Here is a 57,671-nt window from a genome sequence, read left to right as displayed (position 1 = left end):
GTTTGTCTCCGGAGGTAGTGGAACGGCTCAACAAACATTTTAAAGTAGTGGCGGTTCCGGTTCTTAAAAAGATTCCGATAAATGAGGCTTCGGTTAAAGAACTTCAGACCCTGCCTTATTTCCGCTATCCGTTGGCTAAGGAGATTGTTACCTATCGCAGTATGAATGGCGAAATAAAATCCAAAGAAGATTTGCATAAAATTAAGAATTTTCCAGTTGAAAAAGTCGATATAATTGCCTTATATTTGGACTTTTAAACAAACAAACAATTCAACCAAAATGAATTCAGTCTACTTTACAGAAGAACATCAATTATTTAGAGAGAGTTTACGCGATTTTTTGCATAAAGAAGTGGTGCCGCATATCGAAAAATGGGAAAAAACCGGAACCATTGAGCGTTTCATATGGAAAAAGTTCGGGGATATGGGCTTTTTCGGATTGCGTTATCCGGAAGCTTATGGAGGCTTGAATCTGGATTTGTTCTATACGGTTGTCTTTTTGGAAGAATTGCAGAAAATAAAATCGTCCGGTTTTGCCGCGGCTATGTGGGCGCATTCTTATTTGGCCATGACGCATTTAAATGCGGAAGGCGATGAGCGCATCAAGCAGAATTATCTGGCGCCGAGTATTTCCGGAGACATGATTGGAGCCTTGTGTATTACCGAGCCGTTTGGAGGCAGTGATGTGGCAGGTATGCGTACAACGGCTGTAAAAAAAGGAGACAAATATATCATTAACGGTTCCAAAACGTTCATAACCAACGGGGTTTATGCGGATTATTATGTAGTTGCAGCCAAAACAAATCCCGAACTTGGCAACAAAGGAATAAGCATGTTTCTGGTAGACGCAAAACTTGCAGGTGTTTCGGCTACTAAACTTGATAAATTAGGATGGAGAGCTTCCGATACCGCGGAAATCGCTTTTGACAATGTAGAGATTCCTGCCGAAAATTTAATGGGTGAAGAAGGAAAAGGCTTCCCGTACATCATGCAGCATTTTGCCTTAGAGCGTTTGATTATGGCCATTAACGCCCATGCAAGAGCAGAGTATGCTATTGAATACACCATAGGCTATATGTCCGAGCGTGAGGCATTTGGCAAAACCATTGATAAATTTCAGGCGTTACGTCACACTATAGTGGAGCATGCAACCGATGTTGAGCATTGTAAATGGTTCAATTACGCTACGGTAGCCCGTTTGGATCAGGGGGAATATGTGGTGAAAGAAGCGACTATGGCGAAACTGAAATCGACTAAAGTTGCTGATGAAACGATTTACAGTTGTCTGCAGATGTTAGGAGGGTACGGTTATATGGAAGAATATCCGTTGGCGCGTTTGTTCCGCGACAGTCGTTTAGGGCCAATTGGTGGCGGTACTTCGGAAATTCTGAAAGAGATTTTGTCGAAGATGATCATCGATAATAAAAATTACGAACCGGCTGTGAAGCATAAATAGTCGGATTTTAAATAGCAGCAAGAGCCAAGAGACAAGAAATTGTAACTTGGCTTTTTTGTTAAGAATAGTGAGGGGTCTTTCGGTAAAAAATAATTCAAAATTTATAATTTGTAATTTAAAATAAAATTGTAAGTTTGCAGCCTAAATGAGAGGAGGTGTCTAAACTATGTTAATTATCCCAATTAAAGACGGAGAAAATATCGATAGAGCATTAAAGCGCTATAAGAGAAAATTTGATAAAACTGGTACAGTTCGTCAATTAAGAGCACGTCAGCAGTTCACAAAACCATCTGTGGTTAGAAGAGCGCAGATCCAAAAAGCACAATATATTCAAGGTTTAAGAGACTCTTTAGAGAACTAGTAGATTTTTGAATGATTCTATAACCGTTAGTGAACGAAGTTTTATAACTTTGTTGCTAACGGTTTTTTTATGATTGATTCTTTGCAGGCATACCGGAACTATCTTCAGAAGGAGAAAAACTATTCTTCTCATACGATTACGGCCTATCTTAAAGATATTTCTGATTTCAATGTTTTTTTGGGAAACGAAGACGCCGCGCAGGCATTGGAAACGGTGCAGTACGGTCAGGTTCGCTCCTGGATCGTGGCTTTGGTGGAAGGTGGTATTTCCAACAATTCGGTGAACCGGAAAATCTCTTCCTTAAAATCCTTTTATAAATTTCTGCTCAAATCTAAGCAGATTGAAATCAATCCGTTGCAAAAACACAAATCTTTAAAAACGCCGAAGAAAGTTCAGGTTCCTTTTTCGGAAAAAGAACTCGAAATGGTTTTTGAGGAAAACGATTATCCCGATGATTTTGAAGGCATTCGCAACCGTTTAATTATTGAGCTTTTTTATACCACCGGCATGCGAAGAGCGGAATTGATTTCGCTGGAGCTGTCCAATTACAGCTCCTACACTAAAACCTTAAAAGTGCTTGGGAAGCGAAATAAGGAGCGAATTCTGCCGCTTCTGGATTGTACGGTTGTGTTGCTGAATCGTTATCTTGAGGTTAGGAAAACGGTTGAAAGTGGTTCGTCCGGCAATTTGTTAATTTTGAATAAAAACGGGCATAAAGTTAGTGAAACGTTTGTGTATCGATTAATAAATGATTACTTTAGTAATGTCTCTGAGAAAGTAAAAAAGAGTCCACACGTTCTGCGGCATACCTTTGCGACGCATCTGCTGAACAACGGTGCCGATTTAAATTCAGTAAAAGAATTGTTGGGTCACGCCAGTTTATCTTCCACTCAAATCTATACGCACAGCAGTTTAGCGGAACTGAAACGAGTTTATCAAGATTCTCATCCGCGCAGCCATTAATAATTCTAAACGTTTAACCCAAATAAATTTTTTAATTATGAAAGTAAATGTTCATGCGGTCAATTTTAACATTGATAGAAAATTAGTAGATTTTGTACAAGAACGATTAGATAAATTAGAAAAATATTACGACAGGGTGGTTTCATCCGATGTTTTCCTGAAAGTGCAGAACACAAGTGACAAGGAAAATAAAATAGTGGAAATTAAAATTAACGTGCCGGGTGATGAATTTATGGTGAAAAAACAAAGCAAATCTTTTGAGGAAGCAGTAGATTTGTCGGTAGATTCACTGGAGCGACTTTTGATGAAACGAAAAGAAAAAATCAGAGCACACAGCTAAAAATAAAAAAAAGAGAAAAATTATTTTGATTAAAAAATAAAATGCCTACATTTGCAGTCCGTTAGAAATAGCGGACTTTTTTATTTTCAATGCCGGTGTAGCTCAGCTGGCTAGAGCAGCTGATTTGTAATCAGCAGGTCGTGGGTTCGAGTCCCTCTATCGGCTCAAATACGATAAAGTATTGAAAATTAAAAAGTTGGGGAGATACTCAAGCGGCCAACGAGGGCAGACTGTAAATCTGCTGGTTACACCTTCGCAGGTTCGAATCCTGCTCTCCCCACAAAAAAATGGAATTTAGAAAAAAAGAATTCGGAGATTTCTGAATTTTGAATTCTAACTTCTGAAACGCACAAAAGCCGGTGTAGCTCAGGGGTAGAGTGCTTCCTTGGTAAGGAAGAGGTCACGGGTTCAAATCCCGTCATTGGCTCAATTTTGAATATTTGAACACTAATTATATAACTAAGATTAAATTATTAAATCATGGCAAAAGAAACCTTTGATCGTTCGAAGCCCCATTTAAATATCGGAACTATCGGACACGTAGATCACGGAAAAACTACTTTGACAGCTGCTATTACTAAAGTATTGGCTGATGCTGGTTTATCAGAAGCTAAATCTTTCGATCAGATCGATAATGCTCCTGAGGAAAAAGAAAGAGGTATTACTATTAATACATCTCACGTAGAGTACTCTACTAAAAACCGTCACTATGCTCACGTTGACTGTCCAGGTCACGCGGATTACGTTAAGAACATGGTTACTGGTGCTGCTCAGATGGACGGAGCTATCCTTGTAGTTGCTGCTACAGATGGTCCAATGCCGCAAACTCGTGAGCACATCCTTTTAGGTCGTCAGGTTGGTGTGCCTAGAATTGTTGTGTTCTTGAACAAAGTTGACATGGTTGACGATGCTGAGTTGTTAGAGCTTGTTGAAATGGAAGTAAGAGACTTATTGTCTTTCTATCAGTACGATGGTGACAATGGTCCAGTTATTAAAGGTTCTGCTTTAGGAGCTTTAAATGGTGATCCAAAATGGGTTGCTACTGTAATGGAATTGATGGATGCTGTTGACAACTGGATTGAAGAGCCGGTACGTGACAGAGAAAAACCATTCTTGATGCCAGTTGAGGACGTATTTACAATTACAGGTCGTGGAACTGTTGCTACAGGTCGTATCGAAACTGGAGTTGCTAATACTGGAGATGCTGTTGAAATCATTGGTATGGGTGCAGACAAATTGACTTCTACAATTACAGGGGTTGAGATGTTCCGTAAAATCCTTGACAGAGGTGAAGCTGGAGATAACGTAGGTTTATTGTTACGTGGTATCGATAAAGCGGATATCAAACGTGGTATGGTTATTATCAAGCCGGGTTCTGTAAAACCACACGCTCACTTCAAAGCTGAGGTGTATATCTTGAAAAAAGAAGAAGGTGGACGTCACACTCCATTCCACAACAACTACCGTCCTCAGTTCTACGTACGTACAACTGACGTAACAGGTACTATTTCTTTACCTGCAGGAGTTGAGATGGTTATGCCAGGTGATAACTTAACTATTGAAGTACAATTGTTAAGCCCGATCGCATTATCAGTAGGTTTACGTTTCGCTATCCGTGAAGGTGGTAGAACTGTAGGTGCTGGTCAGGTAACTGAAATTTTAGACTAATTATTAGTTGTATATAAAGTCGGCAGTTTTGCTGCCGGCTTTTTTAACAAACGGGCGTAGTACAAGGGCTAGTATAGTGGTCTCCAAAACCATTGATGGGGGTTCGAATCCCTCCGCCCGTGCAAAAGAAAAAGATATGACAAAAGTTGTTAATTACATATCAGAGGCATTTGAAGAGTTAAAATCGAATGTTACTTGGCCGGAATGGTCTGAGGTACAACATTTAACTGTTGTGGTGGCTGTGTTTTCCGTATTGTTTGCTTTGGCAACTTGGGGGGTTGATACAGTATTTGCAAAAGTATTAGGGGTTTTCTTTAATTGGTTAAAAGCTTAATTTTTTTGATATGTCAGACAATAATGTCAAAAAATGGTATGTCGTTAGAGCAGTAAGCGGACAAGAAAACAAGGTTAAAAACTATATCGAAACGGAAATTAGTCGTTTGGGTATGTCGGATTATATCTCTCAGGTATTGGTACCAACCGAAAAAGTGGTGCAGGTGCGTGACGGTAAAAAAATCAGCAAAGACCGTGTGTACTTTCCGGGTTACGTGATGATTGAGGCTAACCTGACAGGAGAGATTCCTCATATTATTAAATCGATTACCGGAGTAATTGGCTTCTTGGGTGAAACCAAAGGAGGTGATGCAGTGCCTTTGCGTCAGTCGGAGGTAAACAGGATGTTAGGTAAGGTAGATGAACTTTCTGTAAAAGTAGATCACGGCGCCATACCATATGCTGTTGGTGAGACTGTAAAAGTAATCGACGGACCTTTCAACGGTTTCAACGGAACGGTTGAGAAGGTAAATGAAGAAAAGCGTAAACTTGAAGTAATGGTGAAAATTTTCGGTAGAAAAACGCCGTTGGAATTGAGTTTCATGCAAGTTGAAAAAGTATAATATCGTTACATTATAAACTCACATCAATCGCTTCCAATTGATAGATGTGCTAAATTTTTTTAAAAAATGGCTAAAGAAATTAGTAAAGTAGTTAAACTACAAGTTAAGGGAGGTGCCGCGAATCCTTCGCCACCGGTTGGACCTGCTTTGGGGGCTGCTGGGGTTAACATCATGGAGTTCTGTAAGCAATTTAATGCGAGAACTCAGGATAAACCTGGCAAAGTTTTACCAGTACAGATTACTGTGTATAAAGACAAGTCTTTTGATTTTGTTGTTAAAACGCCACCGGCTGCAATTCAATTATTGGATGCTGCTAAAATTAAGTCTGGTTCAGGACAACCTAACCGTAAAAAAGTAGCTAGCGTTACTTGGGATCAAATTAGAACTATTGCTGAAGACAAAATGGCAGACTTAAACGCTTTCGAAATCGAAAAAGCAATGAGTATGATTGCCGGAACAGCTAGATCTATGGGTATAACAGTATCAGGAACTGCTCCTTTTTAATCTTTAATTAAGAAAAAGACATGGCAAAATTGACAAAAAAGCAAAAAGAGGCTGCAGCAAAAATTGAGAAGAACAAATTGTACTCTTTGAAAGATGCATCTGCATTAATCAAAGAAGTTGCTTCTGCAAAATTTGATGAGTCAGTTGATATCGCAGTAAAATTAGGTGTAGATCCACGTAAAGCGAATCAAATGGTAAGAGGTGTGGTTTCTTTGCCGCACGGTACAGGTAAAGACGTGAGAGTATTGGCATTGGTTACTCCGGATAAAGAGGCTGAAGCTAAAGCTGCCGGTGCAGATCACGTAGGATTAGATGACTATTTGCAAAAAATCAAAGACGGTTGGACAGATGTTGATGTAATCATCACAATGCCTGCAGTTATGGGTAAATTAGGGCCATTAGGTCGTATTTTAGGACCTCGCGGTTTAATGCCAAACCCTAAAACTGGTACTGTAACTATGGAAGTAGGTAAAGCAGTAGAAGAGGTAAAATCTGGTAAAATCGACTTTAAAGTAGATAAAACGGGAATCGTTCACGCCGGAATCGGAAAAGTATCTTTCGATGCTCAGAAAATCCAGGAGAACGCTCACGAGATTATTCAAACATTAATTAAATTAAAACCAACTGCAGCAAAAGGAACTTATATTAAGTCTATCCACATCTCAGCTACAATGAGTCCTGCAATTGCTTTAGATCCTAAAGCAGTATAATTGGTAGTTAAAAGTTTTTAGTATGACTAGAGAAGAAAAATCAATCGCTATTGAAGATTTAACTGCACAGTTAGCTGGTGTGAATGTTGTGTACTTGGCAGACATTTCCGGACTTGATGCAGATACTACTTCAAACTTAAGAAGAGCTTGTTTTAAAGCAGGTATCAAATTAGAAGTTGTTAAGAATACATTGCTTGCAAAAGCTATGGAGTCTTCTGAAGCTAACTTCGGGGAACTTCCGACGGTTTTAAAAGGAAACACTTCAATCATGATTGCAGATACAGCGAACGCTCCTGCAAAAATCATTAAAGAGTTCCGTAAAAAAGGCGACAAACCTTTATTGAAAGGTGCTTACATCAACGAGGAAATCTACATCGGAGATAACTTACTTGATTCGTTAGTATCCATCAAATCGAAAGAAGAAGTTATCGGAGAAATCATCGGATTGCTTCAGTCCCCAGCTCAGAGAATTATCTCTGCTCTTCAGAATCAGAACAAAGAAGAGGCAGCTGAATAAATTGCGCACTAATTAATTAATATATTACAAATCATTTTAAAAGATAGAAAAAATGGCAGATTTGAAACAATTCGCAGAACAATTAGTTAACTTAACAGTTAAAGAAGTTAACGAATTAGCAACAATATTAAAAGATGAGTACGGTATCGAGCCTGCTGCTGCAGCTGTAGTGGTTGCTGCTGGTGGTGGTGATGCTGGTGCTGCTGAAGAGCAAACTGAATTCACTGTAGTATTGAAAGATGCTGGTGCTTCTAAATTAGGAGTTGTTAAAGCGGTTAAAGAATTAACTGGTTTAGGTCTTAAAGAAGCTAAAGATTTAGTAGATGCTGCTCCGGCTAACGTTAAAGAAGGTGTTTCTAAAGACGAAGCTGAAGGATTGAAAAAAGCTTTAGAAGAAGCAGGAGCTGTAGTTGAGTTGAAATAAGCTCACTCAAGTTATAAAAGCAAGGTTTAGGCCCTGAGATTACCTCTCAAAGGCCTAAACCATTTTGCGTATAATAAATTATTGAAAATTGTTTTGAAATAATTTGTGTTGCGCACTGTATTTAATCCATACGAAGAAAGAAAATGAAATCCTCACTTTCTGTTCATTTTCAGAGATGTATCGATTATATGAAGAAAGTATAATTACACTGTGTTATTACACAAAAAACTACTTTTTTTAATCAAAATTTTGTCCATTGATGTTAGCAAATCAGACTGAAAGATTAAATTTCGCCTCGACGAAAAACATCCCTGACTACCCGGATTTTCTGGATATTCAGGTAAAATCTTTTAAGGATTTTTTCCAATTGGAAACCAAATCCGATGAGAGAGGAAACGAAGGGCTTTACAATACCTTCATGGAGAACTTCCCAATTACGGATACCCGAAACCAGTTCGTGTTGGAATTCCTAGATTATTTTATTGATCCGCCAAGATATACAATTGAAGAGTGTATAGACCGAGGGTTAACGTACAGTGTGCCGTTAAAAGCGCGTTTGAAACTGTATTGTACAGACCCGGAACATGAAGATTTTGAGACAATTGTACAGGATGTTTACTTAGGAACCATTCCTTACATGACGCCAAGCGGTACGTTTGTAATCAACGGAGCGGAGCGTGTGGTAGTATCTCAGTTGCACCGTTCTCCAGGTGTGTTCTTCGGGCAGTCTTTCCATGCCAATGGAACCAAATTGTATTCCGCTAGGGTAATTCCTTTTAAAGGGTCCTGGATTGAATTCGCTACCGATATCAACAGTGTAATGTACGCGTATATCGACAGAAAGAAAAAATTACCTGTAACGACTCTGTTCCGTGCCATCGGATTCGAGCGTGACAAGGATATTCTTGAAATTTTTGACCTTGCTGAGGAAATCAAAGTTTCAAAAACAGGTCTTAAAAAATACATCGGACGTCGTCTTGCTGCGCGTGTTTTGAACACTTGGCATGAAGATTTCGTTGACGAAGATACTGGAGAAGTAGTATCGATCGAGCGTAACGAAATTATCTTAGACCGTGATACGCTTTTAGATAAAGACAACGTAGAGGAAATCGTAGACGCTAATGTGAAGTCCATTTTGTTACATAAGGAGGATAACAACCAGGCGGATTACGCAATCATCCACAACACGTTACAAAAAGACCCGACAAACTCTGAAAAAGAAGCTGTTGAGCACATTTACCGTCAGTTGCGTAATGCAGAACCGCCTGATGAGGAAACGGCTCGCGGTATTATCGATAAATTGTTCTTCTCAGATCAGCGTTACAACTTAGGTGATGTAGGTCGTTACAGAATGAACAAAAAATTAGGTTTGGATATTCCTATGGACAAGCAGGTGCTTACCAAAGAGGATATCATCACTATCGTGAAATATTTGATTGAGCTAATCAACTCTAAGGCAGAGATTGATGATATCGATCACTTATCAAACCGTCGTGTGAGAACTGTTGGTGAGCAATTATCTGCTCAATTCGGAGTAGGTTTAGCGCGTATGGCCAGAACTATCCGTGAGCGAATGAACGTTCGTGACAATGAGGTGTTTACGCCAATCGACTTGATTAACGCGAAAACCTTATCATCCGTTATTAACTCATTCTTCGGAACCAACCAGTTGTCTCAGTTCATGGATCAAACGAATCCATTAGCGGAGATTACCCACAAACGTCGTTTATCGGCATTAGGACCTGGAGGTTTATCCAGAGAGAGAGCCGGTTTCGAGGTTCGTGACGTTCACTATACACACTACGGACGTCTATGTCCGATTGAAACTCCGGAGGGACCAAACATTGGACTTATTTCCTCATTAGGAGTATATGCGAAAGTAAATGGAATGGGATTCATCGAAACACCGTACCGTAAGGTTGAAAATGGTGTAGTTGATTTAAAATCTGAGCCTGTTTATTTGAGCGCTGAAGAAGAAGAAGGTAAATTGATCGCGCAGGCAAACATTGATATGGATGCTAATGGTAAAATTACAGCGGAAAGAGTCATTGCTCGTGAAGAGGGTGACTTCCCGGTATTAGAGCCTACAGCCGTTCACTATACCGACGTAGCACCGAACCAGATCGCTTCGATTTCCGCTTCGTTGATTCCGTTCCTGGAGCACGATGACGCGAACCGTGCATTGATGGGATCGAACATGATGCGCCAGGCCGTACCATTGTTACGTCCTGAAGCACCAATTGTAGGTACCGGTTTAGAGCGTCAGGTGGCTTCCGATTCCAGAGTATTGATTAATGCAGAAGGAAACGGAGTAGTGGAATATGTAGACGCGAATCAAATCACCATCAAATACGACCGTACCGATAAGGAAAGAGCGGTAAGCTTCGATCCGGACGAGAAAACGTATCAATTAATCAAATTCAGAAAAACCAACCAGAGTACCTCTATCAACCTGAAACCAATCGTAAGAAAAGGGGACAGAGTGGTGAAAGGACAAGTACTTTGTGAAGGATATGCCACGCAAAACGGAGAGTTAGCTTTAGGTAGAAACCTACAGGTAGCGTTTATGCCTTGGAAAGGGTACAACTTCGAGGATGCGATTGTAATTTCTGAAAAAGTAGTTCGTGATGATATTTTCACCTCCATCCACGTAGACGATTACTCGTTAGAGGTTCGTGACACGAAATTGGGTAATGAAGAGTTGACGAACGATATTCCAAACGTTTCAGAAGAGGCTACCAAAGACTTGGATGAAAACGGTATGATCAGAATCGGAGCCGAGGTGAAACCGGGTGACATTCTAATCGGAAAAATTACACCAAAAGGAGAATCCGATCCGACTCCGGAAGAGAAATTGTTAAGAGCAATCTTCGGAGACAAAGCGGGTGATGTGAAAGACGCTTCCTTGAAAGCTTCTCCATCGCTTCACGGTGTGGTTTTAGATAAAAAATTATTCGCGAGAGCGGTAAAAGATAAACGTAAGCGTTCCAAAGACAAAGACGATTTAGCGGTTCTTGAAGCTGAATTTGAAGTGAAATTCGTTCAGTTGAAAGACAAGTTGGTAGAGAAATTGTTTGAAATCGTTAACGGAAAAACTTCTCAGGGCGTAATGAACGATTTGGGTGAGGAAGTATTGCCGAAAGGTAAGAAATACACGCAAAAAATGCTTTACGCCGTAGAAGATTTCGCGCACTTAACAAAAGGTCAGTGGACTACAGATGAAGAGTCAAATGCCATGGTAAATGACTTGATCCACAACTATAAAATTAAGTTAAACGATTTACAGGGAGCGTTAAGAAGAGAGAAATTCACGATTACTGTTGGAGACGAGTTGCCATCAGGAATCCTGAAACTTGCTAAAGTATACATCGCTAAGAAACGTAAACTGAAAGTGGGAGATAAGATGGCAGGACGTCACGGTAACAAAGGTATCGTGGCCAAAATCGTTCGTCAGGAAGATATGCCATTCTTAGAAGACGGAACACCGGTAGATATCGTATTGAATCCGCTTGGGGTACCATCCCGTATGAACATCGGACAGATTTACGAAACCGTATTAGGATGGGCAGGTAAGAAATTAGGGAAGAAGTTTGCCACACCGATTTTCGACGGAGCTTCTTTAGACCAGATCAATGCCTTAACCGACGAAGCAGGTGTACCAAGATTCGGACATACGTATCTGTATGACGGAGGAACCGGAGAGCGTTTCCACCAGCCGGCCACCGTGGGTGTAATCTACATGCTGAAATTAGGGCACATGGTAGATGATAAGATGCACGCACGTTCTATCGGACCTTACTCGTTGATCACGCAACAGCCTTTAGGAGGTAAAGCACAGTTCGGAGGTCAGCGTTTCGGAGAGATGGAGGTTTGGGCTCTTGAGGCGTACGGTGCATCAAGTACTTTACGAGAAATCTTGACAGTTAAATCAGATGACGTAATCGGTAGAGCGAAAACTTACGAGGCCATCGTTAAGGGTGAAACTATGCCGGAGCCAGGATTACCGGAATCATTCAATGTATTGATGCATGAATTGAAGGGTCTTGGATTAGACATCAGATTAGAAGAATAATTTCACGGAAGCTGTTTTCGGACGGCTTCCTTTTAAAGTGTTTTTTATAAATCGATAGCACGTTTATCATGAATAGAAATAAAGATAAAAATACGATCAAAAGATTTAACAGGATTTCCATCGGTCTTGCTTCTCCTGAGTCGATTTTGGCTGAGTCAAGAGGTGAGGTTCTAAAACCGGAAACCATCAATTATCGTACCCACAAACCTGAGCGTGACGGACTTTTCTGCGAGCGAATCTTCGGTCCTGTAAAAGATTACGAGTGTGCCTGTGGTAAATACAAAAGAATCCGTTACAAAGGAATCGTTTGTGACCGCTGTGGTGTGGAAGTTACGGAGAAAAAAGTACGTCGTGACCGTGTAGGACACATCAACCTGGTGGTGCCTATCGCGCACATCTGGTATTTCCGTTCTCTTCCGAACAAAATCGGATACATTTTAGGATTGCCGTCTAAGAAATTAGACATGATCATTTACTACGAACGTTACGTAGTAATCCAGCCGGGTATTGCAAAAGGTCCGGACGGAGAATCCTTAAATAAATTAGATTTCCTAACCGAAGAAGAATACCTGAACATTCTGGATTCACTTCCGATGGAAAACCAATATTTAGACGATAACGATCCGAACAAATTCATCGCGAAGATGGGTGCGGAATGTATCATGGACTTATTGGCCCGTACCGATTTAGACGCGTTGTCTTATGAATTGCGTCACGCGGCGAATAACGAAACGTCTAAACAAAGAAAAACCGAAGCGTTAAAACGTCTTCAGGTAGTAGAATCGTTCCGTGAAGCGAACCAGAATCGTGAAAACCTTCCGGAATGGATGATTTTAAAAGTGATTCCGGTAATTCCGCCGGAATTACGTCCGTTAGTGCCGTTGGATGGTGGGCGTTTCGCGACTTCGGATTTGAACGACTTATACCGCCGTGTGATTATCCGTAACAACCGTCTGAAACGCTTAATGGAAATCAAAGCACCGGAAGTAATTTTGCGTAACGAAAAACGTATGTTACAGGAATCTGTAGACTCGTTGTTCGACAACACCAGAAAAGCTTCTGCGGTTAAAACCGAATCGAACAGACCGTTAAAATCCCTTTCGGATTCCTTAAAAGGAAAACAAGGACGTTTCCGTCAGAACTTATTAGGTAAACGTGTGGATTATTCGGCGCGTTCGGTAATTGTTGTAGGACCGGAATTGAAAATGTACGAGTGTGGTCTTCCGAAAGACATGGCAGCCGAATTGTACAAACCATTCGTTATCCGTAAGTTAATCGAGCGGGGAATCGTTAAAACCGTTAAATCAGCTAAGAAAATCATCGACAAAAAAGAGCCGGTGGTATGGGATATCCTTGAAAACGTAATCAAAGGACACCCGGTACTGCTTAACCGTGCTCCTACTTTGCACCGATTAGGTATTCAGGCTTTCCAGCCAAAACTGATCGAAGGTAAAGCAATCCAGTTGCACCCGTTAACCTGTACGGCATTCAACGCGGATTTCGACGGTGACCAGATGGCGGTTCACTTGCCGTTAGGACCGGAGGCTATTTTAGAGGCACAATTGTTAATGTTGGCTTCCCACAATATCCTTAACCCGGCGAATGGTGCGCCTATCACGGTACCTTCTCAGGACATGGTTTTGGGTCTTTACTATATGACCAAAGAGCGTTTGTCTACCGAAACACACAAAATTTTAGGTGAAGGATTAACTTTCTATTCTGCGGAAGAGGTAAACATTGCCCTGAACGAAGGACGTTTGGAATTGAATGCCCGTGTGAAAGTACGTGCCAAAGATTTCAACGAAAACGGAGAGTTAGTATATAAAATTATCCAGACTACTGCAGGTAGAGTATTATTTAACGAGGTAGTTCCGGAAGAAGCAGGATACATCAATGAAGTATTGACTAAAAAATCGTTACGCGATATCATCGGTAAAATTTTAGCAGTAACCGATGTGCCTACAACCGCTGCCTTCCTGGATAACATCAAAGATATGGGATATCGTTTCGCATTCCGCGGAGGATTGTCTTTCTCTTTGGGAGATATCAAAATTCCGGACCAGAAACAGGATTTGATTGCCGATGCCAACGAGCAGGTGGAAGGTATTACCATGAACTATAACATGGGACTTATCACCAACAACGAGCGTTACAATCAGGTAATCGACGTTTGGACTTCAACGAATGCTTTATTGACCGAATTGGCGATGAAGAACATTAGAGAAGACCAGCAAGGATTCAACTCGGTATACATGATGTTGGATTCCGGAGCGCGTGGTTCGAAAGAACAGATTCGTCAGTTAACCGGTATGCGTGGTTTGATGGCTAAGCCGAAAAAATCAACTGCCGGAGGTGGTGAAATTATCGAAAACCCGATCTTGTCAAACTTTAAAGAAGGTCTATCCATCTTAGAATACTTCATCTCTACGCACGGTGCCCGTAAAGGTCTTGCGGATACGGCGTTAAAAACAGCGGATGCGGGTTACTTAACCCGTCGTTTGCATGACGTATCTCAGGATGTTATCGTAAACTCTGTAGATTGTGGTACTTTAAGAGGTGTTGAGATCTCAGCATTGAAGAAAAATGAAGAGATTGTTGAAACGCTAGGTGAAAGAATCTTAGGACGTGTTGCGCTTCAGGATGTGGTAAATCCATTGAATGGAGAAGTAATGGTTCAGGCCGGTGAGCAGATTACAGAAGCGGTTGTTAAAGAAATCGAAGCTTCTCCAGTTGAGAGAGTAGAGGTTCGTTCTCCGCTTACCTGTGAGGCAGAAAAAGGAATCTGTGCTAAATGTTACGGAAGAAACCTTGCAACCGGTAAGATGACGCAGAAAGGTGAAGCCGTGGGTGTTATTGCGGCACAGTCCATCGGTGAGCCGGGTACACAGTTAACACTTCGTACGTTCCACGTAGGAGGGGTTGCAGGAGGTATCTCTGAAGAATCAAGTATCATTGCACGTTTCGGCGGTAAACTGGAAATCGAAGATTTGAAAACGGTTAAAGGAGAAGATAACGAAGGAAACGTTGTGGATATCGTAATCTCCCGTTCTACCGAATTGAAATTAGTAGATGAAAAAACAGGTATTGTTTTAAATACACATAATATTCCTTACGGTTCCAGCATTTTTGTAAAAGACGGCGACGTAGTTGAAAAAGGTGCAACCATCTGTAAATGGGATCCGTATAACGGGGTAATCATCTCTGAATTTACCGGTAAGGTAGCTTACGAAGATATCGAACAAGGACAAACGTTCATGGTTGAAATCGACGAGCAGACCGGATTCCAGGAGAAAGTTATTACCGAAGGAAGAAATAAAAAATTAATTCCTACTTTATTGATCTACGGAAAAGACGGCGAACTGATCCGTTCGTACAACTTACCGGTAGGCGCTCACTTGATGGTTAACGACGGTGAGAAGATTAAAGCAGGTAAGATTTTAGTAAAAATCCCTCGTCGTTCTTCGAAAGCGGGTGATATCACAGGAGGTTTACCAAGAATTACCGAGTTGTTAGAAGCTCGTAATCCTTCGAACCCGGCTGTAGTATCCGAAATTGATGGTGTGGTATCGTTTGGTAAAATCAAACGCGGTAACCGTGAAATCGTGATTGAGTCTAAATTTGGTGAAGTGAAGAAATACTTAGTAAAACTTTCGAACCAGATTTTAGTACAGGAGAATGACTTCGTAAAAGCAGGTATGCCGTTATCCGACGGAGCCATCACTCCGGAAGATATCTTAAGAATCCAGGGGCCATCTGCTGTTCAGCAGTACTTGGTAAATGAGATTCAGGAGGTTTACCGTTTACAAGGGGTAAAAATCAACGACAAACACTTTGAGGTAGTAATTCGTCAGATGATGCGTAAAGTACAAATTCAGGATCCGGGCGATACCTTGTTCTTAGAAGAGCAATTGGCACACACCTCTGATTTTATCGCAGAAAACGACAAATTATACGGAATGAAAGTGGTGGAAGATGCCGGCGATTCTCAAAACTTAAAACCGGGTCAGATTGTATCGCCAAGAGAGTTACGCGACGAAAACTCCTTGTTGAAACGTAACGATCAGAATCTGGTAGTGGCAAGAGATGTCGTTCCAGCAACTGCTACTCCGGTACTTCAGGGTATCACAAGAGCTTCGTTACAAACTAAATCGTTTATTTCTGCGGCGTCGTTCCAGGAAACAACAAAAGTATTAAACGAAGCTGCGGTAGCCGGTAAAGTTGACGATTTGGAAGGATTGAAAGAGAACGTTATCGTAGGACACCGAATTCCGGCCGGAACCGGTATGAGAGATTACGACAACATCATCGTAGGTTCTAAAGAAGAGTTCAACGAATTGTTGGCCGCCAAAGAAGAATTTAATTACTAAGATTTAAAATTCTTTATTATATTTATGAATCCCAGTGGTGAATAACCGCTGGGATTTTATATTTTAGCATTATCTAAAACTATTACAATAATGAGTGATAAAAATACCAATCAAGGGCAAATCAATATTGAGCTTGATGAACAGACAGCAGAAGGGATTTATTCCAATTTGGCCATCATTAATCATTCCAATACCGAATTTGTGTTGGATTTTGTGAGCATTATGCCGGGGATGCCAAAGGCAAAAGTAAAGTCCAGAATTGTTTTGACACCACAGCATGCCAAACGTCTGTTAAGAGCATTAGGAGAGAATATTCATCGATTTGAGGCAGCTCACGGTGAAATCAAAGAAGCAGAACAGCCACCGATTCCTTTGAATTTCGGTCCAACCGGTCAGGCGTAATATTGTTTGTTGATTATCAAATAATTGACTTATATTTGTATTGATTTTCGAATCTTAATCAAAGCCCAATTATATAAAATCACTACTAAATGCACATTTTCCGAAATAGTACTTTCCGACGATTGTCGGTAATTGTCGTCTTTTTGCTTGCAAATTACGGCAATGGTCAGGTAGTTTTCAATAACGACTTAGACCAGATTACCTCTGATGTTTGTACCGGTACCTCTAAAAAAATTGCTGTGAGTACTGTCAGTGGTACTTGTACGCCTTATGCCGGAAACGTCAATTCGGTTGTTTTTACTTGGCAGGTGGAATCGTCGCCGGGTGTCTGGCAAAATATAACGGCCTTTTCAATTTCGGGAATAACCTATGATACGGAGCAACGGATAAATGCCGGAGGGACGGTGATTTCAAGTATTCTCACCATTAATGTGGCTTACGGAACAGATGAAGCTACATGGAATTACAGGGTTTTAGCTCAGGGTTCCGGAGGGTGTGCTTTGGCAACTTCTTTAAATGAGGCTATTGCAGTAAAGAAAAACCGTTGGCTTGGGACTGTAAGTTCGGCATGGAGCGATCCCAATAACTGGAGTTGCAGCAGGGTTCCTGCCGCTATCAGCAGTGCGATAATTCTTCCGGCTGCCAATAATCCGGTTATAACTGTAAATGCAGCCGTTAAAGACTTAACATTGCAGCCGGGTAGTGTTTTAACCGTAAATTCAGGATATAATTTAACGGCTTCAGGACCGGTAACAGTTGTCGGAGACGGTAATTTCACACTCCAGAACAATGCAAATTTATTACAGACTACTTATACAGGAAATAATAGCGGGCCAATTCGGGTAGGCAGAAACAGTTCAGCCTTGATGCGACAGGATTATACATTGTGGTCTTCTCCGGTTACCGGACAGAACCTTCTGAATTTTTCTCCTCAAACCTTAACAGGCCGCTTCTACGAGTACAATACTTTAACAAATACTTACAGTGCTGTTAACCCGTCAGCCAATACCTTTCAAACTGGTAAAGGCTATTTAATCCGGATGCCAAATAATCACCCGACAACACCAACCGTTTGGTCAGGACAATTCACGGGTGTGCCGAATAATGGTGATATTACGCTGTCATTGGTAAACGGCGGGGCAGGATTCCGTTACAATGCTATCGGTAACCCGTATCCGTCACCCGTAAAGATGAGTAACTTCGTGAATGCTAATTCCACAAAAATTACCGGAACGCTTTATTTCTGGCGAAAAACTAACAATACGGCAACAGAACCCGGGTATTGCACCTGGACATTGGCCGGTTTTGTAAGCAACGGAGAAGCACAGGTGGTGAATCCGAATGGTATTTTAAGAACAGGTCAGGGATTTATAGTGGAAATGGTTAACAGCGAAACCAGTGTACTGTTTAACAATGCAATGCGTGTAGCCAATAATGCGGATCAGTTTTTCAAAATCACTTCGGATGACAGTGACGAATTAGCAGGCGATAAATTCTGCCTGAATATTGTCAGTGACGCCGGGGTTAAAAACCAAATGCTGTTAGGCTATTTTGATGTGGCTACCAACGGCGTAGATTTCGCCATAGACGGTAAGGCGATTGAAGAAACTTCAGTGGCTTTGAGTACGCTTATTGGAGGTGAAAAATATTTAATTGAAGGCAGGGCGCCGTTTCAGAATGAAGACGTTGTTCCTCTGTATTTTAATACGGATGCAGCCGGTCAGTTTACCATTTCACTCGAACGTTTGGAAGGTTTGTTCTTGGGAAGTCAGGAGATTTATCTGAAGGACAATGTTGCCAATGTAGTGCATAATCTGAAGGCCGGAGCGTATGTTTTTACTTCAGGTGCCGGAGCTTTTTCCAACCGGTTTGAGATTCGTTATACAGACAGCAGTTTAGGAGTACAGCATCCGGATTTAGGTGCTGCAAATGTAATTGCTTATGTGGCCGATAACAGTCTTGTGGTAAAAAGCAATGCCGAAGCCATCGAAGCGGTTCAGGTTTTTGATGTTCAGGGCAGGTTGCTGACAGAAAAGAAAAACATCGATACGACATCAGCCATTGTTCCGTTAACAGGTAACAAACAGGTCTTGCTGGTTAAAATAGCAATCCGAAACGGTCTTGTTGCCACCCGAAAAATTATCTTTTAAAGAAATTAAATCAATAAGAATAAAAAAACCGCCTTCAAGGCGGTTTTTTTATGTCGTCTGTCTGTTATTTCTGAAATAGTAAGCGGCATATAAAACTCCGAACAGTGCCAGAAGTAGCAGCTTCGTGTTGATGGGTGCCGAAGGAGGAGGATCATCGTCTTCCAGGCCGCCGCTGCCATCATCGGTTCCCGGCTGGGCAAATACTACAAAATCAGTCATAAAAAGAAAACTGAAAATGTAAATTTTTAATAAGGTCGATTTCATTTTAGTTTTTTTAGGGTAGCAAATATATTAATTCTCTTCACTACTTTGATGTTCAGCTTGTTAATTATTCAAATTCCGATGTAAAATGCAGTTTTACTGTAGGATATTTACTCTGTGTCATCTGAATCGAGAAATCCGAATCGGCTAAAAATACCAATTGCCCGTATTTGTCTTTCGCTAAAAATTTCTGTTTGATGCGTTTGAATTCGGCAAATTCTTCGTTTTTAGGATCTTCCGGTTTTACCCAGCACGCTTTAAAAGCCGGGAAGTTCTCATACGAACATTTTGCTCCGTATTCGTGTTCCAGACGGTATTGAATTACCTCATACTGCAGCGCTCCAACAGTTCCGATTACTTTTCGGTTGTTCATTTCCAGGGTAAATAACTGCGCCACACCTTCGTCCATCAGCTGATCGACTCCTTTTTCCAGCTGTTTGGCTTTCATCGGATCGGCGTTGTTGATGTAGCGGAAATGCTCCGGAGAGAAACTTGGAATTCCTTTGAAATTCATGATTTCACCTTCCGTTAAAGTGTCACCGATTTTGAAGTTCCCGGTATCATGTAAGCCTACAATGTCACCCGGATACGAAATGTCAACGATTTCTTTTTTCTCGGCAAAGAAGGCATTCGGACTGGAGAATTTTAAGTTTTTCCCCAAACGCACGTGCAAATACGGTTTGTTTCTTTCAAAAGTTCCGGAAACGATTTTTACGAAGGCCAGACGGTCGCGGTGTTTCGGATCCATATTGGCGTGAATTTTAAAGACAAAACCTGAAAATTTAGGTTCTTCCGGTTTTACTTCACGGGTGTCGGAATCTTTCGGTCTTGGCGTCGGTGCAATTTCGATAAAACAATCCAGCAACTCGCGAACCCCGAAATTATTTAAGGCAGAACCGAAGAAAACCGGCTGTAATTTGCCCTCAAGATAATCTTCACGGCTAAAGGCAGGGTAAACTTCCGAAACCAGTTCCAGTTCCTCACGCAGTTTGTTTGCGGGTTTTTCCCCGATTATTTTTTCCAGTTCAGGATTGTTTACGTCGTCGAATGCGATGGTTTCTTCAATGTTTTTACGGCTGTCTCCTTCAAACAGGTTGATGTTTTTCTCCCAGATGTTGTAAATCCCCTGGAAGTCATACCCCATGCCAATTGGGAAACTAAGCGGCGTTACGTGAAGTCCCAGTTTTTTTTCCACTTCGTCCATCAAATCGAACGCGTCTTTACCTTCACGGTCTAATTTGTTGATGAAAACAATCATCGGGATGTTGCGCATACGGCATACTTCCACGAGTTTCTCGGTTTGTTCCTCAACCCCTTTGGCTACGTCAATTACCACGATTACACTGTCCACAGCGGTTAAGGTCCGGAAAGTGTCTTCGGCGAAATCCTTGTGCCCCGGCGTATCCAGAATGTTGATTTTTTTGTCTTTATAGTTAAAAGCCAATACGGAAGTTGCTACCGAAATCCCTCTCTGTCGTTCAATTTCCATGAAATCGGAAGTGGCTCCTTTCTTGATTTTATTACTTTTTACGGCTCCGGCTTCCTGAATGGCTCCTCCGAACAAAAGCAGTTTTTCGGTTAAGGTTGTTTTACCGGCATCGGGGTGGGAAATAATCCCGAAAGTTCTTCTTCGTTGTATTTCTTTTTGAAAACTCATCAGACAAAAATTTGTGGGTGCAAAAGTAATTATAATTTGCGAGAACTCATTTTATTATCAAAAAAATAGAAAACTTCAGGAATGCTTGTTTTTTGCGCATAATTTTTTGTTAATACAGTGCGGTATGGTTGTATAATAGCTTTGAATTGCTATTTTTGTTGGTCGCAAAACGAAAAACAGTGTTTTGTGGTTTAATTTGTAAAACAACTATTTATAAATACCATCATTAATATGAAATTCAGAAACGTTTTGTTGGGCATGTTTTTAGCCTTGAATAGTGCAGGTCATGCTCAGGAAATCAAAAAAGAAGTACTTTTTACTATTGATGAAAAGCCGTATTACACAGACGAATTTGTAAGGGTGTATAAAAAGAATCTCGATTTGGTAAAAGATGATTCTCAAAAAGACTTAAACCAATATCTGGATTTGTTTATCGGGTACAAACTGAAAGTAGCAAAAGCCAATAAGTTAGGATTGCAGGACGGAGTGGCATATCAGAACGAACTGCGTTCCTACAGAACCCAGCTTTCCCGTAATTATACAACAGATACCAAAGTAACGAAAGAGCTTATTAATGAAGCCTATCAGCGTTCCCTGAAAGAAATCAAAGCCTCACACATTTTGTTTTCCGTTGATGAAAATGCAGCGCCGGCCGATACTTTAAAAGCTTACAATCAGGCCATGGAAATTCGCAAAAGAGCATTGGCAGGAGAGAGTTTTGAGAGTTTGGCCATGCAGTATTCACAAGATCCTTCGGCTAAAGACAATAAAGGGAATCTGGGATGGTTTTCGGTATTCCGAATGGTGTATCCTTTTGAAACGGCAGCTTATAAAACACCGAAAGGAAGTATTTCGATGCCGGCGAGAACCCGTTTTGGGTATCATTTGGTAAAAGTGGAGGACATCCGAGACAACCGTGGTCAGGTTACCGTTGCTCACATCATGACGTTAAACGGACAAAATCCGATTGAGGCCGCTGCTGCAAAAGCTACGATTGAAGATGTTTACAAGAAGTTGAAACAAGGCGAAAGTTTTGAAGTACTCGCACAACAATTCTCGCAGGACAAATCGTCATCAGGGAAAGGCGGGGCTTTGCAGCGTTTCGGATCCGGAGAGTTGAGTTCGGAAATTTTTGAAAATGTGGCCTTTTCGCTGAAAGAGCAGGAGCAGATTTCAGAGCCGTTTCAGTCGGAATTCGGATGGCATATCATCAAACTGCTGGAAAAACATCCGATAAAACCCCTAGAGGAAGTAGAGGCAGATTTCGATGCTAAAATCCGAAAAGACGATCGTTCCAAATTAATCAGTGCCTCGCTGAATGAAAAGCTGCGTAAGAAATATATCGTAAAACGCAACGAAAAAGTGTATGCTAAAGCAGTAGCACTTTTAAACGATAAATACTATAAAAACGAATGGGAACTGCCAACAGACCTTAAAAATTTTAACGAAACGCTTTTGGTGATTAACAAAGACAAAGAGGTTAACGTTCGCGCGTTTTTAAGTTATATGTTTGGACAGCAGAAGCAGAATATGGGTGTCAAACCGCTTTCCAAACTGGCGGATAAACTGTACGGTAAGTTTGTGGAAGAACAATTGTCGGCCTATTACAATGACAATCTTGAAAAAGAGTTCCCGGAGTTTTCCTATGTAATGGATGAGTACCGTGACGGTCTGCTGCTTTTTGATCTGATGGAGAAAGAAATCTGGCAGAAAGCTAAAACCGACACTATCGGATTGCAGAAATTCTACGAATTGAACAAATCGAAATATCAGTGGAAAGAGCGCATTCAGGGAAATGTTTTCTCTTCAACCAAAGCGGATGTTATTAAGAAAGTACAGCAATACCTGAAAAAGAAAAAATCAGCCGATTATATCAAAGAACAGCTGAACAAAGACGGCAAAGTAGACGTTATGGTTAAAACGGGTGTTTTTGAAATCGGTGCAGACGGTTTGCCAAAACTGAAAAGCTATGAAAAAGGAATTTCAGAGATTGTTCAGGAAGGAAATTATTACTTCGTTGCGGCCATCGATGCCAAACTTCCGGTCTCCGATAAAACTCTGGAAGAAGCTAGAGGCCGTGTGATTAACGATTATCAGCAGTATCTGGAGCAACATTGGGTGGATGAACTTAAAAAAGAATTTTCCATTAAAATAAATGACGCTACTTTTGCACGAGTAAAAAGTGAATTAAATAAATAAAAAGAAAAAAACGGCTTAAAGCATAAATAAACGAGAATGAAAGTATTGACAAGTAAGTTGGCCCTGATTTTTGGTGTTACGATTGCCTTTTTAAATCAAATGTATGCGCAACCGAATTCCAAAAAGAAGATCGACGGAGTGGTAGCGGAGGTAGGAGAATATGTGGTGTTGGATTCGGATGTTGATAAGACCTTCATAGAACTTCAGGCTCAGGGTGTTTCAACCGAAGGAATCAGCCGTTGTGAGATGTTGGGAAAACTTTTGGAAGACCGTTTGTATGCCCATCAGGCCATTCAGGACAGTATCGTGGTTACGGATGCTGAAGTGAATGAATACATGAACAATCAGATTGATCAGATGGTGGAGCAAGTTGGCGATATAGATAAAGTAATAAAGTTTTACAATAAAAAGAACCTGGAAGATTTTAAAACCTACTTTTTCGACATCATCAAAATGAATAAACTAACCTCGCAGATGCAGCGTAAAATCATAGATGAGGTTACCATTACTCCGGAAGAAGTAAGAACTTTTTTCAAAAAGATTCCAAAAGACGAATTGCCGGTTTTCGGTGCGGAAATGGAAGTTGCACAAATTGTTGTAAAACCGGTTGTTTCGCAAGCGGAAAAGCAAAAAGTAATCGACAAACTTAAGGAGTTAAAAAAAGAAGTGCAGGAAGGTTCGAGTTTCTTCAGCCGTGCCATTTTGTACTCGGAAGATCCGGGGTCGAAGTCTAACGGAGGATATTATAAGTTAACCAAGAAGACACAGTTCGTAAAAGAATTTAAAGACGTGGCTTTTAGTTTGCAGGAAGGGGAGATTTCCGAACCATTTGAAACTGAATACGGTTACCATATCATTTATCTGGAAAAAGTACGCGGTCAGGAATTGGATGTGCGTCACATTCTGATGGCGCCAAAAGTAACACCGGAAGCCTTAGCGGAAGCCAAAACCAAAATCGAAAGCATCCGCAAGCGCATCGTGGACGGCGAAATTACGTTTGCCGAAGCAGCGCGTCAGTATTCCGATGAAAAAGAAACCCGAAACAGCGGCGGTTTACTGATGAATCCAAGAACCATGGAAACCCGTTTCGAACTTACCAAAATGGATCCAACCTTATACAGTCAGGTTTCTGACTTAAAAGACAAAGAAGTATCGTTGCCATTGATAGATCAGGAGCAAAACGGGAACAGAAGGTATAAACTGATTACCGTTACCAACCGTTTCGAAGAGCATACCGCCGATTTCTCCACAGACTATATGAAGATTAAAGAATTGGCTTTAAAAGAAAAACAGATTAAAGCAGTGGCAAAATGGTCGGAAGAGAAAATCAAAGAAACGTACGTTAAAATCAACGGCGAATACAGAGATTGTACCTTTACCAATAACTGGTTGAAAAAATAAATTTTTAAAAAATCAGTAAAAGAGTTAGTTTTATGACATCATGGAGCTAACTCTTTTTACTTAAAATACGATACAAATGTCGGACGTAGCAGCAATTCAGAATCTGGTAGAAAAGCAAAAAGCGCTTAAAGCGGAAATTGCCAAAATCATTGTAGGTCAGGAAGAAGTGGTCAATCAGATTGTGTTGAGCATTTTTTCGGGAGGTCACGCTTTGTTAATTGGAGTGCCCGGATTGGCCAAAACCTTAATGGTGAATACGATTTCACAGGCCTTAGGATTAGATTTCAAGCGCATCCAGTTTACACCGGATTTGATGCCTTCTGATATACTGGGTAGTGAAATTCTGGATGAAAACCGCAATTTTAAATTCATCAAAGGACCAATTTTTTCCAATATCATTCTGGCGGATGAGATTAACCGTACGCCGCCCAAAACGCAGGCTGCCTTATTGGAAGCGATGCAAGAGAAGGCCGTTACGATTGCAGGACATCATTATAAGCTGGATTTACCGTTTTTTGTATTGGCAACTCAAAACCCAATCGAGCAGGAAGGAACCTATCCGTTACCGGAAGCGCAGTTAGACCGTTTTATGTTTGCCATCAAACTGGAGTATCCGAGTTTTGCCGAAGAAGTTCAGGTGGTTAAATCCACCACGACAGATAATTCTGTAAAAGTAAATCCGTTGTTCACTGCTCAGGAAATCATAGATTTTCAGCATTTAATCCGACGCATTCCGGTTGCGGATAATGTGATTGAATATGCAGTAACCTTAGCTTCCAAAACCCGTCCCGACAATCTGTTAGCAACCGATTTTATCAAAAACTATCTGGATTGGGGTGCTGGACCGCGCGCATCGCAAAATTTGATTCTGGCTGCGAAAACCCATGCCGCCTTAAATGGAAAATATTCACCGGACATTGAAGACGTCCAGGCGGTAGCCACCGGAATTTTACGCCACCGTATCATCAAAAACTACAAAGCCGATGCGGAAGGCATATCGGAAGAAATGATTATCAAAAAATTGTTTTAAATAAAAAGGCTCCGCGTTTGTGGGCCTTTTCTTTTATAGTTGTTTTTGTATTTTTTTGTCTAATTCTTTGTCGTAGAAGAATAAAAACATACTGCCCATCATGTCCTGTTCCACTTTGGAAGTGTTGTGGCAGGTCATCACCAATTCGTATTCGTGATTTTCATACAGCCAAATACCCTTTTCGGAACTGAAGGTTTCGATGTTTTTCAATCCGATGCGGTCTTTGTAATTGGTTACGTTACAGGTGAAAACCGTTTGGTTCGCCGTTTTGTCAAAAACGCTGATAGAAGTCGCGAACGGATGGACGTGTGGTGCCGAAAAGTGCAAACGCAGACTGTCTTTAATCTGCAGTTGTTCCGTAATGGAACTTCGATACGTTTTTACGCCGGTCGGAATCACCCAATGTCCGGATAGCATGTTGCCGGCTTTGTCGCAATACGTGTGGTTTTTCGTTTCCACCGGAATACACTGATTGCTCGCCGGATCCAACGGTCCTTTAAACGGATCGTTTTTGTCAAACGGAAGTTGGATGTACACCGTTCGGGTCATCAGCGGTTTTTGGGTTTTGTTGTACGCTTCGTATTTTACACCGACTTCGTGTTTTACTTTTTTGAAAATTTTTGGTTGGTTGTGGTTCAGCGTTTGCGTGGTTACAAAGAGATAATCTTTCCCAATAATGGGAACGCCGTAACCTTTCGGAAAGTCAAAATGTTCGAGTCCGTGGGAAAGGGAGGTCATTCTCGGATATTGCTTTCCGATGCGGTCGTTCAGTTGCCAATAGGAATAATACTGTGTATCGTTAATATCAACATTCATGTGACAGATGTAGTCGTTCGGAAGCGTTTCGTTAGTAGTGGCGTCTAAAGCTTTTACTTCAAAACCGGTAATCCACAAGAGCTTATTAGAATCTTCCAGTTGAATGTACCGCGAAGCTTTCGGGCCTTCCATCGATTTGTAAATGCCGTCAATGACAAAAGTAGGCGAGAGCATTTTGTACTGTTGCTGCTTGTTGGCAATGGTCCAGTCGCTGTCTACCAGCCTGGTTTTGTGAAGCAGGGTGGTCTTGATAATTGCCTGATGACGGTTGGACAAATTCAGATACACCGTAATTCCAAAAACAGAAGACAGGATGAAAGTAAAAATTAAATATTTGTATATATTTGACCGGTTAAGCATAGCAGACTGTATTCCAAACAAATGTACTATAAATGAGACCAGAAAACCAAAGCACCGCCCGAATATTTGGGCTTGATTTCGTCAGGGCAACCGCAATTTCTTTTGTTTTGTTTTCGCATCTCTATTATTTAATCGGAAGCCAGAACCCTGTTTTGATCTCTCTGAGCGGTCTGTTTGGCTATGCCGGAGTGGAATTGTTCTTTGTGTTGAGCGGTTTTTTAATCGGAACACTACTACTTAAAATGTTCGTGAAAGATTTCGTTACCCCTTCCGATTTGTTTCGTTTTTTTAAAAGAAGATGGTTCCGGACGTTGCCTCTGTATTATGTAGCCCTGCTTCTGAATGTGGCTATTGCGTTTGCTTTCGGGTATTCCAAAGAAGGTATTTGGCGCTATTTCCTGTTTGTGCAGAATTTCAATAAAGATTACATCACGTTTTTTCCGGAATCCTGGAGTTTGTCCGTGGAAGAATGGGCATATTTACTGCTGCCGGTTTTGCTTTTTATCGGTTGGCAACTTTTTAAGAAACAGCCTAAAAGCAGTTTTCTGGTGACGAGTCTGCTGGTCATTCTGGCGCTTCATTGGTTGCGGTATCATCATTATTTAAACCACCGAACCACCGATATGACCGTGTGGAATGCCGAAGTAAAGTCGGTCGTGATTTTCAGAATTGATGCCATAGCGGTCGGTTTTATCGTGGCTTGGGCGCATTTTTATTACGAAGCCGTTTTGCGAAAAATTGCAGTTTATGGTTTTATTGTGGCTGCCCACTTGTTTCTGTTGCAGTTTTTGGTGTTGAATGTAATGAGTGTTGATATTTTTTCCGCTCCGGTTTATTTTCATGTGTTTTACTTCACATTGACGTCATTTACTTTTGCCCTGGCGTTACCCTTTTTTATCTTCTGGAAATCGTCTGCAACAGTTATGGGAAAAATGATTACCGTGATGAGTAAGATCTCCTACGCAGCCTATCTCATTCATTATTGCATTATGAGTGCTTTGCTGAAATACCTGATGAGTTATCTCGGGTGGACTCTTTCGTCTTTTCCGCTGATTTTGATTTATCTTTTCCTGACCCTTGCGGTCTCCTATCTGCTTCACCGCTACTTCGAAAAGCCAATTATGGATATGCGCGACCGGTGGTGATTCTGCCGATTTGACAATTTTAAAGAAACTTTTTTTCGAATTCGGTAAAATATTTTTTAAAAATTAAGAATTCGTAAAATAATCAGTGCTTTTAAGTGTTTCGATGAATTTATTTCATTAAAATAGAATCTTTATAAATAATATTCTTTTGAAATTAAAGAAATGCTAAATATTTTTTAATTTAAATCTGATTCTCTAAATTTGTGCAGCTTTTTAAAAATAAACTAATAACATAACTCATTCAAAAATACTATTGCGATGAATATTTACAGCGATTATATTAAAGAAATTGAAGAAAGAAAAGGGCAGGGGCTTCACCCGAAACCCATTGATGGTGCCGAATTGCTAAGTGAAATTATTGCCCAGATTAAAGACGTCAGCAACGCAAACCGTGAAGATTCTTTAAAATTCTTCATCTACAATACCTTACCGGGAACCACTCCGGCGGCGGGTGTAAAAGCTAAATTTTTAAAAGAAATTATTTTAGGCGAAGCAACCGTTGCGGAAATCACGCCGGCTTTTGCTTTCGAATTGTTGTCCCACATGAAAGGCGGTCCATCCATCGAAGTACTGCTGGATTTGGCCTTAGGAAACGACGAAGCGATTGCCAAACAAGCGGCTGATGTGTTAAAAACTCAGGTTTTCCTTTACGATGCCGATATGGATCGTTTAAAAGTGGCTTATGAAAGCGGAAATACCGTAGCCAAAGAAATTTTGGAAAGCTACGCGAAAGCCGAATTTTTCACCAAACTTCCTGAAGTTCCGGAAGAAATCAAAGTGGTAACCTTTATCGCCGGCGAAGGAGATATTTCAACCGATTTATTGTCTCCGGGGAACCAGGCACACTCTCGTTCCGACCGTGAATTACACGGAAAATGTATGATTACACCTGAGGCTCAGGCTGAAATCAAAGCATTACAGGCACAACACCCGGACAAATCCGTGATGTTAATTGCGGAAAAAGGGACAATGGGTGTTGGTTCATCCCGTATGTCCGGAGTAAACAACGTGGCCCTTTGGACCGGAAAACAGGCGAGCCCTTACGTTCCTTTCGTAAACATCGCTCCAATCGTAGGCGGAACCAACGGAATTTCTCCGATTTTCTTAACCACCGTAGACGTAACCGGCGGTATCGGAATCGACCTGAAAAACTGGGTGAAGAAAACCGATACGAACGGAGAATTAGTACGCGATGAAAACGGAGAGCCGGTTTTAGAGCAAGTGTATTCTGTGGCAACCGGAACAGTTTTGACTATCAATACCAAAACAAAAAAATTATACAACGGGGATAAAGAACTGATTGATTTATCCAAATCGTTCACGCCTCAAAAAATGGAATTCATCAAAGCCGGCGGTTCGTATGCGATCGTTTTCGGTAAAAAAATCCAGACGTTTGCGGCTAAAACATTAGGAGTGCAAGCAGCTCAGGTATATGCGCCTTCTAAAGAAATTTCTGTCGAAGGACAAGGACTTACTGCGGTAGAGAAAATCTTCAACAGAAATGCAGTAGGTACCACACCGGGTAAAGTATTACACGCGGGTTCAGACGTTCGCGTAACGGTAAACATCGTGGGTTCTCAGGATACTACCGGTTTGATGACCGCTCAGGAATTAGAGTCCATGGCAGCGACCACGATTTCTCCAATCGTTGACGGGGCTTACCAATCCGGATGTCACACCGCTTCGGTTTGGGATAAAAAAGCACAGACCAACATTCCGAAACTGATGAAATTCATGAACGATTTCGGCCTAATCACCGCGCGTGACCCGAAAGGCGTTTACCATTCCATGACCGACGTAATCCACAAAGTACTGAACGATATTACTGTAGACGAATGGGCCATCATCATCGGGGGTGACTCGCATACCCGTATGTCCAAAGGAGTTGCTTTCGGAGCAGATTCGGGTACCGTAGCGTTAGCGTTAGCTACCGGTGAAGCCTCCATGCCAATTCCGGAATCTGTAAAAGTGACTTTTAAAGGCACTATGAAAGATTATATGGATTTCCGCGATGTGGTACACGCTACTCAAGCGCAAATGTTGCATCAGTTTGGCGGTGAAAACGTATTCCAGGGCAGAATCATCGAAGTGCATATCGGTACTTTAACTGCAGATCAGGCATTTACCTTTACCGACTGGACAGCGGAAATGAAAGCGAAAGCGTCTATCTGTATTTCAGAAGATGAAACCTTAATCGAATCGTTGGAAATTGCTAAAGGCCGTATTCAAATCATGATCGACAAAGGCATGGATAACAGCAAACAAGTGCTTAAAGGGTTGATCGACAAAGCCAATAAGCGTATTGCTGAGATCAGATCAGGAGAAAAACCAGCCTTAAAACCGGATGCGAATGCTAAATATTACGCTGAGGTTGTGGTGGATTTAGATCAGATTGCAGAACCAATGATTGCCGATCCGGATGTAAACAACGCTGATGTTTCAAAACGCTATACACACGATACTATCCGACCGCTTTCCTTCTACGGCGGAACCAAAAAAGTGGATTTAGGTTTTATCGGTTCGTGTATGGTGCACAAAGGCGATATGAAAATCCTGGCGCAAATGCTTAAAAATGTAGAAAAACAAAAAGGCGAAGTGAAATTTAACGCACCGCTTGTGGTAGCGCCTCCAACGTACAACATCGTAGACGAGTTGAAAGCAGAAGGCGATTGGGAAGTGTTGCAAAGATATTCCGGTTTCGAATTCGACGACAATGCACCTAAAGCGGCAGCGCGTACGGAATACGAAAACATGTTGTATTTAGAGCGTCCGGGCTGTAACCTTTGTATGGGGAATCAGGAAAAAGCGGCTAAAGGAGATACCGTTATGGCTACTTCAACCCGTCTTTTCCAAGGACGTGTAGTGGAAGATTCTGCTGAGAAAAAAGGAGAATCATTGTTATCGTCCACACCAGTTGTAGTTCTGTCTACCATTTTGGGAAGAACACCAACCATCGAAGAGTATACAGCAGCCGTAGAAGGAATCAATCTGACTAAGTTTGCGCCATCTCACAAATTGTTGGTTAAATAACCGAAAACACTGTGATTATATTTCAAAAGCCTGAGTTGAGAAACTTGGGCTTTTTTTATTACAGCAAAGCAATTTTTTGTAACTTGTAGGATTAAAACAACAACACTATAATTCTTATATACTATGGCTTTTGATATTGAAATGATTGAAAAAGTGTACGCAAATATGGCTGCCCGCGTGGATAAAGCACGTGAATTGGTGGGGCGTCCGCTTACCTTGTCTGAAAAGATTTTGTATTCCCACTTATGGGAAGGAATGCCTACGCAGGCATTTACAAGAGGTAAAGATTACGTGGATTTCGCACCGGACCGCGTAGCCTGTCAGGATGCCACCGCACAGATGGCCTTGTTACAGTTCATGCATGCCGGAAAAAGCAAAGTGGCGGTTCCCACAACGGTGCACTGCGACCACTTGATTCAGGCAAAAGTCGGGGCAGCAACCGATTTGGCTGTTGCGAATACTCAATCCAAAGAGGTTTTCGATTTTTTGTCTTCGGTATCCAACAAATACGGAATCGGGTTCTGGAGACCGGGTTCAGGAATTATCCACCAAATCGTTTTGGAAAATTATGCTTTCCCCGGAGGTATGATGATCGGTACGGATTCTCACACGGTTAATGCCGGAGGTTTAGGGATGTTAGCTATTGGTGTTGGTGGTGCCGATGCGGTAGACGTAATGTCCGGCATGTCTTGGGAGTTGAAATTCCCGAAGCTAATCGGTGTGAAATTAACTGGAAAACTTAACGGATGGACCGCTCCAAAAGATGTTATTTTAAAAGTAGCGGATATCCTTACCGTAAAAGGCGGAACGGGTGCTATCGTTGAATATTTCGGAGAAGGCGCCGAATCCATGTCCTGTACCGGAAAAGGGACCATTTGTAATATGGGTGCGGAAATCGGAGCGACAACTTCAACTTTTGGTTACGACGATTCCATGCGAAGATATTTAGCCGCGACCGGCCGTCAGTATGTGGTAAATGCCGCCGATAAAGTAGCCTCCTATTTAACGGCCGATAAAGAAGTGTACGCCAATCCGGAGCAGTATTTCGACCAATTAATTGAAATCAACTTGTCCGAATTGGAACCGCACATCAACGGACCTTTTACGCCGGACCGCGGAACACCGGTTTCCAAGATGAAAGAGGAAGCCGCCGCAAACGGATGGCCTATTAAAGTGGAATGGGGCTTAATCGGTTCCTGTACCAACTCTTCTTATGAAGATATGTCGCGTGCCGCTTCTATTGTGAGACAAGCCGTAGCACACGGGATTACTCCGAAAGCAGAATTCGGAATCAATCCGGGTTCCGAGCAAATCCGTTATACCATTGAAAGAGATGGTATCATTGCGGATTTCGAGAAAATGGGAACCAAAGTGTTTACCAACGCCTGCGGACCGTGTATCGGACAGTGGGACAGAGCCGGAGCCGACAAACAGGAGAAAAATACCATCGTACACTCCTTCAACCGTAACTTCTCCAAAAGAGCGGACGGAAACCCGAATACACACGCTTTTGTAACTTCACCGGAAATGGTGGCGGCGTTAGCGATTTCAGGCCGTCTGGATTTCAACCCAATTACGGATACCTTATTGAATGACAGAGGAGAAGAAGTGCGATTGGAAGCACCAAAAGGCGATGAGTTGCCAACCAAAGGTTTTGATGTGGAAGATCCTGGTTTTCAACCGCCGGCTGCAGACGGTTCTTCAGTGGAGGTAATTGTGTCGCCTACTTCGGAACGTTTGCAGTTATTGGCACCGTTTGAACCGTGGGACGGTAAAAACATCACCGGAGCCAAGCTGTTAATCAAAGCGTTCGGAAAATGTACGACCGATCACATTTCGATGGCAGGTCCATGGTTGCGTTTCCGTGGCCACTTGGACAACATTTCCAACAACATGCTGATTGGGGCTGATAATGCTTTCAACCGAAAAACCAATGCTGTGAAAAACCAATTAACGGGAGCATACGATGAGGTGCCGAAAGTACAAAGAGCTTACAAAGCTGCCGGAATTCCGTCCATTGTCGTGGGAGATCACAATTATGGGGAGGGTTCTTCCCGGGAGCATGCGGCTATGGAGCCCCGTTTCTTAGGAGTGAAAGCGGTATTGGTGAAATCCTTCGCGCGTATTCACGAAACCAATTTGAAAAAACAGGGAATGTTGGCTCTTACCTTTGCCAATGAAGCCGATTACGACAAAGTTCAGGAAGATGATACCATCAACTTCTTAGATTTAACCGAATTTGCACCAGGCAAACCGTTATCATTGGAATTCGTTCACGCGGATGGTTCCAAAGATATCATTATGGCCAACCATACGTATAATGAAGGGCAGATTGGCTGGTTTGTGGCCGGTTCTGCTTTGAATCTGATTGCGGCCGGAAAGGCGTAATGAAAAATTAGATGTTAATAAAAACGCTTCTTTATGAGGCGTTTTTTTTGTGTCTGGCTTAACAGTGTTTATCTTTACACTTAAATTTTAAGAGATGAAAAAAATATTTTTAATAGGAGTTTTGCTTATCGGATTAGGAATTTATGTTTTTAAACAAGAAATTCAAGAATGTTTTTTTGAGTCTGATTTGCCGGATCCGACTTATATTGCATTTGAAAAGCAATTGCCTTTGTATTCGTACAATTGGTCGTTAATTGGTACCAAAGGGAGTTCAAATCCGTTTGTTAAGTATAAGAGAAGAAATGTAATTGTGAATTTTTGGTCTTCAAAGTCGAAATCCTCAGTGGAGGAAATGAAAGTTTGGGCAAAATTGTATGAAGATTATAAAAATGATATTGCATTTGTTTTTGTTACCAAAGATTCACAAACTGATGTGAACAGGTTTTTGAAGGAAACTGGGTATGTATTTCCCGTTTTTTATTCAGGAAGCACACCCTTGAAAACCATTGTTTTGGATAAGGCTCCTAAGACATATCTGATAACCAAGTCAGGCCGTGTTGTTGTTGCTTATTCCGGAGCGGCAAATTGGAACTCAAAAAAATTCAGAAACCTCCTTGATGAAATCATAAATCAGAATAAATAGTTAAAAACTCCCGGTTTTGCCGGGAGTTTTTTTATCTTGCCAATCCTATCGAAAATTGGAATTTCGGTTCCCTATAATTTATATGCAGATGAGTTTTTTCAGATTTTTTGCCTTACTTTTTTTGTTGTTTTCAACGGTTGTTTTTTCTCAGGAAAAGATTAAACACGTGGTGGTTAGCGGCGAATCCGTTTACAGCATAGCCAAAAAGTACAAAGTGACAGAAGCTGAAATTTTTGAATTAAATCCCAAAGCAAAAGGATTACTGCAGTTGGATATGGTGCTGTTGATTCCTAAAAACTCCAACAAGAAATCCGAGGGAAAACAGACTAAAACTGCAGCATCAGGAGCGGTTCATAAAGTGGAGTCGGGAGAATCGTTGTTTGCGATTGCCAGAAAATACGACACTTCAGTAGAAAAACTCCGTGACGCCAATCCGCAGTTGAAATCGGATAATCTGCAATTGGGGGAATTGCTGACTTTACCTAATGGTGTTAAGAGGCAAGTAGAGGAAAAATTGTCAAAAGCCGAAAAGACCAAAATTATCAGACAGCAGGATAAATTACAGCAACACGTTGTGGCTTCCGGCGAATCCTTTTATGTCATTGCTAAAAAGTACAATATTTCGGTGGCCGACTTAAAAAAAGCCAATCCGCAAATTGAAAACGACAAACTGGATGTTAAAGACGTGATTTTCATCCCGGGTACTGAAAATGCGGTGGTTGATAAAGAGAAGGCCAAAGTAGGGAAGAAGAAAACCATCGAAAACGATAAAACTGAAAATGTTGCAGACGTTGCATTTGTCGACGCAAACGACATAGCTTCTGTTATACACGAAGTACTTCCCAAAGAAACCAAATACGGAATTTCAAAGCGATACGGAATAACCATAGCCGAACTTGAAAGGCTAAACCCGCAGATTGTTAGCGGTCTGGATGTCGGACAACGTCTTACCATAAAAGGAGTGCCGGCCAGTGTTGAAGCGAAAACCGGAGTTAAAACTGTAGTCGGCTACGATAACCAGAGAGATGTGGCATCAGCCTCTAATGAAAGTGTTTCGGAAACGAAAGCTGAAGCGCTGCCTTTATCTGCCGATGCTGCGATGAAAGCCGATTTTTTAATCGCCAAAGCCTCCGAAAATATAGGAGTCCGCTATCGCAGTGGCGGAACCGACCGAAACGGTTTTGATTGCTCTGGGCTGATGTTTACCACCTTTAAAAACATTGACATGACTTTGCCGCGTTCTTCGTCGGATATGGCAGCCAATTCCGGAGTTAAAATTGACAGAAGCCAGGCGCAGAAAGGCGATTTGATATTTTTTACCACCAGAGGAAGAGCCATCGGACACGTGGGGATGATTACCGAAGTTTTGGAAGATGAAATCAAATTCATTCATTCTTCCACCAGTGCGGGTGTGATTATTTCTTCGACCAAAGAAGCGTACTATGCCAAAAGATTTGTGCAGATTAACCGCGTTCTGGAATAGCCGGTTTTCGGTTTGTCCAATTTTGTTTTTCAATCACGTATTCGAAGTTCAGTTTCTCGGGTTCGCCGTGATAGGCAATATTTATTTCCCGGACTTTTGTGGCGCCTAACCGTTCGATGGCTTTCTGGGAACGGATGTTTTGCGCTCCGATGTGGAAAAAAACTTTGTCTGCAAACTGAAAAGCGTAATCCAGCATCAGTTTTTTTACCTGCGGATTGTAAGTCGAACCCCAATACGCTCTTCCGTAAAAAGTATAACCAATCAATATACGTTTATCCAATTCGTTAAAATCATAAAAACGGGTATTTCCGATAATGTTTCCTGAATTTTTGTCAATGATTTTAAAAGCTCCTTTTGATGCCATGGCGCCTTCAAAAAAAGTCTGAAACACTTCTCGTTTGTAGCGGTCCTTGTTCGGATGCTGTTCCCAGATGAGCGGATCGGAAGCAACCTGATACAATGCTTCAAAATCCTCCTCTTTTAACGGAAGGAGTTTTACGGTTTCGTTTTCTAAAACGGGTTGCAGGTTCATGGTTTTATTTTTTCGGATATAAAATTCGGAAAGCGTTAAACAATGCCGGATGCGTTACGGTGGCGTGGTCTTCTTCGGGTAAATAATCGAAATACACTTTTACCGATTTGCTTTTTCCGGATTTAATCTTATCGAATAAAAGATTCGCATCCACTTCCATGACATGGTTGTCGAAAAAAGGAGACAAGCCTTCTTTGCCGACTCCGATATAAATGTCTTTTTTGGCAGTGAAGCTTTCTTCCAAAACGGACGGATTCAATTTTAATAATTCGCCGTCATTCCACCAAAGACTCGGACTGATGATTACATATTGGCTGAAAAGTTCCGGTTTTTTGAAAAGAATTTCAGTTGCCAGTAATCCGCCTAACGATTGCCCGATTATCATTTTGGAATCGGTGGTCTTGTAGTTTTTTTCAATGAAAGGCTGTAATTCTTTTTCGAGGAACGCAATGAATTTTCCGGAACCGCCCTGACTCGGCATTTGCTGTTTCAGAATGGTTACAGTAGCCGGTGAAGTGAAATCCCGTTTACGGTTCGTGTTGGCAATTCCGACTACAAAGGATTTCGGAATCCGGTCAACCCAAGGGAAAGTGTTGTATTGAACTAATCCTGTTACGTGAATGAAATCCTCATCGGCAGAACCGTCCAATAAATAAATTACAGGATACCTTAGTGTGTCTTTGGGGTTGTAACCGTCGGGCAAATAAATGTTTAAAGTTCTCTTTTCCGAAAGGATTTTAGAGTCAATTTCCCGAATCTGACCCAAAAGGAATGGTTTTACTTCGGCGGGTTTCTTAGTGGTTTTGTTTTGAGCCGATGCCATTTGTGCTACAAAAATCAGCCCGAAAAGTAAGATTGCCTTTTTCATGGAAATGGGTTGGTGACGTTCAAAAATAATAAAAAAATCCGCCTCAATTTCTCGAAGCGGATTTATTATTTGGGTTTTACTTATGCCTGTTAATAGTACATGTAACGTCTCACTTTAGCAATATATTTCGCTAAGCGGATTACCTGGTGGCTGTAACCGTACTCGTTGTCGTACCAAACGTACATTACCACGTTTTTGCCATCGGCGGTAACAATCGTAGCATTGCTGTCAAAAATAGCAGGAGCCGAAGTTCCCACGATGTCTGAAGATACCAATTCGTTGTTTAACGAATACTTAATTTGTTCCACTAAGTTACCTTCCAAAGCATATTTTTTCATGATGGCGTTCAAATCTTCTTTGGAGGTGTTTTTACCAACTTCAAGATTTAAAACCACTAATGAACCGTTTGGAACCGGTACACGGATAGCGTTTGAAGTTAACTTACCGGCTAAACTTGGTAACGCTTTAGCGACAGCACTTCCGGCACCGGTTTCAGTAATTACCATGTTCAACGCAGCCGCTCTACCACGACGGTATTTCTTGTGCATGTTGTCCACAAGGTTTTGGTCATTAGTATACGCGTGAATCGTTTCCAAGTGTCCTTTTACAACGCCTAAAGTCTCTTCGATAGCCGCTAAAACCGGAGTAATTGCGTTGGTAGTACAAGAAGCGGCCGACCAGATTTTTACTTCGTCCGGGTTGTAGTCTTCGTGATTAACCCCGTAAACGATGTTTGGCACGCCTTTACCCGGAGCCGTTAATAAAACTTTGTCAACGCCTTTTGAGGTTAAGTGACGGCTTAAAGCTTCTTCCGTAGTGAAAGCACCGGTGTTGTCAATAACCAAAGCATCGTTAATACCATAAGCCGTATAGTCGATTTCTTCCGGAGAATTTGCCGTAATGATGTGAACCGTAGCACCGTTGATGATTAAAGCATTGTTTTCCACGTCGGCGGAAACAGAACCTTCAAAATCGCCGTGAACCGAGTCGTAACGCAATAAAGAAGCGCGTTTCTCTAACAGAACCGCATCATTTTTATCCCGGGTTACGATAGCGCGCAAACGCAATTGCTGTCCTTTTCCTACTTTAGACATCATTTCGCGGGCCAACAAACGTCCGATACGTCCGAATCCGTAAAGTACCACGTCTTTTGGTTTGATTTCGGAAGTGTCTTTGGCTTCTTTTAGTTTGTCGATAACGAAAGCCGTAGCATCGTTGTATTTGTCGTCTTCTAAATGATATTCGTACGTTAATTTACCAATGTCGATTCGGGAAGGTGGTAAATCCAAAGCCTGAATGGCGCGTGCAATTTCCACAGAATCGAATACGTTAATCGGTTTCTGAACGAATTCCACAGCATATTCGTGTAAATTGATGATGTCACTCACATTGCGGTCAATCAACTGGTTGCGGAAAAGTACCAACTCAATTGACTTGTCGTACCATAAATCACTGATAATCTTGATTAATTCTACACCGGCTCTTCTTCGGTCTGCCTGAAAAGCCAATTCTTTTTCGTATAAAGCGGAATTGTTCATGTGTTATTTTGTGTTGTTAAAATTTGGTGCAAAAATATTGATTTTTAATCAGATTGGCGAAAAATATTTTGCTAAAAAAAACAAAAACCCGATCTTTCGACCGGGTTCTGTTTTAAATGCTTTCATACGGATTACAGGAACATCTGCAGGCGTTCGCCGCGCTGCGTAATCAGTTCCACACGGAATTTCTGATTGTTTGCTTTCGAGTTCAGAATACGCGAAGCCTGTTCCATCGAGGTTACTTTGTTGCCGTCGATGCGCAGAATGACACTTCCTTTCAGTACTTCGGCATATTCCATGTATTCTTCGTTGGATACGTCTTTGATTTTTACGCCTTCATTCAATCGGAAGCGCTTTTTGTCGGCGGCATCTAAATCTTCAAACTCGAAACCGTTGTAATCTACATTCACCAATTCTTTTTTGGTTAGGCGAACCGGTACGGTTTTCTCATCACCATTTCGGATAATGCCTACCTGAATCACGTCATTTGGCCGTTTGGTATTGATGTAAGAGGACAAGTCGGTAAAGCTGTTAACCGGCTGATTGTCTAATCGCACGATGATGTCGCCCTGTTTTAGTCCGGCTTTTTCAGCACCTGAATTTTTCGACACGGCATTCACATAAAAACCCTGTGTTTGTTTTACACCGAATTCTTTGGAAGCAGCGCTGTTCAGTTCACGGCCTTCCACACCTAAAACGCCTCTTTGTACGTTGCCGTATTCCATTAAATCCTCGATGATTTTTCGGGTGATGTTAGACGGAACGGCAAACGAGTAACCCGCATAACTTCCGGTTGGTGAAGAAATCATCGTGTTGATTCCCACCAGTTCCCCGCGTGTATTAACCAAAGCACCGCCACTGTTTCCGGGGTTCACGGCTGCATCGGTCTGAATGAATGACTGAATGCCGTCTTTACTTAAATTTCGGGCTTTCGCCGATACAATTCCTGCCGTAACAGTAGAATTCAGGTTGTAAGGATTTCCGACTGCCAAAACCCATTCGCCCACTTTCATATTGTCGGAATTCCCGAAAGTGGCATACGGCAGTTTTTCTTCGGCATCGACTTTTAACAGTGCGATGTCCATTTTGCTGTCGGTACCGATTAATTTTGCTTTATACGATTTGTTGTTATTTAGAGTTACTTCCAGTTCCGTGGCATTCTGGATTACGTGATTGTTGGTTACAATGTAACCGTCTTCGGTGATAATGACTCCCGAACCGGTTCCGATTTGAGTTTGCTGCTGTCCGCCCCGATATCCGTAAAAATATTCCATAATCGGGTTGGAAGGAATTTCAGATACGGTAACGTTTTTTACGTGTACCACATAATGCACTGCGTTTTCGGCAGCCGTGGTAAAATCTACATTTTCTGCACCAAGACTTACGTTTCGGGCGTAATTGTCCGATGTTATCGAAAGTTTACTTTCTGAACCTGGATTTTCCTCCAAAAATAATTTATAAGCGCCAAGCGTAATTGTTCCGCTTAACAGAGATACGACCAATAAGCTTGAAAATTTGTTCATAATGTAAAATGTATTTAAAGATTTAACAGTAAAATTAAAAACTTCGTCAATTTTAAAAAATGGTTTAACGCTCGTTTAACAGACTTTAACTTGTTATTAATATTCGTACTTTTGTTACTTAATTGACAATCAGATGTACTACACTTTTTATAAATATCAGGGCACCGGAAATGATTTTGTAATGATCGATAACCGCGATTTGCATTTCCCCAAAAATGATACCAAACTGGTTAAAAAACTCTGCGACAGACGTTTTGGCATTGGTGCCGACGGTCTGATATTGCTGGAAAATGACGATTCGACAGATTTCCGGATGGTGTATTACAATTCCGACGGCAACGAAAGTTCGATGTGCGGAAACGGAGGGCGTTGTCTGGTAGCTTTTGCAAAACAATTGGGAATCATCGATGCTGAAACGACCTTTATCGCTACGGACGGTTTGCATTATGCGACCATCAATGAGGAAGGAATTGTTTCGCTTCAGATGAAAGATGTCGATGAGGTTCAGGAACACGAAAACCACGTCTTTCTGAACACCGGTTCGCCGCATCACGTGCAGATGGTAGAGGATTTGCATATTTTCGATGTCCGCAATCAGGGCGCAAAAATCCGTTTCAGCGATTTGTACGGTCAGGCCGGCAGCAATGTCAATTTTGTATCCCAAACCGATGAAAATAAATTTGCGTTACGCACGTATGAAAGAGGTGTGGAAGACGAAACCTTATCTTGCGGAACCGGAGCCACAGCGGTAGCCATCGCCATGAAAGCCACGGGAAAAACCAACAGCTCTATCATCGAGCTGCAGGTGGAAGGCGGCACATTAGAGGTTTCCTTCACGGAAAAAAACGGTATTTATTCCCACGTTTTTCTGAAAGGTCAGGCCACCTTTGTTTTTGAAGGAAAAATAGAAGTGTAAAATGATTTCAGCAATCTAATAATTTAATAACCAACCATCTAACCATCCGTTGATCACACTAAAAGGAAATACAATCTACCTGCGCGCGCTTGAACCCGAAGACTTGGAATTTGTCTATGCCATAGAAAATGACGAATCCATCTGGGAAGTGAGCAATACGCAAACGCCGTACAGTCGGTTTTTAATCCGTCAGTATCTGGAGAATGCGCAGCAGGATATTTATGAAGCGAAACAATTGCGTCTGGCGATTTGCAAAAACGGAACCCCGGAGGCCATCGGTTTGATAGACTTGTTTGACTTCGATCCGAGAAATCAGCGGGCGGGAGTAGGGATTGTTATTCAGAAGCAGGAACACCGGAATCAGGGCATTGGCAGCGAAGCGCTGGAGTTGCTGATTAAGTATTCGTTCACTCAGTTGCAGTTGCACCAGCTGTATGCAAATATCGGCAGTGAGAATAACGCAAGTATCAACCTTTTTACTAATTTTGGCTTCCGGTGCGTAGGGATAAAAAAAGACTGGAACCGTTTTCAGAATCACTACACCGATGAAGGTTTGTATCAATTAATTAACCCAATTAACAAATAAAATTTTGAACCCTAAAAGAATAGTTTCCCTTGTTTCAGTAGCCATATTGTTGGTCGCTACAATTTTTGGCGTAGTAGTATATCTGAAAGCATTTACAGCAAATACCAAGTTTAACGAAAGCGAAGTGTTTGTGTATATTCCGACCAACTCCACCTACGAAGAGGTGAAAAAAATAATGGAACCTTATGTGGAAAGTCTGGATAAGTTTCAGTTTGTGGCCGAAAAAAGAGGTTATAACGCAAACGTAAATCCCGGAAAATTTTTATTGAAAAAAGGAATGAACAGTTTCAGTATCGTGTCGTCCTTACGTCATAACGTTCCGGTGAAATTAGCCTTCAACAATCAGGAGTCATTGGGGAAATTAGTGCAACGCATGGCTTCCCAAATCGAACCGGACAGTTTGACGCTGACGCAGGTTTTTACCGATTCCACTTTTATGGCGGAAAACGGTTTTAACGAAGAGAATATTTTAGGGATGTTCATTCCGAATACTTATGAGTTTTACTGGAATGTGTCGCCAACCAAATTCCGCGACAAGCTGGCCAAAGAGTACAGAAGATTCTGGAACGAAGAACGTCAGGCAAAAGCAAAAGCCTTAAATATGACACCGCAGCAGGTAACCGCTTTGGCAGCAATCGTTCACGAAGAAACCGCAAAAGTGAGCGAAAGACCAAGAGTAGCAGGTGTTTACTTAAACCGATTGAAACAGGAAATGCCGTTACAGGCCGATCCGACTGTTATTTACGCGGTAAAACGCGAATCCGGTGATTTTGATCAGGTGATTAAACGCGTGCTTTTTAAAGATTTAAAGATTAATTCCCCTTACAATACGTATATCCATACCGGATTGCCGCCGGGACCAATCGCCATGCCGGATATTTCAGCCATCGATGCCGTTTTAAATGCAGAGCAGCACGACTATATTTATTTTTGTGCCAGCGTAGACCGGGCAGGCTACCATGATTTTGCGGCTACTTACGAAGCCCATCAGGCGAATGCCAAAAAATATGCCGAGTGGGTAAGTAAATTAGGAATCAACCGATAATTTTGAACAAGTTTCCGACTTTCGTTTTGCTTTGGATAGCACTGTTGCTGCAATGGGGTGGACAGGCACAATCAAAGTTGAATGCTTTTTTAACACCTTCTGATACTGTAAATCTGCCCAGAAAAAATACGGTTTATGTTACCGAAGCGACACTTTTGGGCGGAACGCTCATTGGTCTGAATCAAATCTGGTATAAAGATTACCCGAAATCGTCTTTTCACTTTAAGAATGATAACGACGACTGGCAGCAGATGGACAAAATTGGGCATTTGTATTCCACGTATCATATCGGAAGATTGGGTGCTGAAACTTTAGCTTGGTCTGGTGCCAATAAAAAACAGCAATTAGTTTATGGTGCGACTTTGGGTTTTGCCTTTCTGACGACCGTGGAAGTATTCGACGGCTTTTCCGAGGAATGGGGTGCTTCATGGGGCGATGTAATCGCCAATGCCGCCGGAACCGGACTTTATGTTTCTCAGGAATTGCTTTGGAAAGAACAGCGCATTGTTCCGAAATTCTCCTTTCACCGTACCCGTTACGCGAAACTGCGACCGGAAACTTTAGGGAAAGGTTTTAACGAAGAACTCCTGAAAGATTACAACGGACAGACGTATTGGTTATCGGCTAATTTATATGCCTTTACGAAGGCGGAATTTATTCCGAAATGGCTGAATTTGGCATTTGGTTATGGTGCAGAAGGCATGATTTCAGGAAACGAAGCAACGATTCCCGAAGAATTTGCCTTTGAAAACCACAGAACCCGTCAGTTTTATCTCAGCTTCGATGTCGATTTAACCAAAATTGAGACCCAGTCACATACCTTAAAGACACTTTTCACACTTTTTAACACCGTTAAAATTCCGGCTCCCGCCCTGGAAATCAATCAGTTTGCTCGGACAAAAATGCATTTTATCTATTTTTAGTAAAACTTTAACTACTTGATTTTCAGGTTTGTTTTTTGAAGCCTATCTTTGTAGTCGGTAATTTCACCATGGTGACAGCAGGTGAAGAAACAAAATTTATGACAAAAAAATGGACGTATTTTTTGGGACTGACACTTCTGATAACGTTAATCAGTTCCGGTTTTAAGGCTTTTGAACCTGAGAAATTGGAAGGATTTCACGTTGAAGAAGATGAGGTAATTAATTATCTGGTCCCTACCAAAGAAGAAACTGAGAAAGTATACTACGATTTGCCTTTTACCGGGAAGTCGTATGTAGGGTTTAAGCAGGCCTTGGCAATCAAGGAATCTTTAGGACAGTACAGATTGGTAAATACTTTTGGTTATATGGGTAAATACCAGTTTGGTAAAAGCACTTTAAGAACCGTGGGAATTTACAATACCAACGAGTTTTTAAAGAACCCGAGATTACAGGAGAAAGCGTTTAAAGCACTTTTAGCCAGGAACAAATGGGAACTCCGAAAAGAGATCAGTCGTTACGAAGGCAGAGTCATTAACGGTGTGAAAATAACCGAATCCGGATTGTTGGCAGCCGCACATTTAGGCGGGGCAGGCTCGGTGAAAAGTTATTTAAGAAGCAACGGGCGCAGTGGTTTTACAGATGGATTCGGAACAAATTTACGAACGTATATCAAACGGTTTGGAGGTTATGATACTTCCAACATTCTGGCAAATCCGAATGCCATGGTAAAATTAAATTAGGAATTCATTTTGTGGAGAATGAAGATACAAGGTCGGTTATGCAAATCGACCTTATTTTTTTTCCATTGGTTAACGGTAAACGTTTTGATATGTTCCGTAGGAAGCGTGATGTCGCAAGCTACGCACAGGTGGGTGGAAGGCTGTAAAATCTGCAGTAAATCCTCCATCAGTTTGTTGTTGCGGTAAGGCGTTTCGATAAATAATTGCGACTGGTTTTTCTCAAAAGAAAGCCTTTCAAAATTCTTCAGCGCATTTTTCTTCTCTGATTTGTCGATGGGCAGATAACCGTTAAAAGCAAAACTCTGGCCGTTCATCCCCGAGGCCATCATTGCCAATAAAATAGACGAAGGACCAACCAGCGGAACGACCTGAATGCCCTTTTCGTGTGCCAGTTTTACAATAACCGCTCCGGGATCAGCGACCCCAGGACAGCCGGCTTCACTCATCAGTCCCATGTTTTTTCCTTCCAAAAGGGGTTTGATAAACTCGTAGTGTTCGGTTATGTCTGTGTGCTTGTTTAAGGCGAAAAGGTTTAAATCAGGTTGTTTTTTTTCGGGCAAAACGCTTTTGATGAAACGACGGGCTGTTTTTTCGTTTTCCACAATGTAATCGTCAATCACTGCTAGGGTGCGCTTAACCGTAACCGGTAGTACTTCTTCAGGATTCATTTCGCCCAAAGTGGTAGGGATGAGGTAAAGTTTTCCGTAAGCATTCATGATTTTACAGTTCTTTTGACGTTAATTTTTCAGCGATGACAGTACAGGCGTTGTCCAATAATTTGAAAACGAGTTCAAAACCGTCCTGTCCGCCGTAATACGGATCGGGAACATCCAGATTTTCATTCGGGTGCAATTCGTTCAGTATCATTTTAACTTTCGATTTTCCCGAAGCGTCCGGTGCAATTGCGAGTACATTTTTATAATTGGACCGGTCCATCACATAAATGTAATCAAAAATTTCAAAATCGGTTTGCTGAATTTGTCGGCCGCGTTGTTGGGTAATGTCGAGCCCGTGCTCCAAAGCGGTCTGGATGGAACGCTCGTCAGGTTTTTGCCCGATATGCCAGCCTCCGGTACCTGCGGAATCAACGATAAAGTCGGTTTTGGATAATTTGGATTGTAAGATGGCTTCCGCCAACGGGGAACGGCAAATGTTCCCCAGGCAGACCATGAGTATTTTTACCGGCATTTTATAGCGATAACTTTTTGTGGATGTCTTCCACGTATTTTTTAAATTGTTTGTCGGTGGCTACTAAATTGTCAACCGTTTTGCAGGCGTGTAATACGGTTGCGTGATCGCGGTCGCCAATTTGGGAACCGATGGTCGCCAAAGACGATTTGGTGAATTTCTTTGCAAAAAACATCGCCAATTGTCTGGCCTGGACCACGTCGCGTTTTCTGGTTTTCGACTGAAGCGTTTCCATATCCAACTGGAAATAATCGGAAACTACTTTTTGGATGTAGTCGATGGAAACCTCGCGTTTTACATTTTTTACAAACTTCTCCACCACCTGTTTGGCCAGCTCCAGCGTTACTTCACGACGGTTGAACGACGATTGTGCAATCAGAGAGATAATGGCGCCTTCCAGTTCGCGGATGTTGGTTTTGATGTTTTTCGCCACGTATTCCACGATTTCTTCCGGCATTTCCACTCCGTCGCGGAACAGGATGTTTTTCAGAATGGCAACCCGGGTTTCGTAATCCGGTTGTTGGATTTCGGCGGATAAGCCCCATTTGAAACGGGACAGCAAACGCTGTTCAATATCCTGCATGTCTACCGGCGCTTTGTCGGAAGTCAGGATAACCTGTTTTCCGTTTTGGTGTAAATAGTTGAAGATGTGGAAAAAAACGTCCTGCGTTCCTGCTTTTCCGGACAGGAACTGCACGTCATCAATAATTAAAACATCAATTAACTGGTAGAAATGAATGAAATCGTTTCTTGTATTCTTCTTAACCGAATCAGTGTATTGCTGCGTGAATACTTCTGCGGAAATGTATAAAACCGTTTTTTCCGGATGCTTTTCCTTGATCTCCACTCCGATGGCGTGCGCAAGGTGCGTTTTTCCCAATCCGACACCACCGAAGAACAACAACGGGTTAAAAGAAGTACCGCCCGGTTTGTTGGCAACTGCCATACCGGCCGAACGCGCCAAACGGTTGGATTCGCCTTCCAGGAAATTGTCGAAATTGTAATTCGAATTTAACTGTGATTCGATTTTTACATTGCGGATACCTGGAATGACAAATGGGTTTTTTAATTCCGGATTTTTGTTCTGAATCGGAGCGTCCACTTCCTGAGGTTTTACCGCAGCGTGGTTGTTACTTGGTAACTGTTCCGTAAACGGAAGTTTGTTGCCAAGTTTGTTCTCCATTTTAATTTTATAAAGTAACTTTGCGCCTTGTCCAAGTTCTTTGGTAAGGGCGACTTTTAATAATTTAACGTAATGCTCTTCCAGCCATTCGTAAAAGAATTTGCTGGGTACCTGAATATAGAGTGCATTGTCAGAAAGCTCCACTGCCTTGATCGGCTCGAACCAGGTTTTGTAGGCCTGCTCCTGAATATTGTCTTTTATGAAAAGAAGACAGTTATCCCATACCGATTGCGCAGTTTTGTTCATATACTCAAGCATAAATTAGATTTATTAATTGTCTTACAAAAGTTTTCTGAGGTTACCTTTCTAAGATTTGGGAAGACAAATATGTGGACAAAATTTTTCAAAAAAAAATCATTTTGATATTGATTTTGTAAAAAAAAAATTGTACGCATTTTTTAAATAATATTTGAAATAAATTAACATAATATTAAGATGAAAAATTACGAGTTTCAGGTGCGTGTTCGCTATGCGGAAACCGATCAGATGGGTGTGGTGTATCACGGGAATTATGCCCAGTATTTTGAGATGGGACGCGTGGAATGGCTAAGAAATCTGGGGGTTTCCTATCGTTGGATGGAAGAAAATGGCGTGATGCTTCCGGTAGTTTCGCTGTCGATGAATTACAAAAAACCGGCGCGTTACGACGACCTGTTAACGGTGCGTACCCTCTTTAAAAGCCAGACCTCTGTTAAGATAGAATTTGACTACCAAATTGTCAATGAAAAGGGTGAGTTATTAACAACCGGAAACTCTATTTTAGTGTTTGTGGATATGAAAACCGGGCGACCGGTTTTACCACCGGAATACATTACGGAAAAGTTAAATGAATTGGTGTAAAGCTAATCTTTACTCAAAAATTACTTTAAAGTTTGTTTTTATTGAATCGTTTAAATCAAGATTGAAAAAGTAAACTCCAGATTGTTTGATGAAGCTGTCTGTAATTATTGAAGTATTATGATATTCTTTTTCAAAAACAGCTTGCCCAATAGCATTATACACTTTAACCGTCGCTTTGTTGTAAAATCCTGCTAAGTCAATATTCACAATACCGTTAGCTGTTGGGTTAGGGTATAGTATAACATTTGGTTTTTGAAAAGCTTCATTGTTTAAGTTGATGTTTTCAAGTTCTACCAGCCAATAATCGAAATTACCTCTTGAATTTTCGGTTTTGTCGCCTGAAATAGAGGAACGAGAAGTACCTCCGGCAATCAGGCTGTTGTCTTTTAAGGCTAAAGAGGTTATTTGGTCAGCATCAGTGCCGCCAATTGTTTTGTCCCACAAAAGTGTTCCATTTTGATTTATTTTTACCAGCCAATAATCATTAACACCTCGTGAATTTTCTGTTTTTGTACCTGAAATTGGAGAAGTAGACCAGCCACCAAGTATATAGTTGTTGTCTGGAGTTTCAATAAGAGCTTTAACTTCCTGACTGTCGTTTCCTCCAAAGCATTTATCCCAGATGATGTTTCCGGCGGAGTCTAATTTTACAATCCAGAAATCGCGGTCACCATAATTGCTTACCGTTTTATCCCCCGAAACTGGCGAACGGGAAGAACCGGCTATCAGGTAATCGTTGTTGCTGGTAACCAAAAGGTAGGGCCAAGAATCTGCGTTGATGCCTCCAATTGTATTTTGCCATAGAATGTTTCCCAAAGCATCGGTTTTAATAACCCAATAATCCCAGCCGTTAGCGCCTTCTGTTTTTACGCCTGAAATTGGTGAAATGGAATCGCCACACATAATATAACCTCCATCTGGCGTATGTTTGATAGAATAGAGAACGTCTTCACCAGAACCACCATAGGTTTTTTGCCAAACAATATTGCCTAAGGCATCTAATTTTAGTACCCAATAATCGACGTCGCCATAATCGGGTTCCGTTTTTTCTCCGGAAATACCCGATAAGAAAGTGTAAGCCCCGATAATAATGCCGTTGTCTAAAGTTTTATCAATATCGGAAGTAAAGTCAAGACCAATGCCTCCAATGGTTTTTTGCCAAAGTATAGTTCCTGAGAAATTAAGTTTTATAACCCAGATGTCTGATTCTCCTCTCGAATTTTCGGTTTTTTCTCCGGAGACATTTGAATTGGATGACCCTCCTAAAATATAACCGTCTGTGGTTTCAATTACTGATGATACGCTGTCGTCATCGTTTCCACCAATAGTTTTTTGCCAAACCGTATTTTTTTGGGCATCCAATTTAATCACCCAGATATCGGCACTTCCTCTTGAATTCTCGGTTTTGTCTCCTGAGATATTAGAATATGAATAGCCAGTAAGTAGTAACCCGTTATCACTGGTTGTAATACAGTGTGTTAAAAAATCAATTTCGCTGCCTCCAAACGTTTTTTGCCACCCCAGGGTTGGGGTTTGCCCCAATAGAAAAAAAGGTAAAAGAAGAAAAAAAGGGATAATCGTTTTCATGCTGACAGCTTTAGGTTTACGAGTAAGTAAAATTAATTAAAAATCCGCTGGGAAATTTCCCAGCGGATTTGTTTTTCAGGGTTTGTATATAATTTCTTCTTTAACAGCACCGTGATCTGTTTCTTTTTGTAGGATATGGTAATGTTGTTCTGTTAAGGCTTCGTATAAATTAGGGTTGTTAACTTGTTCTTGGTTAAGTTCTTGAACAGTTATATTGGTAGAGCCAAAAGTGTTTGTGTGGATATGAGCATCCCCTTAATATAAGGTTCGTTTTGACAAATAACCATCTTGGAACAGTTAACTAAAACCGTTTCATAATGTATACCGCTTAATTGTTGTATTTTTACCCTAAAGTTAAAGGTGTTGTTTTTAATTACCGGAACCTGATTTACATTGGCTGCTAAAGGGTCTTCTCCAAAACTGTCCGGGAATTCATAAGTAAACCCGGGTTGGAAACGGTGTTTCATAAGTAGGTTTCGGCAAACATTGGCCGTACCGTCGTTATTGTTTTGAATGCTAACCACGGTTGAGCCTGCTATGCCTATTGCTTCAAAAGGTTGGTAAAGGCTTTCAACGGTATTCATACATGGTGAGTAATAATTCCAGTTGTTAAGAACAGATTGGTGCATTCGTTGTGCCTGACCATTTGTGAAATGACGATTGCAGGTTAACAAATAACTCATGAAATTACCAATATTTATATTTTCATACGTTTCGCCATAATAATTAGTGTGCGTCGTATCGTTGATTGGGATCGAACAATCGGTTTGAACACAACACGGATAGTCCGGTTGTGCAGGAGTGTCGGCTACTAAATCACCATGAGTTGTGGCATTGTACAAAGGGTTTAGTGGGTCACGGGTCACTCTTTCACAATTCTGAGCATTGTTGAAACCAAAATATGCATGCCTTAAATTTAAGACATGGCCTGTTTCATGAGCAGTTAAGGCTAGATTGGTTTGACTAGTATTATCGGTAAATATACCTTTTGTGAAAAACATATTTGGGCTATTAGGCATGGCAAATCCTGAAACGGGTAATCCTCCTGGAGAACTCTGAATGCTGTTTACAACAAAATAGTTGAAAGCATTTGGGTGAGCATATTCGTCAATCAGGTTTTGTGTTTGCGTGAGGTTGGTGTACGAACCATTCGGTGTTGGGTCATTAATTATTTGATAACCGAGGTACTTAAAATAGATATTGTGCGGGTTAAATGACAAATTTAAAGAGCGAACTGCATTTAAAATTCCTATTTCACTTACGCCATATCCTGGTAAATCGGGTAATCCTGTAAATTGACCATCACTATTTTTTACATAATGAAAAAAAATATTAAAAACCATGGGGGTGTCATTATCAACTAAAGTTAGTTCACCGGGAGGAGGCGGGAATGCGTTAAGATTGATTTCGAAATCGTCTGTGCCACAGCTTATTGTCTCTTGAGCATTAAAAGTTATTGAGAAGAGCAATAATAAATAAAGATAAACTTGTTTCATTTTTATAAGATTTTTTGTAAAAAAATGAAACTTAACTATACAAACAAAAAAAACGATTATTCTGACAAAAAAGATCAGTTTTGTTGTAAAATCTCCACCTCATACAAATTCGAAAAAGTGTCGAAAATCATTTCGGCATTTTTTTTTCGGGTAGCAATTTCAATTTCGCAACTCATTTCCATTTTCTGGGCAATGATATCCAGATTTTTTTCTTTGATGATCCGCATCACTTTGTTCATGTTTTTGTAATCGAAGCGAACCAGGTAATGAATGTCGATGGTTTTTTCAACAATGTCTGAAACTTCCAAAGCCATTTGCGCAGCGGTTTTGTAAGCAGAAATCAAGCCGCCGACACCCAGTTTTACGCCGCCAAAATAACGAACGACCACTACCAGAACATTAGTAACTTCAAAAGACTGGATTTGTCCGTAAATGGGCATGCCGGCCGAATTGTTTGGTTCGCCGTCGTCATTGGCGCGGTACTGGATTTTTTCGGTACCCAATTGAAAAGCATAACACCAATGCCGGGCAGAAAAGTGTTGTTTTTTCAGATTTTCCACGATGCTTTTCACTTCTTCTTCCGTAGTAACCGGAAAGGCGTAACCGAAAAACTTGCTGTTTTTTTCTTTATAGAGCACTTCTTCCGAAGGGGAAGCTAAGGTTTTATACGAATCCTGTTCCAAGGGGCAGTTACCAGTTTTTATCCAACAAATCTACCACATCTTCTTTGCCGACTTCCAAATTCCAGACCTGAAGTCCTAAATTAGCGGCTACTTCGGTATTGTGGCGGTTGTCGTCTACAAAAAGGGTGCGTTGCGGATCTAAGTTGTGACGGTTGATAATGTAATTGAAAATTTCCGGATCGGGTTTTCGCAGTCCGATTTCATACGAAAAATACACCTTTTCGAAACATTGGTAAAAGTCGCGGCTGAAGGTCATGCCCACTTTGTGTTCGAATTTATCGATATGCGTTTTGTCTGTATTGCTTAACAGAAACAAACGGTATTTGGTGGCTAATTTTTGCAGAAACTCCAAACGATACAACGGGAAATCCAATAAAATGGAATTCCAGGCTTCCCGGATCTCGTCTAATTCCCGGTTGGGAATATAACGCTGAAAAGCCTTAAAAAACTGTAATTCGTCAATCTTGCCTTTTTCGTAACGCTTGTTCAGGCTGTCTAAATCTTCATTCCAGCAGGTCAATCCGATTTTGCGCATATGGTCAAAAGGCGCTTCCTGGCTCAGATTGATAAAAACATTTCCGAAATCAAAAATAATGGTGTCAATCATAGTTCTTGAACATTAATAATTCGTCCTCAAGAATCATTTTTTTTTGGATTAGGTTACCTTGTAATTTCGGAGAAGGCGTTCCTTCTGAAAAAAGTTGGTTTCCTTTAAAAATTCTGGCTTCGTCCCAGATATTCGCATCGATAAAAGTTTGAAGCGTTTGTCGTCCGCCCTCAACAATTACAGACTGAATACCGTACCTGTAAAGTACTTCGGTAATCGTTTTTGCCAGTGCATTAGCAAAGTTACAATTTTCGAAAAAAACAGCTTCAAAATTTTCAGAATTTCGATTTTCGGTAAGAATAATCGTTTTTATGGAATTGTCTTTTACATGGTAACCTGATGTAATCTTTCCTGTCCGATCCAAAACCACCCGAACCGGATTGTTGCCTTTCCAGTCCCGAACGTCCAATTTCGGATTATCGTCCAAAACGGTTTGTGTGCCTACTAAAATCGCCTGTTCTTCGCTGCGCCATTGGTGCACCAATTGTCTCGAATACGGATTGGTAATCCACACTGGTTTTTGTTCCGATTTGGTTTTCGGCGCGATGAAACCGTCGGCAGTTTCGGCCCATTTCAAAATAACATACGGTCTTTTCTGCTGATGAAAAGTGAAGAAACGTTTGTTGAGTTCGTTGCATTCATCTTCCAAAACGCCAACTGTTACATTGCAACCGGCTTCCATTAGTTTTTTGATGCCGTTTCCGGCCACTTTCGCGAAAGGGTCAATCGTACCGATAACCACGTTTGGGATTTTGTGTCGGATAATCAAATCAGCGCAGGGCGGCGTTTTGCCAAAATGACTGCACGGTTCCAGACTCACGTAAATGGTCGCTTTTGGAAGCAGCGATTTGTCGGTAACGGAATTAATGGCATTTACTTCGGCATGAGGTTCTCCGGCTTTCCGATGCCAGCCTTCGCCGATAATTTTGCCGTCGTGTACAATCACACTGCCCACCATCGGATTCGGATACGTCGTTCCCAAACCGTTTTTCGCCAATTCGATGCAGCGCTGCATATATTTTTCTTGTATCTTCACCCTGCAAAATTAAGCTATTTCTTGACAATGAGCGAAGTGATTTTACGGGAAATCCAAAAGGCTGACAATGTTTCCGTTGCGAAAGTAATCCGCAGTGTTTTGGAGGAATTTAACGTGCCGAAGGTGGGCACTGCATACGCCGATCCGCAGCTGGATTGCATGTTTGAAACGTATTCCGAACCGAATTCGGTGTATTTTGTAGTCGAAAAAGAAGGCAGAATCATCGGAGGTGCCGGAATTGCGCCCTTGGCCAACGGTTCGCCCAAAGTTTGTGAATTACAGAAAATGTATTTTTTACCCGAAACACGCGGCTTGGGAATCGGAGCAAGGATGATGGAGCTTTGTCTGCAAAAAGCAAAAGCATTTGGTTTTGAGCAATGTTACCTCGAAACCATGCCATACATGGAAGCGGCGCAGAAACTGTATGTAAAATCAGGGTTTACCTATCTTGAGCAACCGATGGGCTGCACGGGTCATTCTTCCTGTCCGGTCTGGATGCTGAAACTTTTGGAATAAAAAAGTTGTTTTCTTTGATTTGTTTTTAAAATACGATATTTTTGTCTCTTTTTCAAAAATAGTACGATTACTTTGAAAATCCGTTTTGAATGAATCTCAAAATTTGTATTTTGCAGAGTGATTGAACACCAGATAATCAAGATAAGACTATGTTTTCAAAAGCATGTGAATACGGAATCAGAGCCACTATTTTTATAGCGTCCGAATCTTTAAAAAGCAACAGAGTCGGGCAGAAAGAAATCGCGGAGGAAATTGATTCTCCGGTGGCTTTTACGGCTAAAATCCTTCAGAAACTCGTACATCGCAACATTGTGAGTTCGGCCAAAGGAGTTGGAGGCGGGTTCAGCATTGAAAAGACGCGAATGAAAGAGGTAAAACTGGCAGATATCGTTGAAGCCATAGACGGCGATTCGATTTTCAGAGGTTGCGGTTTGGGACTTCGCGATTGTTCGGAAGTACGTCCTTGTCCGGTGCACGACAAATTCAAATTCATAAAAGCAGAATTAATAACGATGCTGGAAAACACTACCTTGGAAGAGTTGGCTTTAGGCATTAAGTCCGGATATACGTTCTTACGGTATTAAAAACAAAAAGGCTTGAATTTTCAAGCCTTTTTTTGTTATACCAACGCACCGATTTCTACGGTTTCGAGTGCTGTTTTGTATTGGTTCAGTTGGTTCTGAATCGCTTCTTTCTCTTTTTGGAAATAGTTTCCGCCCGCAAAAAGATTCCGGTAATACTCAATGCCCGACAGCAGATTTTCCTTAAAATGGTTCAGTTTCTTTTGTTGTGCGGTATTTCCCGATTCTAAGGCTTCCTGTACCTCCTTTCTGAAATAGTTCAGGTACAGCGAGAGTTCTTTTACAAACAGGTTCGGACGCTTCACGTTGTTTAACACGGATTTGTAACCGTAGATGTGCTGTACCATTTCAAACAAAGAATATTGTCGGTCGAAATACGCAATATTGGGTCCGGGACACACCACTACGCCTTGTGCTTCTCCTTTAATTTTGATATTGTTTTCCAACAAGGAAGCGTTCGCCAGACCGATGCAGAGGCAGGATTTTTCTGTAATGGTTCTTTGTTTTTTAGCATATTCCTTATCCGACAGATTTTCTTTTTCGGATTCGAGTTCCGACAGTTTTAACTCCTGATATTTCCGGGATGCGGTGCAGATACCTTTTTTATCGTATTCTTTGCTCAGCGCCAGATATTTTTTCGGACAGGAACTTCCCGCTTTATTTTCGCGAATACGTTTTTCCCGCAGCAGCTCATTAGTTGTTCCTTTAACCATATTGAACGGAACGCCCAGCGGTGAAATATTGCTCAGATAAAGATCTTCCTCTTTGGCTTTTGCCAGTAATTCTCGGGTGTCGTTATCCGATGACGTCGCTTCCGGAACCAACAGGAAAGGCGAGCCCCAGCCCACGGAATCCGTTTTGTAAAAATCGAGTAAAAACTCGTGTTCTTCGGCAGTTCCCACGCCGCCCTGAACGGTGATTTTTAAATCCAGAGGTGCTTCGGGTACGGGAAGGTTTTTTTGTTGCAACGCTTTGCACAACAATTCATGTGCAGAAGCAATCAGGTTTTCTTTTTTCTGTTTGAATTCTTCCAAAATCGGGCCCAATAAAAAGCCATCGGTGGCAAAAGCATGTCCGCCGCAATTTAAGCCGGATTCGATGCGGTATTCGGAAACCCACAAGCCTTTTTTAGCCAAAAAATTGCCCTGAATCATCGCCGATCGGAAATCGCTTACTTTCAGGATGATTTTTTTCTTCAGTGCTGAATTTTCGTCGGGAAAGAAATCCGGAAAGCTTTCAAAATAACTGTACAGTCTCGGATTCATACCGGCAGACAGCACCACGGATGAATTTAAAGTGCTGTTGGCAAAACCCCGTAAAGCGGCGTGCGCATCGTTGAATTCTATGGGAAGCTGTTCTTTTTTGTCGAAATTGTCCTTGTCGACTTTTGTCATGATATTGATGTCAATTGCTCCGGGATAAAGATTTTTCTCCAGATAATTTTTGATGTTCTCTTTGATGATACAACCTTCCTGAAGGAAATTTTCCAGTCCTTTCTTAATTTCAGATTTGTTCGGCAACATCGTAATGAAATTTTCCAGGGCGGCTTTGCTTTCCGAAAGTTCGGTTTTGAAATGTTCGAATTTTGAAGTTACGATTTTGTCGACCGTGTTTAAATAGGAAGTGATGCGTTTGGCGCGGTAATCACTTATTTTCTGTGAAATTTCCTGATAGGGCAAATTGAATTTTTTGCTGTAAAAAGCGTTCATTTTTTCGATGAGTTCATCATCCATAATGGAAATTACCGACGAAATACCGTATTGCGCCACACGGATAGGACTGTCTATGGTATACGCCAATCCCATGACGGGTATGTGGAAAGTATGTAAGGAATTGGTTTTTAGAGTGCTTTTCATTGTATTGAATTTAATTCGCAAATATTGCCCTTCTAATTTTAGTAAAAACTGATAAAAATCATACTTCCTTGTTTTTATTAAGGATAATTTTGTCTTCTATTGTTTTTAACTGCTATGACACATAAGAAAACGAAAATTTACATGGGCTGTATGCTTGCTTTGGTTAGTGTTTTCGGGTTGTACAATTTTACGATTTACGCCGATGATGATGCACAATACAAAACCCCACTGAGTGAAAAAGCGCTCCACGGACAAGCCCTCTGGCAGCAGAACAATTGTTTTTCCTGTCATCAGTTGTACGGTTTGGGCGGCTATCTGGGGCCGGATTTAACCAATGTGTTTTCAGCGGAAAACAAAGGGCCGGAGTACATCAAAGCTTTTCTGAACAGCGGTGTTAAAACAATGCCTAAGTTCCGTTTTTCCGAAGCGGAGAAAGAAGCCCTCACCACTTTTCTGAAAGAAGTGGATGCCTCCGGTTATTATCCGAATTATAATGCAACCATAACACCCGACGGATGGGTTACTATTGAGTATAAAAATGAAAAGAGCCAGGAATAACAGAACTACGGAAAAGCGAATTCCATTTTATACCTACGACAACTAATTATGAATACGATACGAAATAAAACATCCATACTCTTCATCGCTACTGCACTACTGGCTTTATTACTGGGAATGATCTTCGGAATTCTGTCCGGATTGCAATACATTCTTCCCGAATTTATAAAAGAAATACTTCCTTTTAACAGTCTGCGTCCGTTCCATGTAACGAGTGTTATTGCCTGGATTATTCTTTGTGCCGTTGGAGGGATTTATTATTATTTGCCGAATTCGGAAGCCCTGCGTCTGTATTCCGCCCGATTGTTGCAAATCCATTATTTTCTATTTTTGATCATTGGTCTTGCTGTTTACTACAGCTATTTTACAGGAGATTTCGGTGGAAAAGAATATCTCGAATTTCCGCCCTATCTGATGTTGCCGATACTTTTCGGCTGGCTGTTGTTCGGTATTAATTATTACAAAACGATGGTGGGCAAAATCCGAAACTGGCCGGTGTATTACTGGATGTGGGGCACGGGAATCATTTTTATGACCTATCATTTGAGTGAAGCCTACCTGTGGCTGCACCCGGAGATTAAAAACAATTTCATCAAATCGTTGGCCATTCAGTGGAAAGCCGGAGGTTCGTTTGTAGGCTCCTGGAACATGCTGGTGTACGGTACGGCGATTTATCTGATGGCGAAAATAAAAGGCGACGACAGTATCGGCAGAAACCGGAAATCGTTCTTCTTTTACTTTCTCGGTCTTACCAATTTAATGTTCGGATGGGCGCATCACATTTATATTGTTCCGACGGCGCCCTGGGTTCGTTATGTCGCCTATGGTATCAGCATGACCGAATGGATTATCTTATTCCACATGCTTTACGAATGGAAAAAGTCGCTTCCGGAGGAAACCAAAATCAAAAACCTGTTGCCGTATAAATTTCTGGTAATGGCCGATGTCTGGGTTTTTCTGAATCTGATTTTGGCCTTGTTGTTTTCCATTCCGGCCATCAATTTTTTTACGCACGGCACGCATATTACGGTAGCGCATTCGATGGGAACAACCATCGGAATTAATACTACTATTTTACTGGCTTCGGTATTGTATATCATCACTAAAAACAAGCCTGATATAAATCTTTCGTTCATCAGTAAAGGCTTCCGGATTTTTAATGTTTCGCTTTTGCTTTTCTGGCTGTGCTTACTTGCGGCCGGGGTAAAACGAAGTCATTGGATGTATTTTACCAAAGGGATTCCGTTTTCCGAAATGCAGTCGCAGTCACATTGGATTTACGTCGCCTTTTTACTTTTCGGAACCGGAATTTTTATCGGATTATTGGTCATAACGCTGCCGGTACTAAAAACAATCATAACAACCTACAACCTGAAAGGGATTAATGAAAATGAGCACCCATGAAAAATCTTAAAGAAAAAATACTCGAGTTAAAAAAACAGAAAAATGCCGTCATACTGGCGCATTATTATCAGGAAGCCGACATACAGGAAGTTGCGGATTATGTAGGGGACAGCCTCGGATTATCGCAGGAAGCCGCAAAAGCGGATGCGGATATTATTCTTTTTGCCGGCGTGCATTTTATGGCCGAAACCGCTAAAATCCTGAATCCCAATAAAAAAGTAAT

Annotated in this window: 51 protein-coding genes and 4 tRNA genes (2 of these 55 running past the window's edge); 39 read left to right on the top strand and 16 right to left on the bottom strand. The window is 41.4% G+C overall.

Annotated features, from left to right (window positions below; genetic code table 11):
• The 20 genes from G498_RS0101230 to G498_RS0101135 all read left to right on the top strand — a co-directional run.
• On the top strand, window positions 1-257 hold the 3' portion of the coding sequence (locus G498_RS0101230) for a ComEA family DNA-binding protein (protein WP_026979461.1). Its footprint begins 628 nt before the window's first position; only the last 257 of its 885 coding nucleotides appear in the window; the start codon falls outside the window, past its left edge; it ends in the stop codon at window positions 255-257.
• A gap of 22 nt (window positions 258-279) precedes the next feature.
• On the top strand, window positions 280-1,455 hold the full coding sequence (locus tag G498_RS0101225) for an acyl-CoA dehydrogenase family protein (RefSeq protein ID WP_026979460.1): 1,176 nt from the start codon (window positions 280-282) through the stop codon (window positions 1,453-1,455).
• Window positions 1,456-1,621: 166 nt separating this feature from the next.
• Window positions 1,622-1,816, top strand: a complete 195-nt coding sequence (gene rpsU / locus G498_RS0101220) for a 30S ribosomal protein S21 (protein WP_026979459.1) — start codon at window positions 1,622-1,624, stop codon at window positions 1,814-1,816.
• Window positions 1,817-1,885: 69 nt separating this feature from the next.
• Window positions 1,886-2,779, top strand: coding sequence for a tyrosine-type recombinase/integrase (locus G498_RS0101215; RefSeq protein WP_026979458.1), 894 nt, complete (start codon window positions 1,886-1,888; stop codon window positions 2,777-2,779).
• Between the two features lie 37 nt (window positions 2,780-2,816).
• Window positions 2,817-3,119, top strand: a complete 303-nt coding sequence (gene hpf / locus G498_RS0101210; RefSeq protein WP_026979457.1) for a ribosome hibernation-promoting factor, HPF/YfiA family — start codon at window positions 2,817-2,819, stop codon at window positions 3,117-3,119.
• Between the two features lie 91 nt (window positions 3,120-3,210).
• Window positions 3,211-3,284 (top strand) — tRNA-Thr (locus G498_RS0101205).
• 33 nt (window positions 3,285-3,317) lie between these two features.
• Window positions 3,318-3,399: transfer RNA gene (locus G498_RS0101200), tRNA-Tyr, on the top strand.
• A gap of 75 nt (window positions 3,400-3,474) precedes the next feature.
• Window positions 3,475-3,546 (top strand) — tRNA-Thr (locus tag G498_RS0101195).
• 53 nt (window positions 3,547-3,599) lie between these two features.
• Window positions 3,600-4,787: an elongation factor Tu gene (tuf, locus tag G498_RS0101190; protein WP_026979456.1), complete on the top strand. Its 1,188-nt coding sequence runs from the start codon at window positions 3,600-3,602 to the stop codon at window positions 4,785-4,787.
• A 50-nt stretch (window positions 4,788-4,837) separates the two neighbouring features.
• Window positions 4,838-4,909: transfer RNA gene (locus tag G498_RS0101185), tRNA-Trp, on the top strand.
• Window positions 4,910-4,923: 14 nt separating this feature from the next.
• On the top strand, window positions 4,924-5,121 hold the full coding sequence (secE, locus tag G498_RS0101180; RefSeq protein ID WP_026979455.1) for a preprotein translocase subunit SecE: 198 nt from the start codon (window positions 4,924-4,926) through the stop codon (window positions 5,119-5,121).
• A 10-nt stretch (window positions 5,122-5,131) separates the two neighbouring features.
• Complete coding sequence (nusG, locus tag G498_RS0101175) at window positions 5,132-5,683, top strand: transcription termination/antitermination protein NusG (RefSeq protein WP_026979454.1); 552 nt, start codon at window positions 5,132-5,134, stop codon at window positions 5,681-5,683.
• Between the two features lie 66 nt (window positions 5,684-5,749).
• A complete protein-coding gene (gene rplK / locus G498_RS0101170) occupies window positions 5,750-6,187 on the top strand; it encodes a 50S ribosomal protein L11 (RefSeq protein WP_026979453.1) in 438 nt (145 codons plus the stop codon).
• 20 nt (window positions 6,188-6,207) lie between these two features.
• Window positions 6,208-6,897, top strand: a complete 690-nt coding sequence (gene rplA, locus G498_RS0101165; protein ID WP_026979452.1) for a 50S ribosomal protein L1 — start codon at window positions 6,208-6,210, stop codon at window positions 6,895-6,897.
• A 22-nt stretch (window positions 6,898-6,919) separates the two neighbouring features.
• Window positions 6,920-7,414: a 50S ribosomal protein L10 gene (gene rplJ, locus G498_RS0101160; protein WP_026979451.1), complete on the top strand. Its 495-nt coding sequence runs from the start codon at window positions 6,920-6,922 to the stop codon at window positions 7,412-7,414.
• Between the two features lie 52 nt (window positions 7,415-7,466).
• The gene (gene rplL, locus G498_RS0101155; protein WP_026979450.1) at window positions 7,467-7,838 is read left to right on the top strand and encodes a 50S ribosomal protein L7/L12; all 372 of its coding nucleotides are present in this window, start codon (window positions 7,467-7,469) and stop codon (window positions 7,836-7,838) included.
• A 259-nt stretch (window positions 7,839-8,097) separates the two neighbouring features.
• The gene (gene rpoB, locus G498_RS0101150; protein ID WP_026979449.1) at window positions 8,098-11,910 is read left to right on the top strand and encodes a DNA-directed RNA polymerase subunit beta; all 3,813 of its coding nucleotides are present in this window, start codon (window positions 8,098-8,100) and stop codon (window positions 11,908-11,910) included.
• A 68-nt stretch (window positions 11,911-11,978) separates the two neighbouring features.
• The gene (gene rpoC, locus G498_RS0101145; RefSeq protein WP_117616549.1) at window positions 11,979-16,277 is read left to right on the top strand and encodes a DNA-directed RNA polymerase subunit beta'; all 4,299 of its coding nucleotides are present in this window, start codon (window positions 11,979-11,981) and stop codon (window positions 16,275-16,277) included.
• Between the two features lie 90 nt (window positions 16,278-16,367).
• The gene (locus G498_RS0101140; protein WP_026979447.1) at window positions 16,368-16,679 is read left to right on the top strand and encodes a DUF3467 domain-containing protein; all 312 of its coding nucleotides are present in this window, start codon (window positions 16,368-16,370) and stop codon (window positions 16,677-16,679) included.
• An 89-nt stretch (window positions 16,680-16,768) separates the two neighbouring features.
• The gene (locus tag G498_RS0101135; RefSeq protein ID WP_131387712.1) at window positions 16,769-18,829 is read left to right on the top strand and encodes a T9SS sorting signal type C domain-containing protein; all 2,061 of its coding nucleotides are present in this window, start codon (window positions 16,769-16,771) and stop codon (window positions 18,827-18,829) included.
• A 48-nt stretch (window positions 18,830-18,877) separates the two neighbouring features.
• On the opposite strand, the gene G498_RS0101130 is transcribed toward G498_RS0101135, so the two are convergent.
• Window positions 18,878-19,093 carry a hypothetical protein gene (locus tag G498_RS0101130; RefSeq protein WP_026979445.1) on the bottom strand — a complete coding sequence of 72 codons (216 nt, stop codon included), beginning with the start codon at window positions 19,091-19,093 and terminating at the stop codon, window positions 18,878-18,880.
• 64 nt (window positions 19,094-19,157) lie between these two features.
• Window positions 19,158-20,747: a peptide chain release factor 3 gene (locus G498_RS0101125; protein WP_026979444.1), complete on the bottom strand. Its 1,590-nt coding sequence runs from the start codon at window positions 20,745-20,747 to the stop codon at window positions 19,158-19,160.
• Window positions 20,748-20,978: 231 nt separating this feature from the next.
• Between G498_RS0101125 and G498_RS0101120 the strand changes: the two genes are divergently transcribed.
• The 3 genes from G498_RS0101120 (at window position 20,979) to G498_RS0101110 (ending at window position 25,377) form a co-directional block, all read left to right on the top strand.
• Window positions 20,979-22,946 carry a peptidylprolyl isomerase gene (locus G498_RS0101120; RefSeq protein ID WP_026979443.1) on the top strand — a complete coding sequence of 656 codons (1,968 nt, stop codon included), beginning with the start codon at window positions 20,979-20,981 and terminating at the stop codon, window positions 22,944-22,946.
• 36 nt (window positions 22,947-22,982) lie between these two features.
• Entirely contained in the window at window positions 22,983-24,347 is a 1,365-nt protein-coding gene (locus G498_RS0101115) for a peptidylprolyl isomerase (protein ID WP_026979442.1), read from the top strand.
• Window positions 24,348-24,423: 76 nt separating this feature from the next.
• Complete coding sequence (locus G498_RS0101110; protein ID WP_026979441.1) at window positions 24,424-25,377, top strand: AAA family ATPase; 954 nt, start codon at window positions 24,424-24,426, stop codon at window positions 25,375-25,377.
• Window positions 25,378-25,410: 33 nt separating this feature from the next.
• On the opposite strand, the gene G498_RS0101105 is transcribed toward G498_RS0101110, so the two are convergent.
• Window positions 25,411-26,553 (bottom strand): hypothetical protein, encoded by a 1,143-nt coding sequence (locus G498_RS0101105; protein WP_026979440.1) that lies wholly within the window; start codon window positions 26,551-26,553, stop codon window positions 25,411-25,413.
• 32 nt (window positions 26,554-26,585) lie between these two features.
• Here G498_RS0101105 and G498_RS0101100 point away from each other — a divergent pair, with 32 nt between their 5' ends.
• From G498_RS0101100 to G498_RS14535, 5 genes are all read left to right on the top strand, one after another.
• Window positions 26,586-27,698 carry an acyltransferase family protein gene (locus G498_RS0101100; RefSeq protein ID WP_081694187.1) on the top strand — a complete coding sequence of 371 codons (1,113 nt, stop codon included), beginning with the start codon at window positions 26,586-26,588 and terminating at the stop codon, window positions 27,696-27,698.
• A gap of 258 nt (window positions 27,699-27,956) precedes the next feature.
• Window positions 27,957-30,728: a bifunctional aconitate hydratase 2/2-methylisocitrate dehydratase gene (locus G498_RS0101095; RefSeq protein ID WP_026979438.1), complete on the top strand. Its 2,772-nt coding sequence runs from the start codon at window positions 27,957-27,959 to the stop codon at window positions 30,726-30,728.
• A 123-nt stretch (window positions 30,729-30,851) separates the two neighbouring features.
• Window positions 30,852-33,116: an aconitate hydratase gene (locus G498_RS0101090; RefSeq protein ID WP_026979437.1), complete on the top strand. Its 2,265-nt coding sequence runs from the start codon at window positions 30,852-30,854 to the stop codon at window positions 33,114-33,116.
• 94 nt (window positions 33,117-33,210) lie between these two features.
• Window positions 33,211-33,759 (top strand): TlpA family protein disulfide reductase, encoded by a 549-nt coding sequence (locus G498_RS0101085; RefSeq protein ID WP_026979436.1) that lies wholly within the window; start codon window positions 33,211-33,213, stop codon window positions 33,757-33,759.
• An 88-nt stretch (window positions 33,760-33,847) separates the two neighbouring features.
• Window positions 33,848-35,242, top strand: coding sequence for a peptidoglycan endopeptidase (locus tag G498_RS14535; protein WP_051269616.1), 1,395 nt, complete (start codon window positions 33,848-33,850; stop codon window positions 35,240-35,242).
• Here G498_RS14535 and G498_RS14530 read toward each other — a convergent pair.
• The 4 genes from G498_RS14530 to G498_RS0101055 form a co-directional block, all read right to left on the bottom strand.
• A complete protein-coding gene (locus G498_RS14530) occupies window positions 35,223-35,774 on the bottom strand; it encodes a GNAT family N-acetyltransferase (RefSeq protein WP_035744381.1) in 552 nt (183 codons plus the stop codon). The two genes, G498_RS14535 and G498_RS14530, sit on opposite strands and share 20 nt — an antisense overlap.
• Window positions 35,775-35,778: 4 nt before the next feature.
• Complete coding sequence (locus G498_RS0101070) at window positions 35,779-36,642, bottom strand: alpha/beta hydrolase (RefSeq protein WP_026979435.1); 864 nt, start codon at window positions 36,640-36,642, stop codon at window positions 35,779-35,781.
• A gap of 89 nt (window positions 36,643-36,731) precedes the next feature.
• Window positions 36,732-38,180 (bottom strand): glyceraldehyde-3-phosphate dehydrogenase, encoded by a 1,449-nt coding sequence (locus tag G498_RS0101065; RefSeq protein WP_026979434.1) that lies wholly within the window; start codon window positions 38,178-38,180, stop codon window positions 36,732-36,734.
• Between the two features lie 131 nt (window positions 38,181-38,311).
• Window positions 38,312-39,703 carry a Do family serine endopeptidase gene (locus tag G498_RS0101055; protein WP_026979433.1) on the bottom strand — a complete coding sequence of 464 codons (1,392 nt, stop codon included), beginning with the start codon at window positions 39,701-39,703 and terminating at the stop codon, window positions 38,312-38,314.
• A gap of 133 nt (window positions 39,704-39,836) precedes the next feature.
• Here G498_RS0101055 and dapF point away from each other — a divergent pair, with 133 nt between their 5' ends.
• From dapF to G498_RS0101030, 5 genes are all read left to right on the top strand, one after another.
• The gene (gene dapF / locus G498_RS0101050; protein ID WP_026979432.1) at window positions 39,837-40,619 is read left to right on the top strand and encodes a diaminopimelate epimerase; all 783 of its coding nucleotides are present in this window, start codon (window positions 39,837-39,839) and stop codon (window positions 40,617-40,619) included.
• 49 nt (window positions 40,620-40,668) lie between these two features.
• A complete protein-coding gene (locus G498_RS0101045; RefSeq protein WP_026979431.1) occupies window positions 40,669-41,205 on the top strand; it encodes a GNAT family N-acetyltransferase in 537 nt (178 codons plus the stop codon).
• A gap of 4 nt (window positions 41,206-41,209) precedes the next feature.
• Complete coding sequence (gene mltG / locus G498_RS0101040) at window positions 41,210-42,250, top strand: endolytic transglycosylase MltG (protein ID WP_026979430.1); 1,041 nt, start codon at window positions 41,210-41,212, stop codon at window positions 42,248-42,250.
• 2 nt (window positions 42,251-42,252) lie between these two features.
• Entirely contained in the window at window positions 42,253-43,173 is a 921-nt protein-coding gene (locus G498_RS0101035) for a DUF2279 domain-containing protein (RefSeq protein WP_394330609.1), read from the top strand.
• 98 nt (window positions 43,174-43,271) lie between these two features.
• Window positions 43,272-43,913, top strand: a complete 642-nt coding sequence (locus tag G498_RS0101030) for a hypothetical protein (RefSeq protein WP_026979428.1) — start codon at window positions 43,272-43,274, stop codon at window positions 43,911-43,913.
• On the opposite strand, the gene G498_RS0101025 is transcribed toward G498_RS0101030, so the two are convergent.
• The 3 genes from G498_RS0101025 to dnaA are packed head-to-tail and all read right to left on the bottom strand — an operon-like array spanning window position 43,910 to window position 46,530.
• Window positions 43,910-44,629 carry an SAM-dependent methyltransferase gene (locus G498_RS0101025; protein ID WP_026979427.1) on the bottom strand — a complete coding sequence of 240 codons (720 nt, stop codon included), beginning with the start codon at window positions 44,627-44,629 and terminating at the stop codon, window positions 43,910-43,912. The two genes, G498_RS0101030 and G498_RS0101025, sit on opposite strands and share 4 nt — an antisense overlap.
• Window positions 44,630-44,633: 4 nt before the next feature.
• Window positions 44,634-45,101 carry a low molecular weight protein-tyrosine-phosphatase gene (locus G498_RS0101020; RefSeq protein ID WP_026979426.1) on the bottom strand — a complete coding sequence of 156 codons (468 nt, stop codon included), beginning with the start codon at window positions 45,099-45,101 and terminating at the stop codon, window positions 44,634-44,636.
• Window position 45,102: 1 nt separating this feature from the next.
• Complete coding sequence (gene dnaA, locus G498_RS0101015; protein ID WP_026979425.1) at window positions 45,103-46,530, bottom strand: chromosomal replication initiator protein DnaA; 1,428 nt, start codon at window positions 46,528-46,530, stop codon at window positions 45,103-45,105.
• Window positions 46,531-46,719: 189 nt separating this feature from the next.
• On the opposite strand from dnaA, the gene G498_RS0101010 reads away from it, so the two are divergent.
• Entirely contained in the window at window positions 46,720-47,124 is a 405-nt protein-coding gene (locus G498_RS0101010; protein WP_026979424.1) for an acyl-CoA thioesterase, read from the top strand.
• A 9-nt stretch (window positions 47,125-47,133) separates the two neighbouring features.
• Here G498_RS0101010 and G498_RS0101005 read toward each other — a convergent pair whose 3' ends face one another.
• From G498_RS0101005 to ribD, 5 genes are all read right to left on the bottom strand, one after another.
• Window positions 47,134-48,711 carry a T9SS type A sorting domain-containing protein gene (locus G498_RS0101005; RefSeq protein WP_026979423.1) on the bottom strand — a complete coding sequence of 526 codons (1,578 nt, stop codon included), beginning with the start codon at window positions 48,709-48,711 and terminating at the stop codon, window positions 47,134-47,136.
• 209 nt (window positions 48,712-48,920) lie between these two features.
• On the bottom strand, window positions 48,921-50,207 hold the full coding sequence (locus G498_RS0101000; protein WP_026979422.1) for a M43 family zinc metalloprotease: 1,287 nt from the start codon (window positions 50,205-50,207) through the stop codon (window positions 48,921-48,923).
• A 74-nt stretch (window positions 50,208-50,281) separates the two neighbouring features.
• Window positions 50,282-50,890 (bottom strand): IMPACT family protein, encoded by a 609-nt coding sequence (locus G498_RS0100995; protein WP_026979421.1) that lies wholly within the window; start codon window positions 50,888-50,890, stop codon window positions 50,282-50,284.
• A 7-nt stretch (window positions 50,891-50,897) separates the two neighbouring features.
• A complete protein-coding gene (locus G498_RS0100990) occupies window positions 50,898-51,497 on the bottom strand; it encodes an HAD family hydrolase (RefSeq protein ID WP_026979420.1) in 600 nt (199 codons plus the stop codon).
• On the bottom strand, window positions 51,490-52,533 hold the full coding sequence (ribD, locus tag G498_RS0100985; protein WP_026979419.1) for a bifunctional diaminohydroxyphosphoribosylaminopyrimidine deaminase/5-amino-6-(5-phosphoribosylamino)uracil reductase RibD: 1,044 nt from the start codon (window positions 52,531-52,533) through the stop codon (window positions 51,490-51,492). The genes G498_RS0100990 and ribD overlap by 8 nt, the downstream gene beginning before the upstream one ends.
• Before the next feature lie 27 nt (window positions 52,534-52,560).
• Here ribD and G498_RS0100980 point away from each other — a divergent pair, with 27 nt between their 5' ends.
• Together G498_RS0100980 and G498_RS0100975 are read left to right on the top strand one after the other, a co-directional pair.
• Entirely contained in the window at window positions 52,561-53,049 is a 489-nt protein-coding gene (locus G498_RS0100980; RefSeq protein WP_026979418.1) for a GNAT family N-acetyltransferase, read from the top strand.
• A 149-nt stretch (window positions 53,050-53,198) separates the two neighbouring features.
• A complete protein-coding gene (locus G498_RS0100975) occupies window positions 53,199-53,633 on the top strand; it encodes an RrF2 family transcriptional regulator (protein WP_026979417.1) in 435 nt (144 codons plus the stop codon).
• Between the two features lie 35 nt (window positions 53,634-53,668).
• Here the strand turns inward: G498_RS0100975 and G498_RS0100970 are convergent, their stop codons facing one another.
• Complete coding sequence (locus G498_RS0100970; protein WP_035744372.1) at window positions 53,669-55,486, bottom strand: hypothetical protein; 1,818 nt, start codon at window positions 55,484-55,486, stop codon at window positions 53,669-53,671.
• A 114-nt stretch (window positions 55,487-55,600) separates the two neighbouring features.
• Here G498_RS0100970 and G498_RS14525 point away from each other — a divergent pair, with 114 nt between their 5' ends.
• The 3 genes in view from G498_RS14525 to nadA are tightly spaced (at most 48 nt apart) and all read left to right on the top strand, a layout consistent with a single transcriptional unit that may run on beyond the window.
• On the top strand, window positions 55,601-56,044 hold the full coding sequence (locus G498_RS14525) for a c-type cytochrome (RefSeq protein ID WP_117616527.1): 444 nt from the start codon (window positions 55,601-55,603) through the stop codon (window positions 56,042-56,044).
• 48 nt (window positions 56,045-56,092) lie between these two features.
• Window positions 56,093-57,448, top strand: coding sequence for a cbb3-type cytochrome c oxidase subunit I (locus G498_RS14520; protein WP_081694185.1), 1,356 nt, complete (start codon window positions 56,093-56,095; stop codon window positions 57,446-57,448).
• Window positions 57,445-57,671, top strand: the start of a protein-coding gene (gene nadA / locus G498_RS0100955; RefSeq protein ID WP_026979415.1) for a quinolinate synthase NadA. 703 nt of this gene lie beyond the right edge of the window; only the first 227 of its 930 coding nucleotides appear in the window; the start codon lies at window positions 57,445-57,447; its stop codon lies off the right edge, out of view. The genes G498_RS14520 and nadA overlap by 4 nt, the downstream gene beginning before the upstream one ends.

This window comes from Flavobacterium suncheonense GH29-5 = DSM 17707 (assembly GCF_000430025.1).
Taxonomy (GTDB): domain Bacteria; phylum Bacteroidota; class Bacteroidia; order Flavobacteriales; family Flavobacteriaceae; genus Flavobacterium; species Flavobacterium suncheonense.
This window is presented reverse-complemented; position numbering and strand designations above follow the sequence as displayed.

Coding starts and splice junctions, on each gene's coding strand:
- rplL (WP_026979450.1), top strand. CDS start 7,467: ATGGCAGATTTGAAACAATTCGCAGAACAATTAGTTAACTTAACAGTT.
- dnaA (WP_026979425.1), bottom strand. CDS start 46,530: ATGAACAAAACTGCGCAATCGGTATGGGATAACTGTCTTCTTTTCATA.
- G498_RS0101120 (WP_026979443.1), top strand. CDS start 20,979: ATGAAATTCAGAAACGTTTTGTTGGGCATGTTTTTAGCCTTGAATAGT.
- G498_RS0101070 (WP_026979435.1), bottom strand. CDS start 36,642: ATGAAAAAGGCAATCTTACTTTTCGGGCTGATTTTTGTAGCACAAATG.
- G498_RS0101130 (WP_026979445.1), bottom strand. CDS start 19,093: ATGAAATCGACCTTATTAAAAATTTACATTTTCAGTTTTCTTTTTATG.
- rpsU (WP_026979459.1), top strand. CDS start 1,622: ATGTTAATTATCCCAATTAAAGACGGAGAAAATATCGATAGAGCATTA.
- G498_RS0101110 (WP_026979441.1), top strand. CDS start 24,424: ATGTCGGACGTAGCAGCAATTCAGAATCTGGTAGAAAAGCAAAAAGCG.
- G498_RS0101140 (WP_026979447.1), top strand. CDS start 16,368: ATGAGTGATAAAAATACCAATCAAGGGCAAATCAATATTGAGCTTGAT.
- G498_RS0100990 (WP_026979420.1), bottom strand. CDS start 51,497: ATGATTGACACCATTATTTTTGATTTCGGAAATGTTTTTATCAATCTG.
- G498_RS0101125 (WP_026979444.1), bottom strand. CDS start 20,747: ATGAGTTTTCAAAAAGAAATACAACGAAGAAGAACTTTCGGGATTATT.
- rplA (WP_026979452.1), top strand. CDS start 6,208: ATGGCAAAATTGACAAAAAAGCAAAAAGAGGCTGCAGCAAAAATTGAG.
- rpoB (WP_026979449.1), top strand. CDS start 8,098: ATGTTAGCAAATCAGACTGAAAGATTAAATTTCGCCTCGACGAAAAAC.
- rplJ (WP_026979451.1), top strand. CDS start 6,920: ATGACTAGAGAAGAAAAATCAATCGCTATTGAAGATTTAACTGCACAG.
- secE (WP_026979455.1), top strand. CDS start 4,924: ATGACAAAAGTTGTTAATTACATATCAGAGGCATTTGAAGAGTTAAAA.
- G498_RS0100975 (WP_026979417.1), top strand. CDS start 53,199: ATGTTTTCAAAAGCATGTGAATACGGAATCAGAGCCACTATTTTTATA.
- nusG (WP_026979454.1), top strand. CDS start 5,132: ATGTCAGACAATAATGTCAAAAAATGGTATGTCGTTAGAGCAGTAAGC.
- G498_RS0101065 (WP_026979434.1), bottom strand. CDS start 38,180: ATGAACAATTCCGCTTTATACGAAAAAGAATTGGCTTTTCAGGCAGAC.
- G498_RS0101085 (WP_026979436.1), top strand. CDS start 33,211: ATGAAAAAAATATTTTTAATAGGAGTTTTGCTTATCGGATTAGGAATT.
- G498_RS0101100 (WP_081694187.1), top strand. CDS start 26,586: ATGAGACCAGAAAACCAAAGCACCGCCCGAATATTTGGGCTTGATTTC.
- tuf (WP_026979456.1), top strand. CDS start 3,600: ATGGCAAAAGAAACCTTTGATCGTTCGAAGCCCCATTTAAATATCGGA.
- G498_RS0101105 (WP_026979440.1), bottom strand. CDS start 26,553: ATGCTTAACCGGTCAAATATATACAAATATTTAATTTTTACTTTCATC.
- G498_RS14525 (WP_117616527.1), top strand. CDS start 55,601: ATGACACATAAGAAAACGAAAATTTACATGGGCTGTATGCTTGCTTTG.
- G498_RS0101025 (WP_026979427.1), bottom strand. CDS start 44,629: ATGAATGCTTACGGAAAACTTTACCTCATCCCTACCACTTTGGGCGAA.
- rpoC (WP_117616549.1), top strand. CDS start 11,979: ATGAATAGAAATAAAGATAAAAATACGATCAAAAGATTTAACAGGATT.
- rplK (WP_026979453.1), top strand. CDS start 5,750: ATGGCTAAAGAAATTAGTAAAGTAGTTAAACTACAAGTTAAGGGAGGT.
- G498_RS0101115 (WP_026979442.1), top strand. CDS start 22,983: ATGAAAGTATTGACAAGTAAGTTGGCCCTGATTTTTGGTGTTACGATT.
- G498_RS0101095 (WP_026979438.1), top strand. CDS start 27,957: ATGAATATTTACAGCGATTATATTAAAGAAATTGAAGAAAGAAAAGGG.
- G498_RS0101020 (WP_026979426.1), bottom strand. CDS start 45,101: ATGCCGGTAAAAATACTCATGGTCTGCCTGGGGAACATTTGCCGTTCC.
- G498_RS0101030 (WP_026979428.1), top strand. CDS start 43,272: ATGACAAAAAAATGGACGTATTTTTTGGGACTGACACTTCTGATAACG.
- G498_RS14530 (WP_035744381.1), bottom strand. CDS start 35,774: ATGAACCTGCAACCCGTTTTAGAAAACGAAACCGTAAAACTCCTTCCG.
- hpf (WP_026979457.1), top strand. CDS start 2,817: ATGAAAGTAAATGTTCATGCGGTCAATTTTAACATTGATAGAAAATTA.
- G498_RS14520 (WP_081694185.1), top strand. CDS start 56,093: ATGAATACGATACGAAATAAAACATCCATACTCTTCATCGCTACTGCA.
- G498_RS0100970 (WP_035744372.1), bottom strand. CDS start 55,486: ATGAAAAGCACTCTAAAAACCAATTCCTTACATACTTTCCACATACCC.
- dapF (WP_026979432.1), top strand. CDS start 39,837: ATGTACTACACTTTTTATAAATATCAGGGCACCGGAAATGATTTTGTA.
- G498_RS0101005 (WP_026979423.1), bottom strand. CDS start 48,711: ATGAAAACGATTATCCCTTTTTTTCTTCTTTTACCTTTTTTTCTATTG.
- G498_RS0101000 (WP_026979422.1), bottom strand. CDS start 50,207: ATGAAACAAGTTTATCTTTATTTATTATTGCTCTTCTCAATAACTTTT.
- G498_RS0101135 (WP_131387712.1), top strand. CDS start 16,769: ATGCACATTTTCCGAAATAGTACTTTCCGACGATTGTCGGTAATTGTC.
- G498_RS14535 (WP_051269616.1), top strand. CDS start 33,848: ATGAGTTTTTTCAGATTTTTTGCCTTACTTTTTTTGTTGTTTTCAACG.
- G498_RS0100980 (WP_026979418.1), top strand. CDS start 52,561: ATGAGCGAAGTGATTTTACGGGAAATCCAAAAGGCTGACAATGTTTCC.
- G498_RS0101225 (WP_026979460.1), top strand. CDS start 280: ATGAATTCAGTCTACTTTACAGAAGAACATCAATTATTTAGAGAGAGT.
- G498_RS0101010 (WP_026979424.1), top strand. CDS start 46,720: ATGAAAAATTACGAGTTTCAGGTGCGTGTTCGCTATGCGGAAACCGAT.
- G498_RS0101090 (WP_026979437.1), top strand. CDS start 30,852: ATGGCTTTTGATATTGAAATGATTGAAAAAGTGTACGCAAATATGGCT.
- G498_RS0101215 (WP_026979458.1), top strand. CDS start 1,886: ATGATTGATTCTTTGCAGGCATACCGGAACTATCTTCAGAAGGAGAAA.
- G498_RS0101055 (WP_026979433.1), bottom strand. CDS start 39,703: ATGAACAAATTTTCAAGCTTATTGGTCGTATCTCTGTTAAGCGGAACA.